The organism is Burkholderia alba (assembly GCF_034721475.1).
Taxonomy (GTDB): domain Bacteria; phylum Pseudomonadota; class Gammaproteobacteria; order Burkholderiales; family Burkholderiaceae; genus Burkholderia; species Burkholderia alba.
On record NZ_JAWJWL010000006.1, the window covers coordinates 1 to 57106 of the forward strand.

Annotated in this window: 52 protein-coding genes and 1 pseudogene (1 of these 53 cut by a window edge); 21 read left to right on the forward strand and 32 right to left on the reverse strand. The window is 66.1% G+C overall.

The genetic code is table 11. The features are described from left to right. Positions 1-174 (reverse strand): annotated as a pseudogene (locus tag RZR99_RS07970) (transposase); the annotation flags it as partial. 752 nt (positions 175-926) lie between these two features. Between RZR99_RS07970 and RZR99_RS07975 the strand changes: the two are divergent. Next, on the forward strand, positions 927-1340 hold the full coding sequence (locus RZR99_RS07975; RefSeq protein ID WP_323119211.1) for a hypothetical protein: 414 nt from the start codon (positions 927-929) through the stop codon (positions 1338-1340). 54 nt (positions 1341-1394) lie between these two features. Here RZR99_RS07975 and gshA read toward each other — a convergent pair whose 3' ends face one another. The 3 genes from gshA to ada form a co-directional block, all read right to left on the reverse strand. Then, positions 1395-3008, reverse strand: coding sequence for a glutamate--cysteine ligase (gene gshA, locus RZR99_RS07980; protein ID WP_323119212.1), 1614 nt, complete (start codon positions 3006-3008; stop codon positions 1395-1397). A 142-nt stretch (positions 3009-3150) separates the two neighbouring features. After that, the gene (locus tag RZR99_RS07985; protein WP_323119213.1) at positions 3151-4101 is read right to left on the reverse strand and encodes a DNA-3-methyladenine glycosylase family protein; all 951 of its coding nucleotides are present in this window, start codon (positions 4099-4101) and stop codon (positions 3151-3153) included. Next, entirely contained in the window at positions 4098-5189 is a 1092-nt protein-coding gene (gene ada / locus RZR99_RS07990; protein ID WP_323119214.1) for a bifunctional DNA-binding transcriptional regulator/O6-methylguanine-DNA methyltransferase Ada, read from the reverse strand. Before ada ends, RZR99_RS07985 begins: the two co-directional genes overlap by 4 nt. Before the next feature lie 415 nt (positions 5190-5604). Between ada and RZR99_RS07995 the strand changes: the two genes are divergently transcribed. Continuing rightward, positions 5605-6018 carry a VOC family protein gene (locus tag RZR99_RS07995; protein ID WP_323119215.1) on the forward strand — a complete coding sequence of 138 codons (414 nt, stop codon included), beginning with the start codon at positions 5605-5607 and terminating at the stop codon, positions 6016-6018. 30 nt (positions 6019-6048) lie between these two features. On the opposite strand, the gene RZR99_RS08000 is transcribed toward RZR99_RS07995, so the two are convergent. The 3 genes from RZR99_RS08000 to speG all read right to left on the reverse strand — a co-directional run bounded on the left by RZR99_RS08000 (position 6049) and on the right by speG (position 8118). Then, positions 6049-6603 carry a YaeQ family protein gene (locus RZR99_RS08000; protein WP_323119216.1) on the reverse strand — a complete coding sequence of 185 codons (555 nt, stop codon included), beginning with the start codon at positions 6601-6603 and terminating at the stop codon, positions 6049-6051. Between the two features lie 168 nt (positions 6604-6771). Next, a complete protein-coding gene (sap1, locus tag RZR99_RS08005; RefSeq protein ID WP_323119217.1) occupies positions 6772-7119 on the reverse strand; it encodes a surface attachment protein Sap1 in 348 nt (115 codons plus the stop codon). A gap of 456 nt (positions 7120-7575) precedes the next feature. After that, the gene (gene speG, locus RZR99_RS08010; protein WP_323119218.1) at positions 7576-8118 is read right to left on the reverse strand and encodes a spermidine N1-acetyltransferase; all 543 of its coding nucleotides are present in this window, start codon (positions 8116-8118) and stop codon (positions 7576-7578) included. A 164-nt stretch (positions 8119-8282) separates the two neighbouring features. On the opposite strand from speG, the gene RZR99_RS08015 reads away from it, so the two are divergent. Both RZR99_RS08015 and RZR99_RS08020 read left to right on the forward strand, forming a co-directional pair. Beyond that, on the forward strand, positions 8283-8453 hold the full coding sequence (locus tag RZR99_RS08015) for a hypothetical protein (RefSeq protein WP_323119219.1): 171 nt from the start codon (positions 8283-8285) through the stop codon (positions 8451-8453). A 436-nt stretch (positions 8454-8889) separates the two neighbouring features. Beyond that, positions 8890-9528 carry a VC0807 family protein gene (locus tag RZR99_RS08020; protein WP_323119220.1) on the forward strand — a complete coding sequence of 213 codons (639 nt, stop codon included), beginning with the start codon at positions 8890-8892 and terminating at the stop codon, positions 9526-9528. A gap of 20 nt (positions 9529-9548) precedes the next feature. Here the strand turns inward: RZR99_RS08020 and RZR99_RS08025 are convergent, their stop codons facing one another. Both RZR99_RS08025 and RZR99_RS08030 read right to left on the reverse strand, forming a co-directional pair. Next, positions 9549-9800: an energy transducer TonB family protein gene (locus RZR99_RS08025; protein ID WP_323119221.1), complete on the reverse strand. Its 252-nt coding sequence runs from the start codon at positions 9798-9800 to the stop codon at positions 9549-9551. 256 nt (positions 9801-10056) lie between these two features. Continuing rightward, the gene (locus RZR99_RS08030; protein WP_323119471.1) at positions 10057-11415 is read right to left on the reverse strand and encodes a discoidin domain-containing protein; all 1359 of its coding nucleotides are present in this window, start codon (positions 11413-11415) and stop codon (positions 10057-10059) included. 492 nt (positions 11416-11907) lie between these two features. Here RZR99_RS08030 and RZR99_RS08035 point away from each other — a divergent pair, with 492 nt between their 5' ends. The 3 genes from RZR99_RS08035 to RZR99_RS08045 all read left to right on the forward strand — a co-directional run bounded on the left by RZR99_RS08035 (position 11908) and on the right by RZR99_RS08045 (position 13989). Next, entirely contained in the window at positions 11908-12345 is a 438-nt protein-coding gene (locus RZR99_RS08035; RefSeq protein WP_323119222.1) for an Hsp20/alpha crystallin family protein, read from the forward strand. Positions 12346-12361: 16 nt separating this feature from the next. Beyond that, complete coding sequence (locus RZR99_RS08040) at positions 12362-12778, forward strand: Hsp20/alpha crystallin family protein (RefSeq protein WP_323119223.1); 417 nt, start codon at positions 12362-12364, stop codon at positions 12776-12778. 377 nt (positions 12779-13155) lie between these two features. Beyond that, the gene (locus tag RZR99_RS08045; protein WP_323119224.1) at positions 13156-13989 is read left to right on the forward strand and encodes a class I SAM-dependent methyltransferase; all 834 of its coding nucleotides are present in this window, start codon (positions 13156-13158) and stop codon (positions 13987-13989) included. Positions 13990-14341: 352 nt separating this feature from the next. On the opposite strand, the gene RZR99_RS08050 is transcribed toward RZR99_RS08045, so the two are convergent. The 3 genes from RZR99_RS08050 to mnmE form a co-directional block, all read right to left on the reverse strand. Then, positions 14342-14656: a DUF4148 domain-containing protein gene (locus RZR99_RS08050; RefSeq protein ID WP_323119225.1), complete on the reverse strand. Its 315-nt coding sequence runs from the start codon at positions 14654-14656 to the stop codon at positions 14342-14344. Between the two features lie 327 nt (positions 14657-14983). Next, complete coding sequence (locus RZR99_RS08055) at positions 14984-15967, reverse strand: helix-turn-helix domain-containing protein (protein ID WP_323119226.1); 984 nt, start codon at positions 15965-15967, stop codon at positions 14984-14986. Positions 15968-16584: 617 nt separating this feature from the next. Continuing rightward, positions 16585-17976, reverse strand: a complete 1392-nt coding sequence (mnmE, locus tag RZR99_RS08060) for a tRNA uridine-5-carboxymethylaminomethyl(34) synthesis GTPase MnmE (RefSeq protein ID WP_323119227.1) — start codon at positions 17974-17976, stop codon at positions 16585-16587. Positions 17977-18305: 329 nt separating this feature from the next. Here mnmE and RZR99_RS08065 point away from each other — a divergent pair, with 329 nt between their 5' ends. Beyond that, entirely contained in the window at positions 18306-18728 is a 423-nt protein-coding gene (locus RZR99_RS08065; RefSeq protein ID WP_323119472.1) for a transcriptional regulator, read from the forward strand. Between the two features lie 118 nt (positions 18729-18846). Here RZR99_RS08065 and yidC read toward each other — a convergent pair whose 3' ends face one another. From yidC to rpmH, 4 genes are all read right to left on the reverse strand, one after another. Next, positions 18847-20508 carry a membrane protein insertase YidC gene (gene yidC, locus RZR99_RS08070; protein WP_323119228.1) on the reverse strand — a complete coding sequence of 554 codons (1662 nt, stop codon included), beginning with the start codon at positions 20506-20508 and terminating at the stop codon, positions 18847-18849. Between the two features lie 8 nt (positions 20509-20516). Continuing rightward, entirely contained in the window at positions 20517-20783 is a 267-nt protein-coding gene (gene yidD / locus RZR99_RS08075) for a membrane protein insertion efficiency factor YidD (protein WP_323119229.1), read from the reverse strand. Positions 20784-20857: 74 nt separating this feature from the next. Further along, positions 20858-21325 (reverse strand): ribonuclease P protein component, encoded by a 468-nt coding sequence (gene rnpA, locus RZR99_RS08080; protein WP_323119230.1) that lies wholly within the window; start codon positions 21323-21325, stop codon positions 20858-20860. 16 nt (positions 21326-21341) lie between these two features. Further along, positions 21342-21476 (reverse strand): 50S ribosomal protein L34, encoded by a 135-nt coding sequence (gene rpmH / locus RZR99_RS08085; protein ID WP_004198824.1) that lies wholly within the window; start codon positions 21474-21476, stop codon positions 21342-21344. A 421-nt stretch (positions 21477-21897) separates the two neighbouring features. On the opposite strand from rpmH, the gene dnaA reads away from it, so the two are divergent. The 3 genes from dnaA to gyrB all read left to right on the forward strand — a co-directional run bounded on the left by dnaA (position 21898) and on the right by gyrB (position 27383). Continuing rightward, entirely contained in the window at positions 21898-23448 is a 1551-nt protein-coding gene (gene dnaA / locus RZR99_RS08090) for a chromosomal replication initiator protein DnaA (protein WP_323119231.1), read from the forward strand. 164 nt (positions 23449-23612) lie between these two features. After that, a complete protein-coding gene (gene dnaN, locus RZR99_RS08095; protein ID WP_323119232.1) occupies positions 23613-24716 on the forward strand; it encodes a DNA polymerase III subunit beta in 1104 nt (367 codons plus the stop codon). Between the two features lie 192 nt (positions 24717-24908). Then, complete coding sequence (gyrB, locus tag RZR99_RS08100; protein WP_323119233.1) at positions 24909-27383, forward strand: DNA topoisomerase (ATP-hydrolyzing) subunit B; 2475 nt, start codon at positions 24909-24911, stop codon at positions 27381-27383. Between the two features lie 212 nt (positions 27384-27595). On the opposite strand, the gene RZR99_RS08105 is transcribed toward gyrB, so the two are convergent. From RZR99_RS08105 to RZR99_RS08160, 12 genes are all read right to left on the reverse strand, one after another. Then, a complete protein-coding gene (locus RZR99_RS08105) occupies positions 27596-27850 on the reverse strand; it encodes a hypothetical protein (RefSeq protein WP_323119234.1) in 255 nt (84 codons plus the stop codon). A gap of 98 nt (positions 27851-27948) precedes the next feature. Next, on the reverse strand, positions 27949-29790 hold the full coding sequence (locus tag RZR99_RS08110; RefSeq protein ID WP_323119235.1) for a hypothetical protein: 1842 nt from the start codon (positions 29788-29790) through the stop codon (positions 27949-27951). 15 nt (positions 29791-29805) lie between these two features. Beyond that, positions 29806-30207 (reverse strand): GtrA family protein, encoded by a 402-nt coding sequence (locus tag RZR99_RS08115; RefSeq protein ID WP_323119236.1) that lies wholly within the window; start codon positions 30205-30207, stop codon positions 29806-29808. A gap of 1 nt (position 30208) precedes the next feature. Beyond that, entirely contained in the window at positions 30209-31159 is a 951-nt protein-coding gene (locus RZR99_RS08120; protein ID WP_407655423.1) for a glycosyltransferase, read from the reverse strand. Positions 31160-32033: 874 nt separating this feature from the next. Further along, positions 32034-33215, reverse strand: coding sequence for an MFS transporter (locus RZR99_RS08125; RefSeq protein WP_323119238.1), 1182 nt, complete (start codon positions 33213-33215; stop codon positions 32034-32036). Next, positions 33212-34186, reverse strand: a complete 975-nt coding sequence (locus RZR99_RS08130) for a nucleoside hydrolase (RefSeq protein ID WP_323119239.1) — start codon at positions 34184-34186, stop codon at positions 33212-33214. The genes RZR99_RS08125 and RZR99_RS08130 overlap by 4 nt, the downstream gene beginning before the upstream one ends. 120 nt (positions 34187-34306) lie before the next feature. Then, positions 34307-34828, reverse strand: a complete 522-nt coding sequence (locus RZR99_RS08135) for a VOC family protein (RefSeq protein WP_323119240.1) — start codon at positions 34826-34828, stop codon at positions 34307-34309. Further along, positions 34825-35823 (reverse strand): formylglycine-generating enzyme family protein, encoded by a 999-nt coding sequence (locus RZR99_RS08140; RefSeq protein ID WP_323119241.1) that lies wholly within the window; start codon positions 35821-35823, stop codon positions 34825-34827. Before RZR99_RS08140 ends, RZR99_RS08135 begins: the two co-directional genes overlap by 4 nt. An 81-nt stretch (positions 35824-35904) precedes the next feature. Beyond that, complete coding sequence (locus RZR99_RS08145; protein ID WP_323119242.1) at positions 35905-37341, reverse strand: HD domain-containing protein; 1437 nt, start codon at positions 37339-37341, stop codon at positions 35905-35907. 822 nt (positions 37342-38163) lie between these two features. After that, positions 38164-38952: a BPSS1780 family membrane protein gene (locus RZR99_RS08150; protein WP_323119243.1), complete on the reverse strand. Its 789-nt coding sequence runs from the start codon at positions 38950-38952 to the stop codon at positions 38164-38166. A gap of 84 nt (positions 38953-39036) precedes the next feature. After that, positions 39037-40170, reverse strand: a complete 1134-nt coding sequence (locus tag RZR99_RS08155; protein ID WP_323119244.1) for a DUF1700 domain-containing protein — start codon at positions 40168-40170, stop codon at positions 39037-39039. Beyond that, positions 40170-40508, reverse strand: coding sequence for a PadR family transcriptional regulator (locus RZR99_RS08160; RefSeq protein WP_323119245.1), 339 nt, complete (start codon positions 40506-40508; stop codon positions 40170-40172). The genes RZR99_RS08155 and RZR99_RS08160 overlap by 1 nt, the downstream gene beginning before the upstream one ends. Before the next feature lie 345 nt (positions 40509-40853). Between RZR99_RS08160 and RZR99_RS08165 the strand changes: the two genes are divergently transcribed. The 10 genes from RZR99_RS08165 (at position 40854) to RZR99_RS08210 (ending at position 50803) form a co-directional block, all read left to right on the forward strand. Continuing rightward, on the forward strand, positions 40854-42512 hold the full coding sequence (locus RZR99_RS08165) for a GMC family oxidoreductase (RefSeq protein WP_323119246.1): 1659 nt from the start codon (positions 40854-40856) through the stop codon (positions 42510-42512). Between the two features lie 19 nt (positions 42513-42531). Next, complete coding sequence (locus tag RZR99_RS08170) at positions 42532-43323, forward strand: SDR family NAD(P)-dependent oxidoreductase (RefSeq protein ID WP_323119247.1); 792 nt, start codon at positions 42532-42534, stop codon at positions 43321-43323. Positions 43324-43365: 42 nt separating this feature from the next. Next, positions 43366-44145: a MoaF C-terminal domain-containing protein gene (locus RZR99_RS08175; protein ID WP_323119248.1), complete on the forward strand. Its 780-nt coding sequence runs from the start codon at positions 43366-43368 to the stop codon at positions 44143-44145. Positions 44146-44155: 10 nt separating this feature from the next. After that, complete coding sequence (locus RZR99_RS08180; RefSeq protein WP_323119249.1) at positions 44156-44548, forward strand: nuclear transport factor 2 family protein; 393 nt, start codon at positions 44156-44158, stop codon at positions 44546-44548. A 50-nt stretch (positions 44549-44598) separates the two neighbouring features. Next, positions 44599-46104: an aldehyde dehydrogenase family protein gene (locus RZR99_RS08185; RefSeq protein ID WP_323119250.1), complete on the forward strand. Its 1506-nt coding sequence runs from the start codon at positions 44599-44601 to the stop codon at positions 46102-46104. A gap of 70 nt (positions 46105-46174) precedes the next feature. After that, positions 46175-47434 carry an ABC transporter substrate-binding protein gene (locus tag RZR99_RS08190; RefSeq protein WP_323119251.1) on the forward strand — a complete coding sequence of 420 codons (1260 nt, stop codon included), beginning with the start codon at positions 46175-46177 and terminating at the stop codon, positions 47432-47434. 4 nt (positions 47435-47438) lie between these two features. Then, positions 47439-48317 carry a branched-chain amino acid ABC transporter permease gene (locus tag RZR99_RS08195; RefSeq protein WP_323119252.1) on the forward strand — a complete coding sequence of 293 codons (879 nt, stop codon included), beginning with the start codon at positions 47439-47441 and terminating at the stop codon, positions 48315-48317. Continuing rightward, on the forward strand, positions 48314-49375 hold the full coding sequence (locus tag RZR99_RS08200; protein ID WP_323119253.1) for a branched-chain amino acid ABC transporter permease: 1062 nt from the start codon (positions 48314-48316) through the stop codon (positions 49373-49375). Before RZR99_RS08195 ends, RZR99_RS08200 begins: the two co-directional genes overlap by 4 nt. Beyond that, a complete protein-coding gene (locus tag RZR99_RS08205) occupies positions 49372-50094 on the forward strand; it encodes an ABC transporter ATP-binding protein (RefSeq protein ID WP_323119254.1) in 723 nt (240 codons plus the stop codon). The genes RZR99_RS08200 and RZR99_RS08205 overlap by 4 nt, the downstream gene beginning before the upstream one ends. Beyond that, positions 50084-50803: an ABC transporter ATP-binding protein gene (locus RZR99_RS08210; RefSeq protein WP_323119255.1), complete on the forward strand. Its 720-nt coding sequence runs from the start codon at positions 50084-50086 to the stop codon at positions 50801-50803. The genes RZR99_RS08205 and RZR99_RS08210 overlap by 11 nt, the downstream gene beginning before the upstream one ends. Positions 50804-50879: 76 nt before the next feature. On the opposite strand, the gene RZR99_RS08215 is transcribed toward RZR99_RS08210, so the two are convergent. From RZR99_RS08215 to RZR99_RS08230, 4 genes are all read right to left on the reverse strand, one after another. Further along, complete coding sequence (locus RZR99_RS08215; protein WP_323119256.1) at positions 50880-51839, reverse strand: AraC-like ligand-binding domain-containing protein; 960 nt, start codon at positions 51837-51839, stop codon at positions 50880-50882. A 283-nt stretch (positions 51840-52122) separates the two neighbouring features. Next, a complete protein-coding gene (locus tag RZR99_RS08220) occupies positions 52123-53220 on the reverse strand; it encodes a porin (RefSeq protein WP_323119257.1) in 1098 nt (365 codons plus the stop codon). Between the two features lie 296 nt (positions 53221-53516). After that, a complete protein-coding gene (locus RZR99_RS08225; protein ID WP_323119258.1) occupies positions 53517-56534 on the reverse strand; it encodes a type III restriction-modification system endonuclease in 3018 nt (1005 codons plus the stop codon). Between the two features lie 57 nt (positions 56535-56591). Beyond that, a protein-coding gene (locus RZR99_RS08230) for a site-specific DNA-methyltransferase (protein ID WP_323119259.1) crosses the window boundary here: on the reverse strand, positions 56592-57106 show its 3' end. Its footprint extends 1498 nt past the window's final position; only the last 515 of its 2013 coding nucleotides appear in the window; the start codon falls outside the window, past its right edge — the gene reads right to left on this strand; it ends in the stop codon at positions 56592-56594.

Sequence of the window (57106 nt, forward strand, 5' to 3'; positions counted from 1 at the left end):
GGGATGGCATCAACCCGTGTATGAAGCTGGGTGACATCGTGTCGGTTGGCGCCCGTCAGGATGACCGCGAGCGGGATACCCTGCGCTTCGGTGATGAGGTGGTGTTTGGAACCGGGTCGCGCGCGGTCAGTGGGATTGGGTCCCGTTTTGACCAACGCCTATCGCACGGATTGTCCAAGCATTCCCCCGATACCGGCATACCCACCTCATTCATTTTCAGAAAATTTTTCCTCACCAATCATTGGAGCTTACTGATTTCGGAAAAATCTACGGTCCAATAGTACGAATGAGAAGCCACGGAGAGCATTGTCGGAATCGGAAAATACCTGTCCCGGCCGATCAGATCTCGAATTCCCGCCACTACGCGCCGCTCGATTGCCAGCACGTGCGAGACGAAACAGATTCGTCCGATGCAGGAAACCCTGCTCAAGCGGATCTACCAACCAGCGATAATCACACGCATGCAAGAAACTATCTGCGATAGCAGCTCGGAAGCCCCAACGATCAATCGGGCAATGCCTATCCACGTCGCCACGAAGATAACAAAGTCATTTCAACCTTGATCACTCTTGACCACCGGAAACCCATCCCCTTTAAATCGTCATTGAAATTGACTACATTCATTTCATCGAAAATTAGCGGACTCATGCGCCCCCTCGCATTAACGAGGCGACACATTGCACAACTCGATCGCGTTAAATCTGGCAATCGCGGCAAAGTCCATCAGTTAAAGATCGTCAATTCACGAGAGAGTCCCACTCCGACGCGTTAATCTAATCGATAACAGAGCAGAACAAATCACTCGCCTCCCATGTCGACCAGCAAACGGAGTCATTGCCTGCCCGCACGCGCGCACGCCGCGCCGGCCGGCCTCCGCTCGCGTCCATGCCGGGCATGCCCTCACCACATTGCCTGTCCCGCGCGCCATGCGTAACCGGAAACCGCTCGGCAAATCGATGTTGCTGCCCGCGACGACCGCCTCCATCCGCGAGCGGATTCTGCGGAATCACCTCGCGCTGGCCGCGCTGCTCGCCGGGCAGGGCAACGGCCATCTGCTCGCGGCGCTGATCGAGACCGCCTATCTGACCTGGTACCTGCAGGAAGCGGGCTTCGGCTCCGCCGAACGCGCGCATTTCGAGGAAGTGGAGCACATGATCAACGCCGCCGCCGAGCGCGCGGAACACGGAGCCTGGTCGCTCACCGGCGACGATAGCCGGATCGCCGGCTGGCTCATCGAATATCACGAGCAGCAGTTGCTGCGCGCACCTGTGTTCGCGGTTCGGGACGCGCAGAAACGGCTCGCCCGCTTCGCGCAAAGCGGGCGAAGATCGCCGTGGTGAGAAAGGAAATGAGAGGCGGAAGAACGGTGCGCCATGCATGCGCGCGCGGAGCGCTCAGACGCTGAAACGGTTCAGCGTGTACGCCCGGTAGGCGGCAACGAACGCGTCGAACGATCCGGCCGTCTTGCTTTCCAGCTCGGCCTGCTCCGCCAGCGACTTCGCGGCCAATGCCTGCGCGTCGCGGGTAGCCGCTTCGTCGAGCGGCCGCGCACGGAAATACGCGGCGTGCGCTTCGCTTTGCGCGCGGGCGAAAGCAAGAAACGATTGCCCGTTGTCGCGCAAGGTCTTCAGCACCCGCGCCGACGGCGTCCGGTCCGGATCGGCAAGCTTGGCGCGCTGGGCGGCGATCGCGTCCGCATGCGCCGTGTCGCCCCGGATCTCGTCGAGCACGCGGCCGGCCGCGTCGATCTTCGTCAGAATCTCGTCGGCCCACTCCCGCATCGAAACAGGCGCGCCGTCGCGCACCAGTTCGAGCCCGGGCTTGCGCCCTTCGAGCGTCACCTGACCGAAATTCGCGTTCGATTCCTTGTACGTGGCGCAAGTCAGCGGCGCGCTGTCGTCGAGCGCGCAGACAAGCAGATAGGCATCCATGAAGCGCGCGGTATCGATCGCGATGCCGGTCGGCTCGAACGGATCGATGTCGAGGCAGCGCACTTCGATGTACTGCACGCCGCGCGACGCAAGCGCATGCAGCGGGCGTTCGCCGGAATACGTGACGCGCTTCGGCCGGATCGTCGAGTAGAACTCGTTCTCGATCTGCAGCACGTTCGTGTTGATCTGGATCCACTCGCCGTCGCGGTGCGTGCCGATCGCCTCGTAGGCGGGATACGGTTCGCTCACCGCCTTCGACAACGCGTCGAGATAACCGGGCAGCGTGTTGTAGTCGGCTTCGAGCGCGGCCTGCGCGGTGGTGTTCGAGTAGCCGAGATCGCTCATTCGCAGGCTGGTCGCATACGGACGGTAGAGCGTCTGCGCATCGAACGTGTCGAGCGTGTTCTCGCGGCCGCGCAGGAAGCGCGTATCCAGCACCGGCGACGCGCCGAACAAATACATCAGCAGCCAGCTGGTGCGGCGGAAGTTGCGGATCAGCGCGAGATAGCGCTCGGACTGGTAGTCGACCTGGCTCGCCGTCGAGCCTTCCTCCGCATGCAGACGCCGCCACACTTCTTCGTTCAGCGAATAGTTGTAGTGAATACCCGCGATGCATTGCATCGTGCGGCCATAGCGATACGCGAGTCCGCGCCGGTAAACCGTTTTCAGGCGGCCGATGTTCGACGTGCCGTAGTCGGCGAGCGGAATCTCGTCATCGGCAGGCAGCAGGCCCGGCATCGAATCGGTCCACAGCATCTCGTCGCCGAGCGACGCGTAGACCAGCCGGTGCAGTTCGTCGAGACGTTCGAGCGTGATTGCCGCATCGCTTTCCGCGGGCGTGATGAGTTCGATCAGGGCTTCCGAATAATCGGTCGTGAGCGACGGGTGCGTGAGCGCCGATCCCAGCGCGCGCGGATGCGGCGTGAACGCGATCATGCCGTCGCGCGTCACGCGCAGGCTTTCCTTTTCGATGCCGCGCAGGCCATCGGTCAGGTGCGCGCGCGTCGGGCTGGTGCTCAACACGTCGAGTCGGCGCTGCAACAGACCGCGCTGGCGGGAAGTCATGGTGTTCGACATTGAGGCGGAAGGGCGGGCTCGGCGGCACGCCGCTTGAGCGCGCGCCACCTGGCTGGATTGACGGTAGCGGGCACTTTAACATCTCGCCGGAAGGCTCGCTTGAGGTGGCCTCGGCCGTCCCAGGGTATCCCCGGAGCCCGTCTTATCCGCCCCGCGCGCCGCCCGCGCGGTCGGCAACCTCGTTCCACAGATGCATCGCCGCATACGCGCGCCACGGCCGCCACGCATCGGTCCGGGCACGCTGGCGCGGCGCGCGGTCGAGCGCCGGATCGCGTGCGGCAATCGACTGCATCAGCACGAGATCGGTCGCCGGCCAAGCGTCGGCATCGCGCCACGCCCGCATCGCAATATATTCGACCGTCCACGGGCCGATGCCCGGCAACGCGAGCAGCGCCGCGCGCAACGCGGCCGGCTCGGCCGTGCCCGATTCGAGCGGCACCTCGCCCGTCGCAACAGCCCGCGCGACACCCTGCAGCGCATCGACCCGCTTGCCCGGCATGCCGATCTTCGCCAGATCGCACGCCGCCAGCGCCGCCGGCTCGGGAAAGCGCCAGCCGATCGCATCGTCCGCGTGGCCGGCCACGCGCTCGCCCGCCCGCTCGACCAGCCGCCCGGAGATCGTGGTCGCCGCCTTCACGCTCACCTGCTGGCCGACGATCGCGCGGACCACCAGCTCGAAGCCCGACCACGCGCCCGGCACACGCAGTCCCGGCGCGGCACCGACGAGCGGCGCGAGCCACGGATCGCGCGCCAGGTGCGCGGCGATCGCTGCCGGATCGGTCTGCACGTCGAACATCACGCCGAGCCGCGCAGCCAGTTCGGCGTCCGCCGCCCGCGCCACGCCGCCGTCGAGCTGCGCGATCAGGCAGTGCTTGCGCGGATGCCGGCGCACGGTCAGGGTACCGGTGGCACCGCGGTAGTCGATCACGCGCCGGTACGCGCCGTCCTCGACCGCCTCGACGCCGGGAATCGCGCGGCCGGCCAGAAAGCGCAGCAGGCGCGCCCAATCGTAAGGTGCCCTGAACGGCAGTTCGAGCGCGACGCCGACGCGCGACGCAGCGACGGCGGTGACGCCGGAGGCGGCCGGGCTCAAGCGGCGTCGTCCATGTGCGCTGCCCGCTCGCCGGGCGCCTGCCGGGCTTCGGCGTCGAGCAGCGCGAGCTTGCGCGCCACGCCCCAGCGATAGCCGGCCGGAGCGCCGCCCTGCCGGACGACGCGGTGGCACGGAATCGCGAGGGCGACCGGATTCGACGCGCACGCACCCGCCACCGCCCGGACCGCGCGCGGCGCACCCAGCGCCGCGGCGATCTGCGTGTAGCTGCGGGTCTCGCCGTACGGGATGCGCCGCAGCGCGTCCCACACCCGAAGCCGGAACGCCGTCGCGCCGACATCGAGCGGCAGGTCGATCCGATGCTGCGCACCGCTCAGGTACGCCTCGATCTGTGCGACGAACGGCGCGATCCGGTCGGGCGACTCGACCCGCTCCGCATTCGCGAAGGTGGCCGTCAGTTCGTCGAGCAGCGCGGCGCGGGTATCGGCGAACGCGATGCTGCACACCCCGTTGCCGGTCGCGGCGACCAGCACCTGGCCGAGCGACGTCGATGCGATGGCATAGTCGATCCGCCACCCGGCGCCGTGACGGCGAAACGCGGACGGCAGCATGCCCAACTCGCGCGAAGCCGAAGCGTACAGCCGCGACGACGACCCGTAGCCCGCATCGACCGCCGCCCGGGTGACCGGCGCGCCGCCCCGCAGCGCATCGCGCAATGCCGCGCCGCGCCCGGCCGCCTGATATTGCCGCGGCGACACGCCCACCACCCGCTTGAACAAGCGCTGCAGGTGAAACGGGCTCAGGTGGACGGCATCGCTCAGTTGCGCCAGCGTCAGGCGGTCGTGCGGATGCGCGTCGAGCACCGCGCACGCCCGGATGACGATTTCCCGCTCGCGCGGCAGTCCCTCCGGCTGGCAGCGCTTGCACGGCCGAAAACCCGCGGCCCGCGCCCCCGCCGTATCGTCGAAGAAGGTGACATTCGCGCGCAACGGCAGCCGCGACGCGCACGACGGCCGGCAGAACACGCCGGTCGTTTTCACCGCGTAGAAGAATGTGCCGTCGGCTTCGGCGTCGCGCCCGACGAGCGCGTCCCAGCGGGTGTCGTCGGTCGGGTAGGCTGGTTTCATCATGATCTCGCCAGTGTGCAGGGGATGACCGCTACTCTAAGCGGCATCGCCTGGCGCCGCGCCCTGAATCTTGCGCTGTGATTCCGGCGCTGATCGGCGCAGTCCGTGCCGATAAAGGGGACGCACGCCAATAGCGCCACTCCGCCCCCCTTGCCGGGCGGGGCCGAGCGCCGTTTTGCTGCGCTGCGGGCGCGACAAAACCGCCGCCTGACGTTTTTTTACACAAAGAATATTGCGCCGCACCATCCGCGTGTGTATAGTTGGAACTGTCTCCTCCATGTCTCCTCCTGATATGGATTAAGCCCGTTCCACGTGAGCGGGCTTTTTTTCGTCCCTCGATTCCGCATCGCGCGATGCGCGCACGGCCGGACGCGCGGCTACACTCGTAGCCGATTCCCGATAGAGGAGACTGATCCCCATGAAACCGCATATCCGCGACATCGATCACGTGGTGCTGCGCGTCGCCGATCTGCCGGCGATGGTCCGCTTCTACTGCGACGCGCTCGGCTGCCACATCGAGAAGGAACAAAAGGAGCTGGGTCTCGTGCAGCTGCGCGCGGGGCGCTCGCTGATCGACCTGCTGGCGGTAGGCGCATCGCTCGACCGCCCTGACAGCGGCGTGCCCGGCACCGGCCGCAACATGGATCACCTGTGCCTGCGCGTCGAACCGTTCGACGCGGCCGCGCTGCATGCGCACCTCGCCGCCCACGGCGCGAAGCCGGGCAAGGAAGCCGAGCGCTACGGCGCGGACGGGTACGGGCAGTCGATCTACCTGTTCGACCCGGAAGGCAACATGGTCGAACTCAAGGGTCCGCCGGCCGCCGCGCATTGAGCCGCCCGGGCTTGCCCGAACAGCGCGCGCTCAGGCGCCGGCGCGCGCCTTCAGCACCGTCCACTCGATCGCGACCGGATCGTGCGTCGCGCTCGACAGCCACGCGGCGCCGTCCTGCACCGTGCATTGCAGGCGCATCGTGCGCTCGGCCATCCCGCCAAGCGCGGCCGCGACCTCCTCGGCGAGCGAGAGCACCTGTACATTCCGCAGACGCTCGACCTTGCTGCGCACGCCCTGCCACCAGATCTCCGACGTGCGGCCGCCGTAGGCGATCACGTTCACCTCGCCCGCGCGTCCGCTCGCCTTCGCGATGCGCCGCTCGTCCGGCTGCCCCACGTCGACCCAAGTCTCGATCGCGCCGGTCAGATCCTTTTGCCAGAGATCGGGCTCGTCGACATCGGAAAGCCCCTTGCAGAATTCGAGCCGCTCATGCGCGAACAGCGCAAACGCGGCGATGCGTACCATCATGCGATCGTCCGTTTCGGACGGATGACGCGCGACGGTAAGCGAATGATCGGCATAGTAGTGCCGGTCCATGTCGGCAATTTGCAGCTCTGCCTTGTAGATCGTCGATTTGATCGCCATGCGGGTCGTGGGCCCATGCGGGCCGTTCGTTCGGGTCGGGGCGTGATGATACCGAATGCACCGCGCATGCGCGCGTACCGGACCGTAAACGCGCGCGGCCCGGCATGCGCCGGGCCGCGTCCCTGCGTGGTGACGTCCGGACCTGCGCCCGAACGCAACCCGTGCAGGCTATTGCTTGATGAAGCGCGAATCCGTCCAGAGGCCTTGCTGGTCGCTGTTCTCGGCGCTCACGAACTGGATGTCGCCCTTCTCGACGCTGACGACACGGAAACGCTGGCCTTCCGGCACGGACAAGCAGCGGTAATCGTCGAAATACTGCTGCTTCGCCTGAGCCTGGCCGTCGCGCTCGTGGCTGAGCGCGGAATCCAGATTGTCTTTCGACAGGCAGCCCCATGCATTCTTGGTGAGCTGGATTTCCTGCTGCGGCTTGAGCGACGCATCGCCTCCCGCCTGAGCCACCGAAACTGCGGCAATCCCACTCAGCAACGCAAGCAAAACACCGGTTCGCTTCATCATGTCGTGTCTCCGTACAGGCTGGGTCCGAGGTCGGGTTAGCTATGTATTTAAAGGCAATCGCGGACCTGCGTTTTTCATCGTAGAAGAAGCACGGGGGATAGCAAGCATATTCATTGTGCGTCCGCAATAGTGGCGAATTGTCGCACCCGGTTCCATACGCTTTTCCGTGTCGCCAAGCGCCTGTTTTGTCAGGAGAAAGTTATTTTCTCAAACCTGCTTTCGCCTCTGAAAGCCTTATTCCAAAAGACTTTCAGGCAAATCGAGACGACGCAAATGAACGATTTGGATAATTCAATCTTTTCGACGGCCGATTTGATGCATTGCACCTAAAGTCATTGAAAAATTTCCGCGATGCCGCATGGAAATTTCATGTCGGCGGAATACAAGAAAAATGCCAGGTCGAATCGACCTGGCATTTTTTGGTCCGACGCCCGCGATACGGGCGAGCGGTTGCGATTATGCGACCGGCTGTTCCTTGAAATAATCCGCCTGGAACATGCACATCCGCAATGCATTGTGATACGCGCCGTTGCCGAAGAATTCCTCGATCAACTCGGCTTCGTGCCTGAATCCGCACTTCTCGTAAACGTGGATCGCCGCCGCGTTCGACTTGTCGACGATCAGATAGACCTTGCGCAGGTTCAGCACCTTGAACGCGTAGGCGATCGCCAGCCGCGTCGCGCGCGTCGCATAGCCGCGGCCCTGACGGTTCGGCGCGATGATGATCTGGAATTCTCCGCGCCGATGGATGTAGTCGAGTTCGATCAGTTCGACCAGTCCGGCGAGTTCGCCCTCGGCGTCGATCGCGACGAAACGGCGCTCGCGCTGATCGTGCACATGGCGGTCGTAAAGCTGCGACAGCTCGGAGAACGTTTCATAAGGTTCCTCGAACCAGTAACGCATGATTTTCGCGTCGTTGTTCAGTTCGTGGACGAAGCGCAAATCCTGCCGTTCCAGCGGACGAAGCGCGAGCGTGTGATTTTGATTTTGAAGTTGCATGATGCTGATGTCCTTGAGTCATTCGAGCGACTGCGTCGGGAATTGTATGGAGATCCCTCGACAACGCGATGCACCGGTGCGGCGCATCGACAGAAAATGACTGCGGGCTTTCATACAGAGCCTAAAATGGAACAAGGGTTCCCGCCACCCTGACGGAGGCTATCGTGATCGAGCAAGTGATACTGGGCGTTTTTCTGGTGCTGCCGCTTCTGATCGTCGCGGTATTGTTCTCGGACGAACTCTGGCAGGAGCACCGCCAGCAGCACCCGCGCGACGCGCACGCGCCGCACATCGACTGGCGCCATCCGTGGCGCAGCCTGCGCCGCCACCACTGAACGCCCCCGCCGGCATGCGCGCATCGGTCGCAGCGCCTCACGCATCCGGTTCGCGAATGATTCGCGTGCTTGTCACTTGCGCACGAGCATAAGACGCCCATCTCTCCCCTCATCCCGAACCCGGACATGCGCCGGGTTCGCCGTTTCGGCTATTCGCGTCCGTCGTGACGACAGCGTGCTTCGGCTACGTGCAAACACGGCACTGCCGAAGCACGCGGCCATGAGCGGCCGGCGCCGCCCCTCGGCGACGCACGTGCATCCCGCCGTCATATCGAGGACAATCGACGGACGACATCCGCGCGCCTTCCCCCGCCCGCTACCCGCCGGCTGACGAAAACGCGCCGTCGATGCGTGGAGCCCGAACCTGAAAAATACCGCGCGCCCGTCGCGGACAACACCACCACTCGCCGGCTGATCCGTCGGCCCCGAACCGCCCATGAAAATACGCGCTTCCTTCGTCGCGGAACTCGTCGTCAATTTCGCGCTGCCGTGGCTGGTCTACCGGATCGCACTGCCGTCGTGGGGCGAACTCGGCGCGCTCTACGCGTCGGCGGTGCTGCCGATCCTCTGGAGCCTGGTCGAACTCTTCCGGAATCGCCGCATCGATGCGCTCAGTGCGCTCGTCCTGCTCGGCATCGCGCTGTCGTGCGCCGCCGTCTCGTTCGGCGGCAGTCCGCGCCTGCTGCTGATGCGCGAGTCGCTGGTGTCGGGCTGCATCGGCGTCGCGTTCCTGATGTCGCTGCTGCTGGAGAAGCCGCTCACGTTCTACCTCGCGCGCGCTACCGTGGCACGGCAGCGCGACGACGGCGCCGCGCACATCGAGAACCTGTGGATCGAGCGGCCGGCATTCCGGCGCGCGATCCGGTTCATCACGCTCGTCTGGGGCGTCGGCCTCACCGGAGAAAACATCCTGCGCGCGTGGCTCGCATGGCACTGGCCGATCGAGCGCTACCTGATCGTCGCACCGCTGATCAGCTACGGCGTGTACGGGGGGTTGCTGTTCTGGACGTTCCGGTATCGGGCGCGGATGCGGGATCCCGGCACGGGACGCGGCGCGATGGCCGAAGGGAATTGAACCGGCAGCCGCTCGGAAGATCAATCGACGTCGTAGGACAAATCGTGCCAGCGCTGCGACGTGCCGGACGACCCCAATTGACCGCGCGGAAACTGCATGATCGCGATCGCGTCGAGCGCCTTCTCGTCGCGCGCCGCGTCGCCGCAGCTGCGGCGCACCTTCAGATCGCGCACCCGACCCTCGTCGTCGAGCCAGACGCGCACGATCACCTTGCGGCGCAGTTCGTCCGGGTCGCGTACCGCACGGGACAACAGCTTGTTCATCAGCGACATGGGTTCCCTCCAGGCGGTCGAGGTCGGCACGGGGAAAGGGATGCGCGTCGTGCCGGGCTTCGGCGATACCGGACACGCGCACGGCAGCCCCTAGCTTGCCGACGAAACCGCCGAAAGGCAATCGCGCTCGACACCGATTTGCGTGCGTCGCGCGTTACCCATCGCACCGCAATGCGGCCCCGGCCGCCGCGCCCCGCTTGCTGCATCGTCCGTAACGCAATCGACGGCAGGCCGCCACCGATTCCACCTCGCGCCCTCAGCGCCCCCAGACCTGCATCTCGTCGAGCGAATATCCCCACGACGTCGCGCGCCGGGTGCCGTACATCCGGACATACCGGCCGTTGCCGTTCAGGTTCGCGATCGCGACGTGACCGGAGGCCGCGCCGTCGGACGCGGCGTAAAGCGTCGTCCAGCTCGCGTTGTCGTTCGATACCTGGATCTCGTACACCTTCGCACCGGCATCCCAGTACAGGTCCACACCCGTGATGTTCTTCACCGCGCCCAGATCCACCGACAGCCACTGCGTGCCCGCCGCGCTGCCTTCAATCGAATCCCAGCGGGTGTTCAGGTTGCCGTCGAACGCGCGGTCGGGAGTCAAGCCCGCGCCATACGACGACGATGCGGCCGCCGGCTGCCCCTGCGACAGCAGCACGGGCTGCGCGCCGCTCAGTCCGCCGGTATAGCTCGCGCCGAGCTTCGCCTTCGTGTTGTCCGCGTTCACGCCGAACTGCGCGAGGCTCCAGCGCTGTCCCGTGTTCGCGTCGCCGACATAGAGCTGGTAGCTGCCCGCCGTCGTGGACGAGAAGAACACCAGGCTGGAACCGTCGACGGGCCACGGATCCGAGTTGTTGCTGTTGCAGTCGTTGAGCGGCAACTGGCTGGGCGTCGCGGCGGGGTCGGTCTTCGTGTAGATCTGGTCCGCCTGGCTCGCCGCGGTGCGCCAGCGCGCATAGAACACCGTGCCGTCCGCCCTGACGATCGGGTAATAGGCGGCAAGGCCCGCCGGCGTATCGAAGGCAACCTTGCCGCGCGTCGCGATGGTCTCCTTGTACAGCCCCATGTTCGCGCCCGTGCCGGTCGCGAAATACACCGCGCTGCCGTCCGGCGACGGAAACGGCATCGAGCTTTCGATCGCGGGCGCGGTGCCGGTGAGGTTCGTCACCGACGCGAAAGCGGGGATGCCGCTCGCATAGGACAGCGCCGCCTGCATCACGTCGCCGTTCTGTTTGAAGAACAGCGACTGTCCGTCGGCGCCGAACTTGGGATCTTCGTTGCGCGTCTGTCCGGTGCTGCGCGTCATGTTGACCGGCGGATTGCCCGAGCCGACCTGCCAGAAGAAGACGTTCCATGCATTGTCGGCCACTCCCATGAACGCGAGCCATCGTCCGTCGGGACTGAACACCGCATTCATCGGATCGGTGATCCCCCACGCGGGCTTCGACACCTGCGTCAGCGTGCGTGCGGCAAAGTCGTAGATGAAGATCTGGCTCGTGCCGTCGCCGTAACTGACGTAGCTGTGATACGCGAGCTTTCCGGTCAGGTTGACCGGAAACGATGCATCGGACTGGGTCGGCGGATTGGCGACGCAGGCGGCATGAGCCGGGCCGGCCGACATGACGAACAGCGTCGCGCCGGCGAGCGCGGCGGCAATGGTTTTCGTATTCAAGACACCCCTCTCTCTGCGGAGTATTGCGTGATGGTTTTCGGTGATGCAGCGCACCGCGATCGCGCGACGGCGACCGAAAACACGTGATGCATTGTCGTGCCGAATCGATGGCTGGATGTGTGATGCAGGCCACCGTCGCGCGACGACATTACCGGATCTCGCACTACGGCCGATCGACGCGATGTCCATCGCAGGGAGTCCGATCGATTATTCGATCCGGATGAGGTGCGCTTTCCGCTCGTGGGCAACACGGCCCCGCAACCGCGCCACGCCTTGCCAAAAAAAACACTCTTGAAATCCGTCCCGGCGCGCCTATGTTCTCGTTACACAGCGAGGGCGCATCGACGCGCCGCCCGCTCCGACTGACTTGCCGTCGCCTGACGGACGAGCCGCGCGCGTTCGCCGGTACCTCCTCGGGCCTCCTTTCTGGAAGATACGACCATGAGCGATCTTTACTTCGGTCCGCACCTCCTCGGTGAATTCGATCGTCTGCAGCGGCAGATGACGGGCCTGTTCGGCGGGTTCCCGTCGAGCATCCGGGCGAGCCGGCTCGGCGCCTTTCCGCAACTCAACATCGGTGCGACCGACGACGCCATCGAGATCGTCGCGTTTGCGCCCGGCATGCAGGCCGGAGATTTCGACGTCTCCATCGACAAAGGCCTGCTGACGATCAGCGGTGAACGCAAACCGGCGCAGGGTGCGGGCGGCGACGTGCGCGCCTATGCGCACGAACGCTTCAGCGGAACGTTTCGCCGCATCGTCGAATTGCCGCAGAACATCGATCCCGACAAGGTAAGCGCGCGTTATGAGAACGGCTGCCTGCTCGTCAGCGTGGGCAAGCGCGAAGCATCGAAACCGCGCGCCATCACCGTCCAATAAAACGAAGGAGCCGACCATGAACACCAGCAGCCAGATCGCCGAACGCCAGGCCGCCGCGATACCGCGCGGCGTCGCCCCCGATACGCGGCGTACCGTCACCGTCGTGCCGGCGGTGGATGTCTACGAGGACAAGCAGGGCATCACGCTATGGGCGGATCTGCCGGGCGTGTCGAAGGAACAGCTCGATATCAAGGTGCTCGACGGCAATCTGTCGATCGATGCGCGCGCGATCCTGCCGACGCCGGGTGGCTTGAGGCCGCAGCATGTCGAGGCGCGGGAGCCGCATTTCGCGCGCACTTTCGTACTCAGTCCTGATTTCGATACGTCGAGGATCGAAGCGAATCTGCAGGACGGCGTGTTGAAACTGACGATCCCGCGCCGCGACGAAGCGCGTCCGCGCAAGATCGAGGTCAGCCTGAGCCGTGTTGCCTGACAGCGCGTGACACGGGGGCGACGGCAGGTGCTTTGCCGTCGCCTTCGATGTGCGCGACGCGCGCCCGCCGCTCCGCTTTTCGTTGGTCTGCCGGTTTTTCGCGTGTACGGACCGGGCCCGCGTGTCCCGCACCATGATGCGCACCCACACTCCGATTGGCCGTTCTCCGGCGCAATCGCTTTTCCCTCGCGTTTTGTCTCCGCTTCGGCTGCTTGCCACCGCAAGGCTCCCGATACCCGAGCCCCTCGCTCGCCATACGCCTTATATGTAAGCCGCAGAACAGTGCATCGTCCGCACTCGTCACGATACTGAGCACTCCTGCTCTGCAGGTCAGCCTTCCGTCGCTCGTATCGAGGGCACGTTCAAGGGAGTCGCGGATGAAGCACGATCTCGTCCAGGACAGCATCAACCGCGCGGCATGGCGCAGCCGCAGCGCGCGCAACGGATACGGCAAGGCCGCCGGATGGACCGACCCGGGCGAGGCCGCGGCGTTCGCGTGGATCGCCGAGCAGGCGCGCGGCCAGCCGATTCTCGACGTCGGCGTCGGCGGCGGCCGCACCGTCTCGCTGCTGACGACCCTCAGCGGCGATTACATCGCGATCGACTACACGCCCGAACTCGTCGAGATCTGCCGGCGCAATCATCCGGGCATCCGTGTGCAGCAGATGGATGCGCGCGATATGTCCGCGTTCGAAGACGGGCGTTTCTCGCTCGTCGTGTTCAGCTACAACGGCATCGACGCCGTGGACTACCCCGGGCGTCTCGCGATCCTGAAGGAATTTTCGCGGGTACTGAAGCCCGGCGGGCTGGCGCTCTTTTCCACGCACAACCTGCATGGGCCGAGTTATCGCAGGGATCCGCGCGGACTGCTGCGCTTGCCGAGGTGGTCGGCGAATCCGCTGACCGTCGGCGTCGACGTCCTGAGGATGCTCTACACGCTACCGGTCGGCACGTTCAACTATCTGCGCAATTCGCGTCACGACCGGATCCACGACGGTTATGCGGTGCGCGTGTGCGCCGCGCACAAGTTCGGCATCGTCATCGTCTATACCGACTTCGCCACCCAGCGGCGTCAGCTCGCCGACGCCGGGCTCGAGATGCAAGTCGCCTTCGGCAGTTCGACGGGCGCATCGGTGCGCGAGGGCGCCGATGTGAGCCGCGATGAGTGGTTTCATTTCATCGCGAGCAAGACCGTCGACCCGGTGCGTTGAGAGTCGGACGCGTGTTGCGCGACCTTGCGCTCCTCGAACGGATTGCCGTGTACCGGCTTCGGCGCATGCTGCCCCGCGTGGCTCTCCGCCGCGCACATTCGGAAACCGTGCAGCGATAGCGCAACAGGAAAGCGCCCGGATCGCGAGACCCGAGCCGGATCGCCGCGCGGGCGTCGACGGCCGTCATGGCGCTTCCTGCAATGCATCGCGCTGACCGGCGGGCCGAAACGCCGTTCTGTCTGCGCGGGCGACCACACGCGGAGCTGCCGCGTGGAAAGCTCGCGGGTTCGCTTTACTCAGCGGCGGGCGACCCGATGCGGCAGATCATCGGATCGCGAGCAGCGCCACCCCATCACGGATGGTTGTACATCGCGTTCCAGTCGGCCTTCGACACGGCCGCTGCCGGACGCCCCGCGCCGGACGAGCCGTCCGCGACGCCGCCGTAGCCGCTTTGCGCATTCATCGCGCTCACGCGGGCCTGCGCGGCCTGGATGTCTTCCGGATAGTGCGGATCGGAACCGGCCGCCGGATGCCAGCCGGCCTTTTCGAGCTGGACGAGTTCGGCGCGAACCTGCGCGCGGGTCAGCGGCGCGTTCGACTGCGCGAACGACGCGACAGGGATGGCAAAAGCAGCGGCAACGGCAACAGCTTGAATCAGGGATTTCATCACGACCTCCTTGGACTTTGCGAGCGGTGCGACAACGTGTCTGCAACCGGTGGCTGAAGTCTAGGAGGATCACCCTCAAGGGTTAACCCCTATTCGACCAAGACAATGTTCCTGTGGATCGAAGAATGGTCGGGCGGCAGCGGGGGCAGATCGCTCCGCACACGGGAATTCATGCCTGCGGGGTTCGCCTCGCGAGTCGCCGTTCGCGAACCGTCCCCATCTTGCTTGCGGCTTGTCCTCTTGAGATCGGGATGTTCCGGTGGGACGTGAGTCCGGCGCAAGCGTGAGGATTCGGCGACAGCACCGGTCACCTCGCCGCGGTACGGCTCAACGCGTCTCCTGGTGCAGCGCCCGTATCCGGTCCAGAGTGTCACGAGGCGCGTAGCCGAATTCCGCCTTGAACACGCGACTGAAGTGTTTTTCGTCGCTGAATCCGTGGCGCCATGCAAGCTCCGCTATTCGTGCTCTCGGGAGGCTCGGGTCGGCAAGTATCCGATGGATCAGGTTGAGGCGCTTGCGCCGTATCTCTCGCATCACCCCGCCGACAGGCTCGAACAGCTGATAGAGCTTCGAGCGCGACAGGCCGACGTCCTTGCTGATCTGGTGAGGATTGAGCCCGGGATGCAGCAGATGCGCATCGATGTAGCGTTGTACGCGCTGCATCAGCAGTCCGCGGATTTCCGCATCGGCCTGCAGCAAGGCGTCGGCACTCGGCAGCACGCTGGCCGTCAGCAGTTGGGTTGTCGCATGCACGACGGACGGAAGCTCGTCGGCCGCGATCCGGGACAGATTGCCCGCGAGCGAACGGAGATAATCGCCGAGCAGATAAGCGATGCCGCCCCTCAGCGCCCGTCCATGCAGTCTTTCGGTGCCGGGCGGAAGCGCATCTCGCGGCGCGATCAGCGAGACGGCCGAGCCGGTCGTGAGCCGGACATCGGAAGGGCTGGCCATGTCGATCATGTACAGCTCGCCCGGCGGCATCACGCAGCTGTGCGATTCGGATCGCCACGCTATGCCGCTGTCGATGCGCAAGACGAACTGATAGAAATCGGCGCCATCCGTTCGGACATGCGACGCCGTGCGTTTCGCGTCGTAGACCGCCCGCCGATTCGGATTGAGCCAGGTGGGACCGCCGACGGTGAAGGGGCCCAACTGCGCACTGTCGTATCGCGAATCGAACGCGCCGCCGGCGTCATCCAGCAACCGGAAGTCGCATAAACGGCTGAGCGAGATCCAGGCGTCGAATTGCTCCTTGGCGGGGACATCGACGGTGGTCAGCCGATGAAAAGCCGGATAGGACGGTCCACTCATTGACTACGCTCCCGGCGGCGGGGTCGAGGGCCGCCGCGCTCGTCTCTTCAGCACATCCGCGCCCGATCGCGGGTGATCGTAGCGAGAGGGCCAAATGACGGCCCATTCAAACCCGATCCGGCATCCGTATCATGCCGACATCGACATACTGCACCGAATCCTGTTGCCGAGACCGCTCTGTTTCTCGCGGAGATCCGCAACGCGGGGGGCCGATTTTTCCCTCTGGCGCGCCGGCCCCCGGTTAGCCGGGGGCTCGCCTCGGCTCCGAACAATACGCTGCCGATGAGCGGCGCCATCGGCTCGTGTCGCTTTAACACCAGATTTTTGTCTGCGTTGCCTTGTTCCGACAGCAGAGAACTAAAAAGAAGCCGGAGATTTCACCTAAGCCTTCCCGCCATCATTGACGCTCCTACGGCTGAAAAAATCACCGCTGGCGATCTGTGTACCTGCCGGATCAATGCAGCGATTCGGACGGTTTTGCCGAACTTCAAAAGATCTCGCTCATTAGCGGCCTGATCTCGGCGGTTCCAGGTCATGCGTCGCCGATCGATGCTTCGATTTTTAGAATACCGCGTGCCGTTCGCCAGCGTCCCCGTATTGCCCTCGGCGGCCGCCCGCTACTTCCCGATACAAAACCGGCTGAAAATCACCCCCAGCAAATCATCCGAAGTGAATTCCCCGGTAATCGAATTCAGCTGCTCCTGCGCCAGTCGCAATTCCTCCGCGAAGAGATCCAGCGCCTGCGCATTCCGGTCCGCGTGATCGGCGGCCTGCGCCAGATGGTTCTGCGCCGCGCGCAGCGCGATCAGATGCCGCTCGCGCGCCAGATAGACACTCTCCGCGCCCGCCTGCCACCCCGCGATCCTCAGCAGCTCGCCGCGCAACAGATCGATCCCGTCGCCGTGTTTGGCCGACAGCCGCACTTCGCACAGATCCGCACCGGCCACGCGCTCGACCACCGCCGGCGCGCCCATCAAATCCGTCTTGTTCAGCACCCGCACCACCGGCACCCCGGCCGGAAAACGCGCGGCGATCGCTTCATCGTCGGCGCCCAGCCCGCTGCGCGCATCGAGCAGATGCAGCACCACGTCCGCTCGCTCGATCTCGTTCCAGGTGCGCGCAATGCCGATCTTCTCCACTTCGTCCTCGGTATCGCGCAACCCGGCCGTATCGATGATGTGCAGCGGAATCCCCTCGACCTGGATGGTCTGCGCGACCTTGTCGCGCGTCGTCCCGGCGATCGGCGTGACGATCGCCAGTTCGGCACCCGCCAGCGCGTTCAGCAGCGACGACTTCCCGACATTCGGCTGCCCAGCCAGCACCACCGACAGCCCTTCCCGCAGCAGCGCCCCCTGCCGCGCGTCGCCCAGCACATGCGTCAGTTGCTCGCGGATGCGCGCGAGCTTGCCGCGCGCATCCGCGGCCTCCAGGAAATCGATCTCCTCTTCGGGAAAGTCGAGCGTCGCCTCGACCAGCATCCGCAGCGTGATCACGTCATCGACGAGCGCATGGATGTCGCGCGAAAACGCACCGTCGAGCGACCGGCCGGCCGAGCGCGCGGCCGCCTCGGTGCTGGCTTCGATCAGGTCGGCGACGGCCTCGGCCTGCGCGAGATCGAGCTTGTCGTTGAGAAATGCCCGGCGCGTGAATTCCCCCGGTTCGGCCAGCCGCAGTCCGCAGGCCGCGCCCGCGTCGAGGCAGCGCTGCAGCACCAGCTGCAGCACGATCGGCCCGCCATGCCCCTGCAGTTCGAGCACATGCTCGCCGGTGTACGAATGCGGCGCGGGGAAATACAACGCGATGCCGCGGTCGAGCGGCCGGCCCTCGCCGTCGAGGAACGGCACATAACTCGCATGACGCGGCGCCAGCGGCAGTCCGCACAGCGCCTCCATCAGCAGGCGCGCGGCCGCCTCGCCCGCGCGCCCGAACGAAACCCGCACGACGCCGATACCGCCCCGTCCGGAAGCGGTGGCGATGGCGACAATCGGATCGGAATCGGTGGCAAGCATGGCAGCAGATCGGGGCAGGAGAGAACGAAAAGGGGCGGTCATCGGCGCCGCCCCCAGGATGTCCGCATTGTAGAACGGATCGCGCACCGGATTTTTCAAACAGCCGTTTTGACCGATTTGAGCTTTATCCTGTCCGCGATAAGACAAGTCCTATAATCCTGGTCGTACTTTAAGCGTCAGGAGGCGGCAACCTGCCGGTGGCCAAGCCCAAGCACGGCAATCGTTTGCGTACCTGCTCCATTTCTTTCCAGTTAAACCACCGCTTATTTGAGATAAATGTCACCCGGGTGGTTGTCTACGTTGCATCGGTCGAACCGCACAATCTGGCCATGCCGACACTCGAAGAAAAAGCGGCGTTCACCGAACGTCTGAAATTCGCCTTGTTGCGCAGCCCAGAGAAAGTCACCGGCGCGACGGAACTCGCTTTGCATTTCAATTTGCGACATCACGGCGAGCATCCCGTTTCTCCGCAAACCGCGCACAAATGGCTGACCGGCCGCACCATTCCGACTCCGGACAAGCTGCGCACGCTGGCCGACTGGCTGCGTGTCGATCTGCACTGGCTCCACTACGGCCCGCCGCCCAGCGCGACCGCCCGCGCCACCCCGCAACCGCTGCCGCGCGACGAGAAGTATCCGCCGACGCCGGAAACGATCGAACTCGCGTCGAAGATCGAGGCGCTGTCGCCGCATCACCGCTATCTGGTGCAAGAGTTGATCGAGCAGTTCTACGGCGATCCGACCCGGCGCTGAACGCGCGCCGCGCCCCCGCACTCACCATGAAAAAAAGCCGCCCGGTATCAACCGGGCGGCTTTTTTCACATCGGGGGACCGGAGCGAAGCACGCTTCGCCCGGCCCGCTCGACCTGCGTCAGGCGGCTTTCTTCTTCGCGCCGATCGTCCGCGTGATGTAGTACTGCTGCGCGATCGACAGCACGTTGTTCACGACGTAGTACAGCACGAGGCCCGCCGGGAAGAAGAAGAACATGACCGAGAACGCGATCGGCATGAACATCATCATCTTGGCCTGGACCGGGTCCGGCGGCGTCGGGTTCAGGCGGGTCTGCACGAACATCGACACGGCCATCAGCACCGGCAGGATGAAGTACGGATCGCGCTGCGACAGATCGTGAATCCACAGAATCCACGGCGCACCGCGCATCTCGACCGACGCGAGCAGCACCCAGTACAGCGAGATGAATACCGGAATCTGGATCACGACCGGCAGGCAGCCGCCGAACGGATTCACCTTCTCCGTCTTGTACAGCTCCATCAGCGCCGAATTCATCTTCTGCGGATCGCCCTTGAAGCGTTCGCGCAGCGCCTGCATCCGCGGCGTGATTTCCTTCATGCGCGCCATCGACTTGTAGCTCGCCGCCGACAGCGGGAAGAACACGGCCTTGATCAGCAGCGTCAGCAGGACGATCGCCCAGCCCCAGTTGCCGACATAGCCGTGGATCTTCTCGAGCAGCCAGAACAGCGGCTTCGCGATGATCGTCACCCAGCCGTAATCCTTCACCAGTTCGAGGCCCGGCGCGATGCCTTCGAGCATCCGCTCTTCTTCCGGACCGGCGAACAGGCGCGCCGACACGTCGGCCGACTGGCCCGGCGCGATCGGCTTGACCGTCTGCTGAACACCGACGCGGAACAGCGTCGGGCTGATCTGCTCGGCGTAGTTCTTGCGCGCGGCGCCTTGCTGCGGAATCCAGGCGGAAGCGAAGTAATGCTGGACCATCGCGACCCAGCCGTTGTCGGCCGATTCGACGAACTCGGCCTTCTTCTTCTCGAGATCGCTGAAATTGATCTTCTGGAAATGCTTCTGGTCGGAGTACACCGCCGGCCCGAGGAAGGTATGCGAGAAGAGCGGCGTTTCCACCGGCGTGTTGTCGCGCACCAGTTCCATGTAGGCGGTCGGCGTGACGGGCGCCGTGCCGACGTTGTCGATCCGGGTGTCGACGCCGATCACGTAGCTGCCGCGCGTGAACGTATACGTCTTCACGACCTTCACGCCCCCCTTCACCGGCGATTCGAACGACAGCTTCAGCGTGTTCTGATCGGCCGACAGCGACGTCGGACCCGACATCTGCGTGAAGACGTCGTTGTGATTCGGGAAATCGCCGCCGTACAGGCCCGTGCGAGCGAGGTACGTGTGGGTCGGCGTGTGGTCGAACAGCGTCACGAACAGGTCGGGCTGCTTGCCGTCGCCGGCCTTCTTCAGCGTGAGCTTCGCGAGCGTGCCGCCGCGCGTGTCGATCTCGCCGTCGTAGACGTCGGTCGAGAAGCGCACGATCTGCGCCTGTTGCGCGGCCGGGGCGGTGGCGTCGGGCGCCGTGCCGGCCGCGGCGGCCGGCAGGTCGTTCGCCGGCGTGCCGCCCGCGCCCGAAGCGCCGTTAGCCGCGTTGGCCGCGGAATTCGTCTGCGTGACGTTCGGGAAGAACATCGACGGGCGTCCATGCGAGCGTTGCCAGTTGTCGAACAACATGACCGCTGACATGAAGAAGATCACCCATAGGACGGTGCGTTTGATATCCATGCGTTGTCTCAGAGTCGATGGGACCGTGCTTCAGTGTCGGTTGAAGCGCGTGTGTCGGATTTGGGCGGCGGGACGAGATCGATGCCGCCCGCGGAAAACGGATGGCATCGGCACAAACGCCTGGCGGCGAGGTAAGTGCCGCGCGCGGCGCCATGATACTGGATTGCGTCGCGTGCGTAATCCGAACAGGAAGGATAAAAACGGCAGCGGCTGCCGAGCAGCGGGCTCACGGCAACCTTGTAGAAGCGCAGCAAGGCGATCAATACCGTTTGCATAACAATAGCGGCGTGGGGTGCGCCGCGTCAGGGCCAATCGGGCAGGCGGCAGCCTGCGACGGGCGTCGAGCGCGTCATGGTGACGCGGGCTTCGCCCCGTTGCGCCGGACGATCTCCCGAGCGGCCTTGTCGAGCAGCTCGCGGATCTCACCCGCGCAAAGCGCCGCGAGCGGCGCGGATGCCGCGCTCGGCATCGCCTTCGCATCGAAGCGCGTATGCAGACGCAGCAGCAGATCCCAGCCGGCGAACTCGGCGCGCCGCGTGCGAAACGCGTCGCGGGCGAGCCGCTTGACCAGGTTGCGCGTCACCGCGCGCGGCGCGTACTTCTTCCCGATGACCAGCCCGAGCCGCGCATCGCCGCCCGTCGGCTTGCCATAGATGACGAAGTGCGCGGAGCGCCGCCAGGGGCGCAAACGAAAAACGGATGAAAATTCATCCGTTTTCAGAAGTCGCGCAGCTTTGGGGAAGGCGGCGGGCGCTTGCAACGGAGTCGAACCCGGGACAGCGGCTGCCTTGCCCGCATCGCTGCGGACGGCGGACACGGCGCGCGGCCCGTCCTTAGATGGCGAGGCGCTTGCGGCCCTTCGCACGGCGAGCGTTGATGACCTTGCGGCCACCCGCCGTCTTCATGCGGACGCGGAAGCCATGGGTGCGCTTGCGGCGCGTCACGGAAGGTTGGTAGGTACGTTTCATGTTGCTCTCACTTGTTCGAGAATGTCGGGAATCAGGGACCGCGCGCCCTCTCTTCAAGGCAACCGGGCGAACGCAATCGCCGAAAAATACAGGATTGGTCTTCGCGGAACCCGCTATTTAAACCGTTTTTCTCTTGACGGTCAATACTTTAGAGCCACCGATCCGAAGGTGGCCGACCCCGCCCGAGCCACCTCGCCCCGGCGCGCACCCCTGTGGATAACTCCCGCTCGGCGTCCGTTTGGCGGTAGAATCTCGCCTTATCTCCGAGAATCCCGCACGCCGCTTCGGCCCGCGCCTGTGCTCAGACCCTTGTCGCACAAGCGTCCGAAGCACGCTCGCACGGCCACACCGGGCCTTGTTGCAGATCCGCGACAAGGGCGGCCACGAGCCGCTGTGCAACCGAAAAAACGACAGCACTTCGATGAACGATTTCTGGCAACACTGTTCCGCATTGCTGGAGCGTGAGTTAACGCCCCAGCAGTACGTGACGTGGATTAAACCTTTGGCCCCGGTCGCCTTCGATGCCGCTGCACACACGCTGTCCATCGCCGCTCCGAACCGTTTCAAGCTCGATTGGGTCAAGAGCCAGTTTTCCGGCCGGATTTCCGATCTGGCCCGTGATTTCTGGAACGCGCCGATCGACGTTCAATTCGTCCTCGATCCGAAAGCCGGTGCCCGCAGCGCGCCGCCCGTACCGGCACCCGCGCCGGCCCTGACGCCGCGCGCACCGACGCCGGCAAGCCCGGCGGCACCCTCCGCCGGCGCGCCCGGGCCGGGCACCGCACTGTCGCCGGCCGCCGCCCAGGCGAATGCCGCCGCGCTGAACGCCGACGAAGCGGCCGACCTCGATCTGCCGAGCCTCACCGCTCACGAAGCCGCCGCCGGCCGCCGCACCTGGCGGCCGGGCTCCGGCCCCGGCGCGTCGGGCGGCGAAGCCGATTCGATGTACGAGCGCTCGAAGCTCAACCCGGTGCTCACGTTCGACAACTTCGTGACCGGCAAGGCGAACCAGCTCGCCCGCGCCGCCGCGATCCAGGTGGCCGACAACCCGGGCATCTCGTACAACCCGCTGTTTCTGTACGGCGGCGTCGGCCTCGGCAAGACCCACCTGATCCACGCGATCGGCAATCAGCTGCTGCTCGACAAGGCCGGCGCGCGCATTCGCTACATCCACGCGGAACAGTACGTGTCCGACGTCGTGAAAGCGTACCAGCGCAAGGCGTTCGACGACTTCAAGCGCTATTACCACTCGCTCGACCTGCTGCTGATCGACGACATCCAGTTCTTCTCCGGCAAATCCCGCACGCAGGAAGAATTCTTCTACGCGTTCGAGGCACTGGTCGCGAACAAGGCGCAGGTGATCATTACCAGCGACACCTATCCGAAGGAAATCTCCGGCATCGACGACCGCCTGATCTCGCGCTTCGACTCCGGCCTGACCGTCGCGATCGAGCCGCCCGAGCTGGAGATGCGCGTCGCGATTCTGATGCGCAAGGCGCAGTCGGAGGGCGTGAGCCTGTCGGAGGACGTCGCGTTCTTCGTCGCGAAGCACCTGCGCTCGAACGTGCGCGAGCTGGAAGGCGCGCTGCGCAAGATCCTCGCGTATTCGAAGTTCCACGGCCGCGAGATCACGATCGAGCTGACCAAGGAAGCGTTGAAGGATCTGCTGACCGTGCAGAACCGGCAGATCTCGGTGGAAAACATCCAGAAGACGGTCGCCGACTTCTACAACATCAAGGTCGCCGACATGTATTCGAAGAAGCGTCCGGCGAATATCGCGCGGCCGCGGCAGATCGCGATGTACCTTGCGAAGGAGCTGACGCAGAAGAGCTTGCCCGAGATCGGCGAGCTGTTCGGCGGGCGCGATCATACGACCGTGCTGCACGCGGTGCGCAAGATCGCCGACGAGCGCAGCAAGGACGCGCAGCTCAATCACGAGCTGCACGTGCTCGAGCAGACGCTGAAGGGCTGAGCGTGCGCGCCGCCCTTGAGAAACGCCTGACCGCCCCAATTTAAAAGGGGCGGTTCGGTTTTGAGGCACAATATAGGTTTGACCGCCCCGGCGGCGGTGGGTACATGTCCCGCCCGGCGGGGCGTTGCGAGGCTTGCAGGCCGTTATTTCAACGAAGGAACTCTATGCAACTGGTCAAGACCGAACGAGACACCCTCCTCAGGCCGCTGCAAACCGTAAGCGGTATCGTCGAACGCCGCCATACGTTGCCGATCCTCGCGAATCTGTTGATCACCAAGAACGGCCCGGACGTGTCGTTCCTGTCGACCGACCTGGAGCTCCAGATCACGACGCGCGCCGATTTCGGCGTGGGCGGCGACCAGATCGCCACCACCGTGGCGGCCCGCAAGCTGCTCGACATCCTGCGCGCGATGCCTGACGGCCAGGTCACGCTGACGCTCGCGGACAAGCGCCTGACCGTGCAATCCGGGAAGAGCCGCTTCGCGCTGCAGACGCTGGCCGCGGACGAGTTCCCGACCGTCGCGCAGGCGAAGGACTTCGGCGCGAGCCTGTCGGTGCCGCAGAAGGCGTTCCGCCAGCTGCTCGGCATGGTGCACTTCGCGATGGCGCAGCAGGACATCCGCTACTACCTGAACGGCATGCTGCTGGTCGTCGACGGCGACCAGCTGATGGCCGTGGCCACCGACGGCCACCGCCTGGCGTTCTCGTCGATGAAGATCGAGGGCGCGTTCCCGCGCCAGGAAGTCATCGTGCCGCGCAAGACGATCCTCGAACTGCAGCGCCTGCTCGAGGACATCGACGACACGGTGAAGATCGACATCGCGCAGACCCAGGCGAAATTCACGTTCGGCCAGGTCGAACTGGTGTCGAAGCTGGTCGAGGGCAAGTTCCCCGACTTCCAGCGCGTGATCCCGAAGGCGCACAAGAACAGCTTCACGATCGGCCGCGAGGAATTGCAGCGGTCGCTGCAGCGCGCGGCGATTCTCACGTCCGACAAATTCAAGGGCGTGCGCTGCATCATCGCGCCGGGTCAATTGAAGATCATGTCGACCAACGCCGATCAGGAAGAGGCGCAGGAAGAATTGGAAATCGCCTATCAGGGCGACACGATCGACATCGGGTTCAACGTCACGTATCTGCTCGACGTGCTCGCGAACCTGAAGGTCGACAACGTGAATGTGAGCCTCGGCGATGCAAGCTCGAGCGCCCTCATTACCGTGCCCGAGAACGATGAATTCAAGTATGTCGTGATGCCGATGCGCATCTGACGCGCAGCGACTCCACCGACACACCAAGGGGCGACATGCCCCTTTGGCGTTTTTATGGAAATCAGGGCCCCCGATCGCGTGTTCCCCGGCCACCCCGCAAGGGGAGCCGAAACACCCCGGACGGCCCGGCGTTTTTCTTGAGAGAAGCACCGCGCCGCCGCTCGTGCGGCCCCGCAGAACCGGAAGAAACCCATGACTGAACAGCACAATCAACAGCCCGATACCAGCAGCTACGGCGCGTCGTCGATCCAGATCCTCGAGGGTCTGGAAGCGGTGCGCAAGCGCCCCGGGATGTATATCGGCGATACGTCGGACGGCACCGGTCTGCACCACCTCGTGTTCGAAGTGCTCGACAACTCGATCGACGAAGCGCTGGCCGGCCATTGCAACGACATCCACGTGACGATCCACGCGGACAATTCCATCTCCGTGACCGACAACGGCCGCGGCATTCCGACCGACGTGAAGCTCGACGACAAGCACGAACCGAAGCGCAGCGCCGCCGAGATCGTGATGACCGAGCTGCACGCGGGCGGCAAGTTCGACCAGAACAGCTACAAGGTGTCGGGCGGCCTGCACGGCGTGGGCGTGTCGTGCGTGAACGCGCTGTCGAGCTGGCTGCGCCTCGTCGTGCGCCGCGACGGCAAGAAGCACTTCATGGAATTCCATCGCGGCGTCGCGCAGAACCGGGCGATCGAGAAGGTCAACGGCGTCGACGTCTCGCCGATGCAGCTGATGGGCGATACCGAGAACCGCGGCACCGAAGTGCATTTCATGGCCGACGACACCATCTTCGGCAACGTCGAATACCACTACGACATCCTCGCCAAGCGGATCCGCGAACTGTCGTTCCTGAATAACGGCGTGCGCATCCGCCTGACCGATCAGCGTTCGGGCAAGGAAGACGATTTCGCGTTCGTCGGCGGGGTGAAGGGTTTCGTCGAGTACATCAACAAGACGAAGACCGTGCTGCACCCGACCATCTTTCATGTGAACGGCGAGAAGGACGGCGTCGGCGTCGAAGTCGCGATGCAGTGGAACGACAGCTACAACGAAAACGTGCTGTGCTTCACGAACAACATCCCGCAGCGCGACGGCGGCTCGCACCTGACCGGTTTGCGCGCGGCGATGACGCGGGTCATCAACAAGTACATCACCGACAACGAAGTCGCGAAGAAAGCGAAGGTGGAAACCTCCGGCGACGACATGCGCGAAGGCTTGTCGTGCGTGCTGTCGGTGAAGGTGCCGGAGCCGAAGTTCAGTTCGCAGACGAAGGACAAGCTGGTGTCGTCGGAAGTGCGCGCGCCGGTGGAAGAAGTGGTGGCGAAGGCGCTCGAGGAATTCCTGCTGGAAACGCCGAACGACGCGAAGATCATCTGCGGGAAGATCGTCGAAGCGGCGCGGGCGCGCGATGCGGCGCGCAAGGCGCGCGAGATGACGCGGCGCAAGGGCGTGCTCGACGGCGTCGGCCTGCCGGGCAAGCTCGCGGACTGCCAGGAGAAGGATCCGGCGAAGTCGGAGATCTACATCGTCGAGGGCGACTCGGCGGGCGGCTCGGCGAAGCAGGGCCGCGACCGCAAGTTCCAGGCGATCCTGCCGCTGCGCGGCAAGGTGCTGAACGTCGAGAAGGCGCGCTACGACAAGCTGCTGTCGTCGGAGCAGATCGTCACGCTCGTGACGGCGCTCGGCTGCGGGATCGGCAAGGACGATTACAACCTCGAGAAGCTGCGTTATCACCGCATCATCATCATGACCGACGCGGACGTCGACGGTGCGCACATCCGCACGCTGCTGCTCACGTTCTTCTATCGGCAGATGCCGGACATGATCGAGCGCGGCTATGTGTATATCGCGCAGCCGCCGCTCTACAAGGTGAAGGCGGGCAAGGACGAGCGCTATCTGAAGGACGAAAGCGAACTCAACGCGCATGTGCTGCGGCTGGCGCTGCAGGGCTCGGAGCTGGTGTCGAGCGAGAACGCGGCGCCGATTTCCGGCGACGCGCTGGGCGAGCTGGCCCGCTCGTATCTGCTGTCGCGCGCGGTGATCGACCGGCTGAGCCGCCTGTACGATCCGAATGCGCTCGAGGCGATCATGGACGGCGTGGCGATCGATCTGTCGAACGAGGCGTCGACCGAGGTATCGGCGAAGGCGCTGTTCGCGGCACTGGAAGACGAAGCGCTGAAGACGGAAGTACGGGTGGTACCGGCTTACGACGCGGTGCGCGAGCAGCGCTCGCTGCACGTCGAGCGGACCCATCACGGGAACGTGCGCGTATCGGTGATCGATGAGGAATTCCAGCACACGGCCGATTATCAGCAGCTCGTGAATACGGCCAATACGTTCAAGGGCTTGATCGGCGCAGGTGCGACGATCAAGCGCGGCGAGCGCAGCACGCCGGTGACCGACTTCAAGAGCGCGATGAAGTGGCTGCTGGCGGACGCCGAGCGGAATCTGTCGAAGCAGCGGTACAAGGGGCTGGGCGAGATGAACCCCGAGCAGCTGTGGGAAACCACGATGGATCCGGCGGTGCGGCGTTTGCTGCGCGTGCAGATCGAAGATGCGATCGCGGCGGATGGGATCTTTACCACGCTGATGGGGGATGAGGTCGAGCCGCGTCGCGCGTTTATCGAGAGTAATGCGTTGAGGGCGGGGAATATTGATGTTTGAGGGAGGCGGGGGTTTTGCGGTATCGGGCGGTCAGCGCGATTGCGATTGACCTTTACCGCCGAACAACCCGCCTCATCGTCGTGAGTAGCGAACGCTCGATCCCCGAGCCGGATATTCGAGCCCCTCGCCCCCCACCAAAGCGCCCCCCGAAATGCCCGGTTCTCCGGGCATTTCGCTTTTACCCAGCAAGCATCGCTCGACGCTCCGCCCCCTCAAAGCTTCCCATCCACCAAGATCCGCGGCGCATTCCACCCGCCCTGGAAAAAGTACTGCCATTTGCTGAAATTGCGCGTCTTGCCCATGTCGGGTTCGAAGCTCACTCCGGTCGCTTTTTTCATGTCGATGGAAGACGGATAGGGCTTGCCGTCGTAGTCGAGATAGGGTTGCGGGCCGTCGATATCGTTCAGCGTGCCGTGGCCGACGCTGTCTTTGCCGGAACTGAAGGTGACCGTGATTTTGCCGTGCATGGGGCGCGCTCCATTGGTAGCGACACGAGCGTGTCGATAGCTCTAGGAACGTCTTCGCGGGGCCGGCGTGAACATGCGCGGAGGGTGAAAAATCCCCCTCACCGCCGCGCCACCCCGCAAAACTGATAAGGCTCCTTCCCCGTCCCCACCCCCGCCGCATACACCGCACAGCTTTTCACATCGATCGACAACCCCCGATCCTGCAACTGCCGATCCGCCTGCGCAACGATTTCGCGATTCTCGGCCGCGATATCCCGGACATCGTCGGCGCGCAACCCGATCGCACATCGCGCGCCGCCATCCCCCGGCGCAACCGCCTCAACCGCCGCATGCAATCGAAGCCGCACGGTCACCGACTTCAACAACGCGCACCCCCGCTCGCTATGCGTCAACCCGACCGACCCGGCCGCCGCGTCCATCCTCGCGACCTGATCGGCACGCCAGTTGTACGCGCTGCCGAGCAACGCATACACCGGCCCGTTCCGCGTTTCGACCATCTCATGGATCCGCGACATATAGGCCGGCCCTTGAGGAAACCCGACGTCGATCCCCGCGAACGCGACCTCCACCGGAAAGAGCGTCGCCAGCCACGCGCGCGGCTGCTCGGCATTCACGAGCAGCACCGTCGTGCGCGACGGCTGCTCGAGCGCCGGCAGCTCGGCGTGATACAGCGGGTCGGCCCACCCGTCATGGCCCCAGGTAGACGCTCCGCCCGTCACCACGACCGCCGTCGCGATGCCGAGCAGCCACCCCGCCCAGCGCTTCGCGCGACGATACGGCATCAGCCGCGTCAGCAGGATGAACACGGCAAGCGGCGTCAACACCTCGACCGGCACGACATACCGATAGATGCTGAACAGCTTCATCCACACGACATAGCCGAGCGCGATATACGCGATCAGGAACACGGCGCGCGGATCCATCCGCTCCACGGCGCGCGCGGCAAACTTCATCCATACCGCACGCGCCGCCCAGATCAATCCAAGCGTATAGACGATCGGCCAGATCACCTGCCGGATCGCGACCTCACCGACCCGGTGCGAATCGATCGAGAAAATGAACGGCCACAGCGCGGTTTCAACCCCGCTTCGCGGCAGCCACCGGGTATCGCCGATCGAGATGGAGCGAACCAGCGGATTCGGAAAGAACGCGCTGAACTGAGGGAACAGCGGATTGCCGAACGTCTGCCACATCTGCAGCATCCAGTAGCCGCCCGTTACGGCAAAGCCGGCGAGCACGCCGACGCCGAACACGAAGCCCACCCGCAAACGCGTGACCAGTCCGCCCGGGACCGCCAGCACGAGCGCGCCGCAGCCCGCCACAGCAAACACCGCATTGGTGAGCTTGAACCCCGCCGCGAGGCCGATCAACATCCCGCCGCCCAGCAGCACCAGGATCCCCTTCGCCGTCACCCGCTCGAAGGCGTCCCAATGCGCGATCAGCAGGGAGACACCGGCGACGCACAGCACCGCCGTGGTGTCGTCGCCCATGCCGCTGCCGAGCCCGGACAGAAAATTGGCGGTCAGGCAACCGCCCAGCGCCAGCAGCAGCGGCACCCGTCGGCCATCCTCGCCGGGCAAGCCGGACAGCAAGCGCCGCGCGATGCCCAGCAACAGGACGAAGACCAGCCCGTGAAACGCGCCGAGCATGAATCCGACGACCCGGGAAGGCGCATGCGCATTCAGCCAATACACGATCGCGTCGAGCAGCGGATTGAAGTAGCCCTGAAAACTCGCGGCGGCGAAGTCGGTCGACAACTTCCCGTTGAGAAACGCGAATGCCGCGTACAGGTGATAGTTGTGGAGATCCCAGTTCGAATCGGCGCCGAGCCACAGCGAGTAGTACCCGAACAGCAGCGGCACGACGACCACCGCGAGCCGCGATACAAAAGGGGAAGTCAGGGAAAAGCCGCGCGGGCTGATTTCTCGAGAAACGGACATGCGGACTTCCTTGTATTACGAACGCGCGGGACGCTTGAACACCCACCACTTGGCGCTGACGAAATTCACCGCCATGCCGGCGATCGACCCGAGCGCCACCCCTTCGAAGGGCAGCCAGCGCGATGCGGGAAAACTCACGACGACGAGGCTGTACACGGCGTAGTTCACCGCGCCGCCAAGCGACATCGCCAGCAGGTACTGCCACCACTCCCGCCAGACCGACCCTTGCCGCGCGCCGTCCGCCTGGAAGGTGTAGCGCCGATTGATCCGCCAGGTCGTCCAGACGGCCGCGAAGAACGACAGTCCGCGGCCGACAAAGTACCCCTGGCCGGCGGCGAGACTCAGCCACAAGACCCCGGCATCGACGGCGAAACCTATCGCGCCCGCGATCAGAAAACGAAACAGCTGACGTGGCATCTCAGGGGTTCAGCTGCGCATGCAACGGCCCCGGCTCGGCCAGATAGGCGAACCGCTTCGCCTCCGACCGGCCGCGCGTGACCGTGTCGAGCACGATGCCGCAGGTGAGGAAGATCGCACCGGCCAGCATGATCGACGCCGACAGCAGCGCGGTCGGGAATCTGGGCACGAGCCCGGTCGTCATGTACGTCTCGACGACGGGCGCCGCCAGCAGGAGGGAAACGATCACGCACAGCGCCGCACCGGCGGAAAAGAACGGGAGCGGCTTCTCGGCCTTGAGCAGGCGCAGGATCGTCAGCAGGATGCGGAATCCGTCACGGTAGGTATTCAGCTTGCTCTCGGAGCCCTCCGGCCGCGATCGGTACGCGGTATCGATTTCCGCCACCGGCATGCGCAATTCGAGCGTATGCACGGTCAGCTCGGTTTCGATTTCGAAACCGCTGGCGTGAGCGGGAAACGACTTGACGAAGCGGCGCGAGAACGCCCGGTAGCCCGACAGCATGTCCGTGAAGGTCCGTCCGAACAGCCAGGCGGCGCACGACGTCAGCATCCAGTTCCCGAACCGGTGGCCGAGCCGGTAAGCCGCCTGCTCGTCGGTCCGGCGCGTCGCGACCACCATGTCCAGCCCTCTCGCGACGATCCCGTCGACGAGGGCGCCCGCGGCCGACGCATCGTAGGTATCATCGCCGTCGACCAGCAGATACACATCCGCCTCGACGTCCGCGAACATGCGCCGGATGACGTTGCCCTTGCCCTGGTCGCGTACGCCGCAGACGATCGCACCGGCCTTCCGCGCGATCTCCGTGGTGCCGTCCGACGAATTGTTGTCGAACACATAGATGGCCGCGGCGGGCAGCGCACGTTTGAAATCGGCGATCACCGTGCCGATCGTCAATGCTTCGTTGTAGCAAGGAACCAGAACCGCGATCCGCAGCCCGGAAAAATCCGGCACGCCGCCAACCTGCAGCGCGCCGCGATCCGCATCAAGCACAGGCCGATCAGTGATCTCCCGCCCCGTTGTGTCGATTTTATTCATCATTCTTCATTGATTGGCATCATGCCGATTCGATACTGCCCAACTCGATGGCGAACCCCGTCGTCCGGATTCGAACATTCCGGAACCGCGCGGCTTTCGTGTCTCGCCACTCGGAATTCCCTTTCTCGACATGGACAAAAGCACTCATGCTGCGACTCGCTCTTTCAACGCGCCATCCATCCGACCCAGCAGGACTTTCACATCGAACGCCATGCACAAGCACGGGCGGCATTCGCACGAACCTGACCGCAGGCCACGCCTGCCTTGAGCAAGGATTTGCTCCGAATGATGGTGATGCCGTCAAAAGCCGCTGGTGGGCTTGAAGCGATTGATCCGCCGGGCTTGTCGCCTGTGGAAGCCATTTGTTTTGGCCCGAAATTTTACCGGAAACCGACTCGGGATCGCTCCTTCCGCCCGGTTTGCCGCGGCCGATCATACACGCTCCGGACAACATATCCCGGAGCGCGCGGCTCAAATGTAGAAATATGTGAATAAATGGAGAAGCGCGAGAAATGGCGTTCCGGCGACACGATCTGAAGCCGAAAACGCCGCAGCGCTCAAAGATACGCATCCCGCACTCGCCGACGATACCGTCAGCGAACCGGAGATGTCGCTCGAATCGGCCCGCGTCGCCCGTCAGGCCTCCGCGCGACGCCCGTCAAAACCGCGAAGGCACACGGCTCGGCAAGCACGCCCAAGCCGGATCACGCGCGCAGCCGTCCTCCGCTCCAATCGCGCCGCACTGCCCAATACCCGAGCGCGCGCCGGACGGCCCGCCGCGCGACGCCCGTCACCGCGCGCCCCGTCCCGCCAGCGCCACCCCCACCGCCGCGAGCGCGACAACCGGCGTCAGCAGGCCGAGCGCCCCATATGCCGCATACCCCGCCGCGATCACCGGCGGCCCGAGCGTCGCGCCCAGATTGCCGAGCTGCGCGATCGCCCCATGCGAATAGGCCTGATCACGCGGATCGTGCGCAAGATACGGGACCATCGTAAACACCGCCCCCTGCACCAGCCCCGACATGCACAGCAGGCCGAGCGCGGCCGCCCGCTCGCCCGAACTGCCCGCCACCCAGTACGCGCCGCCCGCCGCCGCCGCGACGCTGGCGAAACACAACGCGGTCAGGCGCACCGGCCGGATCGCATACTGGGCGAGCACGCCCGCCGCGAGCGTCCCGATCACGCCGAACAGCGGCATCACGAACGACAGCGGGTCGTGCGCGCCGCCCGTCATCCTCGGCACGAACGTCAGCAGCGCGATGAACATGCACGTGTGAAAGAAGAACAGGATCCCGGGCAACGCGGTCGCCCGGCGCGCATACATATCCACATGCTGCGCGGCGAACCCCCTGAGCGAGAACCGCTCCGGATGCGCGACGGCCTCCCCGCGCGCCGTATCGGGGGGGATCATCAGCAACACGGCCGCCGCGAAAACCAGCAGCAACGCGCCATGCGCGGCCAGCACGCCCTGCACGCCGTCACGCGCCATGATCGGCGCGGCGAGACACTCGGCGAGCGCATACGCGACCCCGAAGAACGTTCCCCACAGCCCCATCGCGATCGCCCGATGCCTCGGCGCACTGAACACATGCATCAGGATCGGCGCGACGATGACGATGATCAGCTGCGACACGCCCTCGAGCAGCCGGCTCAGAAAAAACACCGGCAGCGGCGGCAACTCCGCCTGCACCAGCGAAATCACGCCGCCCATCGTCAGCGCGACCTGTAAGCTCCGCCGATAATCCCAGCGCCTGACCAGCACCCCCGCCGTCGCGCCGAGCGCCGCGCCCACCGTCCCGATGATCGACAGCAGCAGGCTCGTCGCCGCCAGCGAAATCCCGTAATGCGCGCCGAGCGGATCCAGGCTGACCGAGATCTTCGCGAACTGCATCGCGGCGCCGATCCCGCATCCCCACAACAGCAGCACGACGGGCCAGTCGGTCGCGGCACGCGCGTCGCCGTGCTGCGTCATCGCTGCGAGGCCCGATTCGCGGTCAGCGCCAGCGTGTCGAGCATGAGCTGCACGAAGCGCGCCCGATCCGCATGCAGCGCAACCTTGCAGTTGGCGCGCCGATCGCCGCGCCGATGCAGATCGATCACGCTGCGCCCGACCGTCAGCGGCCCCGCCGTCTCGACATCGACATGGGCGCTCACGCAATCGATCAACGAATCGTCGATCAGCGCCCCGACGCACAGCGCGTCGTGCACCGGCGCGGACCCGGCCACCGGCATCTTCTCGGTTTCCTCGTGCACGTCGATGCGCTGGCGGATGAAGCGCTCGGCCGCGAGCGCCGCAGGCGTGCCCGACGCGCGCAGCCGCTCGCAGTCCTCATAGGTGACGAGCGCTTCGTGCGTCGCATCGAGCGTCACCAGCACGATCTCGCGGAAGCCCGCGCCCAGCACCGTGGCCGCGGCTTCCGGATCCGCCCAGAAATTGAATTCGGCGGACGGCGTGGTGTTCGCGACCGCATGCCCGCCGCCCATCACGATCAGGCGCCGCACCCGGGTGGGAAACGCGGGATCGCGGCTCACCGCGAGCGCGAGGTTGGTCAGCGGCCCCACCGCGACGAGCGTGGTGTCGTCGCCGCGCGAAGCAAAGTAATCGACCAGGAACTCCGCCGCCGGCGTGCTGACCACCCCGCGCTTGGACGGCGGCAGCGGCAGCGTCAAGCCGTGCAGCGCCTTCGGCTTCGACGGATCGCGCGGCTTCGGAAAATCCGGCCGCGCAAGCGGCTTGTGCGCGCCGCGGTACACCGGCACGTCGGTCCGGCCGATGTTGTCGAGCACGCGCAGCGTATTGTCCGTGCAGCACTCCACCGGCGCATTGCCGTTCACCACCGTGCAGGCCACCAGTTCGAGATCCGGATGCAGTGCCGCCAGCATGATGGCGACGGCGTCGTCCGTGCCGGTGTCGACGTCGAGGACGAGTTTGGAGCGGGTCATCAGAGGTTCCTTGTTGCGGATTCGCTCGATGCGAAGCCGATTGAAAAACAGGCGATCCGGCCGCCCGCGCCGCGTCGCGCGGCCGGATCGCGGCGGCGGCATCGCGCTGCGCGCCGCCGTTCAATGCTCGCCCAGCGGATCGCCGTAGAGCTTCGAGTAATCGTAGGTATCGTCGCGATGAAAGCGCGCGTCGTAGCAGACCAGCTCGACGGTATTGCCTTCCGGGTCGTGCAGGAAAATCGAGCGCCAGCCGATCCACGTGTGCACGGCGAGGTTGTGCGCAATCCCGTTCTGCTCGACGAACACGCGCATCGCTTCGTAGTCGTCGACCGTGACCGTCAGCGCGACGTGATGCAGCGTCGAGCTTCCCGGCGCCCAGCCCGCCCACGGACGCTCGTCGAAATTCGAGTGCTTGCGGCGATTGAACAGCGTCAGCGTCTGCACCTGGCCGGCGACGCCCTGCGCCACCTTCATGAACGCGACCTCGTCCTCGAAGCGCCGCAGCAGCGGCAAGCCCAGCACGCCGGTATAGAACGCGAGCATCGCCGCCATGTCGTCGACGCGCAGCACGATCTCCCCGATCCCGAGCACCTTGAACGGCCGATTCGCGTCCGTGCGCCCATCCCACTCGCCGCGGCTCATGCGAGGCTCTCCGCTAGCCGGAACCCGATCGCGTAGAGACTGCTCGGATAGGCGCCGTGCCGCCGCTGGCAGCGCGCCAGATCCGCGAAGCGATTGAACGCGCCGCCGCGTGCGACCCGGTATTCGCCGAGCTTCCTGTAGAGATCGTCCGCGATCAGCTCGCCGCCCGGATAGGGGTGATAGACATCGCTCACGTACTCCTCGACGTTGCCCGCGAGATCCGCCACGCCTTCCGGCGTGTTGCCCGCCGGAAACGCGCCTACCGGCGACACGCCCAGCAGGCCCGCCTCCATCGTGTTCGCGCAACCGGCGGAAAACTCGTCGCCCCACGGAAACGCACGGCCCGCCGCGCCGGCCGCCGCGTGCTCCCATTCGTATTCGGTCGGCAGCCGGAAACGCCGTCCGGTCCTGTCGCCAAGCCACGCGGCATACGCTTGAGCGGCGTCGGCGGAGACCGTGTAGACCGGCGCATTGAGCGCGAACGCCGACGGCTTGCCGTACGCCCAGCTGCTCGGCAGCGCCGGATATTCGGTGTCTTCGAGAAACACGGCGAATTCGCCGTTGGTCACCGGGTATTTGCCCAGCGCGAAATCCTCGATCTCCGTCGAGAAGCGCGGCGACTCCTTCTCGATCCATGAGCGCTTCACGCCGAACCGCGCATAGCGCTCGACCACCTGGTCGATCCGCGCGCGCTCGGTGCCGATCCGCGCCTGACCACCCGCGATCGCGATCATCTCGGGACGCAGCGGATCGAGCCGCGGATCGCCGATCGCGCTCAACATCCATCCCGCGGCGATCCGTCGCGCCGCGCCGACGTCGCGGTCCTCGACGAGCGCAACCAGCGTCGCCGCGTCCAGCGACCGCACGTGCTCCAGCACGTCCGCCTCGACCGCCAGCAACGGTGCGACGTAGTGATCCGGCAGGCCCATCGCCGCCCGGTCGGATATCTGGTTGATCTCGCCGATCACACGGTCCGGCCAGTTCGATGCCTTCATCTGAAGTTGCCCTCCTCGGTTCGGGATACATCTCGAAAACCCGCCGTGCCCTCCGTCGACGCCCGGAAGCCGCGGCGTCGCTCAGGCAAGCTCGACCTTCCCCGCGATCATGTCGCCGAGATCGCCGACGATCACCGCGGAAGCCGGACCGCCCGGCTGCACCGCATAGAACAGGTCGTTCAGTTCGCCGCTGACGTCGCCGGCGTGGATCGTCACGCGGCGCTTCAGGGTCGCGGCCGTCCGCCGGATGGCGTTGATCGATGCGCCGGTCGCATGCACCGCGAGCACCACGAACTCGTCGACCTTCGGCGCCAGCTCGACCATCATCGCCATCAGCGACACGCCGCTCGCGAGCGCGCCGTCGACCAGCACGCCGATGCGATACCGGCTCGGCGGCGCCGTGAGATCGTGGCCGACCGCCAGCCCGCCCTCGTGCTTGACGCGCTTCACGTGCGGCGCGACATGCCGGCCGGCCGGCAGCCAGCCGAGGCTGTCCGCGAGCAGATAGCCTTCGCGGCGCGGCGCGACGACGAACACGTCGTCGCTCGCAAGCAGACGCTCGACGTCGATGGGCAGCGCGCGATACACGTCGAGCAGCACCGCCTTGTATGCTTCGCGCGTCTGTGCCGTCTGCTCGGGCACGCGTGAAAGATCGCCGAGGCGCCGGATCTCCGTCGCGATGCGCCGATCGCCGAACGACGCGACCTCCACGCGGCTCTCGTCGTGGGTCGGATGGAAAGGCCGGTTGTGCAGCGCATCCAGTTGCGCGCCCGAGAAGGTGACGAGCGTCGGCAGCACGATGCCGTAGCGCCTCTCCATGGTCTGCAGCGTCGCGCGCAGTCCGGGTTCGGCATCGTGCGCCGCCTGGCGCGCGAAGCTCGGCGATACCGCCGGACGCTCCCCGCCGCTGCCCGCGTCGGTACGCAGCAAACCGGTATCGACGGCCTGCCTCAGCAATCGCTTCCCGTGCGTCCAGAGCGACTCCGCGCCGTCGCCGATCACCGACTTCTTCGCCAGCACGCGTTCGTAGTTCACGCCCGGCTGCTTCCATGTCCCGCCGCCGCTGTAGAAATTGATCAGCAGCGGCTGGAACCGGTCGAGCGCGCGGGCAAAGCGCGCCTCCGCGCTGTCGCCGTCCTCGAATTCGAGCCACCCCGCCTTCAGCTGGTCGCCCAGCGGCGCCGGCAGCAGACCGAACAGGCGGTCCGCCGCGCGCTGCTCGTTGGCCGCCTTGTGCTCCGCGCCCTGGTCGTCATAGAGAAACACGTCGCCCGCATCGATCTCGACGAGATCGTGCAGCAACAGCAGTTCCACCACCCTGGCCACATTCACCGGGCGGTTCGCGTGTTTCGACAGCACCAGCGCCATCAGCGCCATGTGCCACGAATGTTCGGCGGAATTCTCGCGGCGGCTGCCGTCGAGCAGCGGCGACTGTCGATAGACGGACTTGAGCCGGTCCACCTCGAGAATGAAATCGATCGTCTTCGCAAGATCCTGATCAGCTGTCGGCTGGGTCATCGCGGCGCTCCGGGTGAGACGAGTAAATCCCGCGCATCGTCCGGCAACGAAAATCTCGCGAGCGGCGAAGCGCATGCCGCGGCGACGCAAGGCCATCGCGCGGAGGGGACGGTTGTTCTGATTCGCATTCCTGATTGGCCAATGCCGGATCGACGCCGATCGGATCAACAATGAAATGCACCGGACAAGAAATTTATCTATCGAGATCGTCCGGGGACGCGGGATGAAAATCTCAAGTCCACGCCATCCTACTGAAAATTCCACAACCCGGAGATTCGTTCTGCGCATCGCGCATATTCCCGACCTGAATACGCGCGATGCACAGCCGGCGGGCCCGCGGCGGCGTTGCGCCATCGGCATTTGCGCCACCGCGAATACCGGCTACGACGAAGTTATCCACATCGCCCTCTGGATAACCCCTGAATAACTCGTCTGACTCTCTGTGCGACAAATGGGGATAAACCGCGACGCACAGTGAAACGGCGAAAAGTTGTTCTGTGTTGCCCGACACAGCGCACGTTGAGTCCGCAGGGTTACGAATTCTCCACAGCGTTGACGCGCCAATGTATTTCCGACTTATCCACAGATCGATGCCTGTGTTGTTAACTATTACCTATGTATACATATACAAATATAAGAAACCTGAAAGACGACGCGCTCCGCGCCCGACCCCACTCGCTTCGGCGCGGCTTTTCGATCGACCGATCCGGTACGCCGCACAGTAAAACAGCCCGATCGACGCTAGCCGATCGGGCTGTTTCGTTCCCGCTTCCTCTCTCATCCCGCCAGAGTCTGCCGCCCCCTTGCGGGATGCGGCACCTTTCACCGTCCGCCGAAGATGTCCCGGTATGCGCCGTACATCGACAGCAGCGGCACGGCGATCAGCAGCGGCGTCAGCATCAGCGCCTTCGCGGGCAGTTCGGCCAGCGACACCAGATAGGCGCCGCCCGTCATCGCCAGCAGATAGATCGCGGTCACTCGCCAGTTGCGCAGCACGGCCTTGATGCTCGCCACCATCGCGGCGACCGGCGACACGTCGTGCAGCATCACCAGCGCCGGTGCGAACCAGGCCGCGGCAATCGCTACCGCGAACACCGGCATCTCGAGCACCGGATCCAATCCGCCCTGCGCGGCGAAGCCGCTGCCGCTCATCCCGACGATGCCCCGCGCGATCTCCGGCGCCATCTGCAGGACGTCGCGCAGCCCGAAAGTGAATACGTAGCCCACCAACACCATCGCCGCGCCATACAGTCCGATCGCGATCAACGCATTCCGGCGCGCGTTCACCGCTTCGATCACCTCGCGCAATCCCGCCGGTTTGCCGTTGCGGGCGCGCTCCATGACGAACATCAGCGCGGCCGCGAGGCCCGGCGCGAAAAACATCGCCAACGGCCGCAGCACCGGCGCCAATTCCAGCAGCGTCGCGAAATCCGCGCACGCGAGGATCGCGCCGAGCCACAGCAGCGGCCGCTCCCGCGCGGCATCCCAGCCGCTCGCCAGCCACTGCGCACAGCGTGCCGCCCCGACCTCGCGGCCTTCGGGAAGCGACGGGCTCGACTTCCGGTTGCGACGGGCTGCTTCCTGGGTACCGCTCAGATAATCGATGTTCATGACCATTTCCTTTCTCGTAGCGAAAAGAGGACGTACTTGAAATGAGGTTCCGGTAACAACGGGTTCAAAACGAATTCACATGCGTCATGCGGACGGCTCGCGATCGAGGCTCGCCGAGACGGCGTCGATCTGCCGCTTCACGTAGCGCGCCAGCGCCCGCCAGGTGACGCGGGTCAGCCACACGCACAGCAGCAGGCCGAGCAGCCCGGCGGGCAGCATGGCGAGGCTGTAGGACGGCGCCATGCTGATCAGCTTCAGCCCCATCGGCGCCATCACCTGCACATGCTGGCTGCCGCTGTCGACGGAGAGCTGGTTGTTGTGGATCGAGACGGAACTGTCGCCGCTCTTCACGGACATGTGGTTGTTGCCCTGGGGGTCGCCGGCCAGTTCCACGCGGTCGCCGTCTTCGTCCTTGATGTCCCATACCACCGACGTCGCGCCCTTGCCGGTACGGGCGAACGACACGCTTGCGCCATCCTCGGTCTTGAGGTCGAGCGCGATCACGTCGTCGCGAGGAATGCTGTACGTGTTGTCCTTGGCGGTCGCCAGCATCTGGTCCGCACCCGCACCCAGCGCATCGACGGAAACCTTGCCGTCCCGGTTGTGCATGTCGATTGCGCCGTTGCGCAGCACGATCGATGCCTTGCTGCCGCGCTTCAACGCCAGCACGAAGCGATCGCCGTCGATCCGCAGATCGCCGATGTCCTTCAGCGCATTGGTGACCGTCTGGCTGTCGCCCTTGGTATCGACCACGTCGGTACTGGAGCCGTGGCTGTCGATGTCCACGATGAGCGGCAGCGATTTGAGCGACGGCGTGCCGAACAGCTGGTGGCCGCCGAACACGACCAGCGCGACGAGTCCCGCCACGGTCAGCGCGACGGACACCACGTAGCCGAGCGTGAGCACCAGCAGGTACAGCATGAACGGCACGAGCAGCAGCATGTGCAGCAACCCGAGCCCGGCGATCGACGCGACTACCCGCATCAGGTTCGCGAACGAACGGCGGTTCTGCCACTGCCGGTAGTTCGCCTGCGCCTTCAGCTCGCGAGCCAGCTTCAGCGGATCGCCGAGCGCGGCGACCACGTCCTCCTCGTTGCGGCCGGCGGCCAATGCATCGCTGATGTACTCGTGGTAGTCGGCGACGATCTCGTCGACCGCCTGCTTCGGCATGCTGCCGAGTTCGTACCGCAACTTCTGGATGAATTCTTCCTGCTTCATTATTGTTCCCCTCTGTCCGCTGGCAGGCTGGGCAGCCCCAGCACGCCGTTGACTTCATCGACGAAACTTCGCCATTCGCCTTCCATCTCCTGCAGGCTGCGCCGGCCTGCGGCGGTGATCGAGTAGTACTTGCGCGGCGGCCCCGAGCTCGATTCGACCAGGTAGGTCGACACCCATGCTTCGGCCTGCAGACGCCGCATCAGCGGGTAGATCGTGCCTTCGCTGATTTCCATCGTCTCGGAAAGTGTCGATACGAGTTCGTAGGCATAGCTGTCCCCACGCGCCAGTACCGCCAGCACGCACATATCGAGCGTTCCCTTCTTCAACTGAGTTTTCATGCCATTCCACTGCCATAGTGTGTGTTGCAAGGTACCGTGCTATGCACTGCCGCTGGTTGCATGATGGGCGCCTTGAGACATGGACGGAATATAGCAGCCGGTATTATTTTATGCAAGGTACTGTTTTATGCACGGCAATCGCGGGCCGATCCGGCCGAGCGAAGCGTTGTTCGTCTGGTTTTTGAAAGAAAAGGATGGTGCCGGGCACGGCTGCCCGCGGTCCGTCCTGCCTCGCTCCCGCGCGTCCGCCCAGAACGCAGTTTGAATTGATCCAGAGTGCACACCCCTGCACCCTCCGGCCAAAGCGCCGCATAGTGGCAACCAGTCCATTCAGCGAGATCCGGCATGTCAGTGCAAAAAGGCGGCGGCCAGACATTCGATTACATCGTGATCGGCGGCGGCTCGGCCGGCTGCGTCGTGACGCACAGGCTCGTCGCGGCGGGCCACCGCGTGCTGCTGCTCGAGGCCGGCCCGCCCGACAACTCGATCTTCGTCCATACGCCCGCGACCTTCGTGCGGGTGATCGGCACCGAGCGCACCTGGATCTACGAGACCGAACCGCAGGCGCACGCCGCGGGCCGCCGCATGTCCGTGCCGCAGGGCCGCACGCTCGGCGGCGGCAGTTCGGTCAATGCGATGGTCTACATCCGCGGCACCCCCGCCGACTACGATGCCTGGCGCGACGACGCCGGCTGCCACGGCTGGGGCTGGCACGACGTCCTGCCGTTCTTCCGGCGCGCCGAGCGCAACCAGCGCCTTGCCGGGCCGCTGCACGGCGTCGACGGGCCGCTCGCGGTCAGCGACACGCCGTATCGCCACCCGCTCAGCCAGGCGTTCGTGCGCGGCGCGCAGGAGCTCGGCTTCGCGTACAACGACGATTTCAACGGCGCCTCGCAAGCCGGCGTCGGCTTCTACCAGACCACCACCTTCGACGGCCGGCGCGGCAGCACCGCCGCCACCTACCTGGCCGCCGTCAGGCGCGATCCGCTGCTCACGGTCGAGACCGGCGCGTTCGTCACGCGGATCGTGTTCGAGCACGGCGCGGCGGTCGGCGTCCGCTACCGCGCGCACGGCGGCGACGAGCGTACCGCCCGCGCGCAGCGCGAAATCGTGCTGTCCGCCGGCGCGCTCGCCAGCCCGAAGCTGCTGATGCTGTCGGGCATCGGCCCCGCCGCCGAGCTGCTGCAGCACGGCATCCCGGTCGTGCACGACGCGCCCGACGTGGGCGAGAACTTCCAGGACCATCTCGAGGTGTCGCTGTACGGCCGCGCGCGCAAACCCATCAGCCTGCTGGGCCAGGATCGCGGCCTCAACGCGCTGCGCCACGGCCTCCAGTACGGTCTGTTCCACACCGGGTTGCTGACGTCGAACGTCGTCGAAAGCGGCGGCTTCTTCGACACGGCGGGCAGCGGCCGTCCCGATGTGCAATTCCACGTGCTGCCCGTGCTGGTCGGCGATGTCGGGCGCGATCCGCTCGCCGGGCACGGCATGTCGCTGAATCCGTGTTTCCTGCGGCCGAAGTCGCGCGGCACGGTGCGGCTGCGCAACGCCGACCCGCAAGCCCCGATCCATTTCGACGGCAATTTCCTGAGCCACCCGGACGATCTCGCCACCCTGCTGCGCGGCCTCGATCTCGCGCGCTCGATCCTGCGCACGCCATCGATGGCGAAGCAGATTTCGGGCGAGCTGCTGCCGCAGCCGCCAACGGGAGCTAGCCGACCCGATCTCGAAGCCTACGTGCGGACGCACGCGAAAACGGTCTATCACCCGGCCGGCACCTGCCGGATGGGCGGCGATCCGCAATCGGTCGTCGATCCGCAACTGCGCGTGCGCGGCGTGAACGGCTTGCGGATCTGCGACGCATCGGTGATGCCGTCGCTGATCTCGGGCAACACCAATGCGCCGACGATCATGATCGCCGAGCGCTGCGCCGATTTCCTGCTCGCACGCGACGGCGAGCCCGCCGCGCCCATCCGATACGAAGAAACCGACCCTTCCCGCTGAACGCCAAGGAGACCTGACGATGCAAATCTTCCAAGACAAAGTTGCGCTGATCACCGGCGGCGGCACCGGCATCGGCGCGGCCGTCGCCCGCAAATTCACCGAGGCGGGCGGCAAGGTCGTGCTGCTCGGCCGCCGCCGCGAGCCGCTCGAAGCGGTCGCGCAGCCGCTCGGCGGCATCGCCGTGGCGGGCGACGCCGCCGACCAGGACGACGTGCGCCGCGCGCTCGCCGACGCGCTCGACGCGTTCGGCCGGGTCGACGTGCTGATCGCGAATGCGGGCGGCCACGGCGTCGGCAGCGCGCTCGACACCGACGACGCGTCGTGGGCGCTCTCGACCCGGCTCAATCTCGACACCGCGTTCGTCTGTGCGCGCGAGCTGCTGCCGGAGCTGATCGAGCGGCGCGGCAACATCGTGATCCTGTCGTCGCTCGCCGGACACTTCGCCGGGCCGGACGTGGTCGGCTACGTGACGATGAAGCACGCGCTGCTCGGCCTCACGCGCTCGCTCGCGCGCGACTACGGGCGACGCGGCGTGCGCGTCAACGCGGTGTGTCCCGGCTGGGTCCGCACCGCGATGGCCGACGAGCAGATGGACGCGCTGCGCGCGAGCCGCAAACTCGCGACGCTCGACGACGCATACCGGCTCGTGACCCGCGACGTCCCGCTCGGCCGTCCCGCCGAACCCGACGAAGTGGCCGACGCAACGCTGTTCCTCGCGTCCGCGCAGGCGTCGATGATCACCGGCACGTCGCTGATGGTCGACGGCGGCGCTTCCGCCGTCGATCTGCCGACCGTCGAATTCGCCCGCTGAGCGCCGCGCGCGATCGCCCCTATTTCTCCGAGGATCGATTTCATGGACAACACACCGCAGGACTGGAAGAACTACGAGGATTTCGCCGCAGGCATCGACACGAACCGGCTGCCCGCGACCCAGGCGCTGGCGGGCCGGACGCTCGTGTTCGAGTTGCCCGACGGCGCGCTGCACGCCACCTTCGACGACGGCCATACGCTGACCTGGCGCCGGGGCGACGCGGGCGACGCCGACTGGTACGAGGCGATCGAAGTGGCCGAGTCGACCTATTTCGTCGACGTCACGTTCCGCAGCCGTCCGCTCGAAGCGCTGACGCTCGTGTTCAACCTCGCGACGCGACGCGTGCTCGGCATCCTGTCGCGCATCCGCAGCCGCGAGGAAGCGGGCGCCGCGCCGCGCGTCGCGCAGGATTTCCTGGTCGGCACGCTGGCGGGCGGCGCCGCATCGGGCTTCGTCCCGGCCGAAACGCGCGACCTGATCGGCGTACGCACGCTCAACGTCTACAGCCCGAACCATACCTACGAACACACGTATCTGAGCAGCACACGCTACTGCTGGCAATGCCTGGTCGGCGAGCAGCGCGGCCACGGCGACGTCGATCTCGCGACCACCTACCGGTTCGCCGACGATCTGTATCTGTTCACGTTCCGGGAGTTCCTGATCCCGGTCGCGTCGGTGTTCCTCTTCAACTTCAATGCCGGCCGCTCGACGGGCAAGTTCCTCGGCGAAACGGGCGCGGGCGCGATCGCCAACAACCCGGCCGGCTCGTTCATCCACAAACTGTCGCACACCGTGTATCCGCACGATGCGCAACCCGTCTGAGAACCACGACATGCGTACTCCTTATCAGATCGTCGCCGACCACTACGCGGCGTCCGACCGCCGCGACCCCGCCGCGATGATGGCCGATATCGCCCCCACGATCGAATGGACCGAGATGGCCGGCTTCCCGTGCGCGGGCACCTACCGCAGCGCGGACGAGGTCGTCCGGAACGTGTTCGTGCGTCTCGGTACGGAATGGGACGGCTATACGTTCACCCTCGAAGCGCTGCACGACGCGGGCGACACGGTGCTCGGCACCGGCTGGTACGCCGGCACCCACAAGCTCACCGGCAAATCGTTCCGCTGCCGCGTCGCGCATGTGTGGCGGGTCGAGGCCGGGCGCATCGTGCGTTTCGAGCAGTTCACCGACACGCTGCTGGTCGCGCGGGCCATGCAGCCGTAAGCACGGCGCCCCCGTCCGTCTTCCTTTCACCCGCACGCAAGAGACTCTTCATGCAACTGGCCGAACTCTCGACACAGCATCAGCGCCAATCCGGCTTCCTCGCGCGACGCACCTTCGGCAACTGGATCGACGGGCGCGAATCCGAACCGCATTCGGGCCGCCATCTGCCGGTCGTCGATCCCGCCACCGAAATGACGATCGCCGATGTGGCGGACAGCGACGCGCACGACGTCGACGCGGCGGTGGCCGCCGCGCGGCGCGCGTTCGAGGCCGACAGCTGGGCGAAGCTGCGCCCGGCCGACCGCGAACGGATGCTGCACGCGCTCGCCGAACAGATCGAACGCCACGCGGACGAGCTGGCCGCGCTCGAAACGCTCGAAACCGGCAAGCTGCTCGGCGTCGCGCGCGCGGTCGACGTGCTGGGCGGTGCCGAATACGTGCGCTACATGGCGGGCTGGGCCACCAAGATCGAGGGCGCGACGCTCGACACGTCGATCGCGGTGCCGCCCGGCACCGAGTATTTCGCGTACACGAAACGCGAGGCGGCCGGCGTGGTCGGCGCGATCGTGCCGTGGAATTTTCCGCTGGCGATCGCGCTGTGGAAGATTGCGTCCGCGCTCGCGTGCGGCTGCACCGTGGTGCTCAAGCCGTCGGAGGAAACGCCGCTGACCGCGCTGCGGCTCGGCCAGCTCGCGCAGCAAGCCGGGCTGCCGCCCGGGGTGCTCAACATCGTCACCGGCACCGGCGCGCAGGCGGGCGCGGCACTCGTCGCGCATCCCGGCGTCGACAAGATCACCTTCACGGGTTCGGTCGAGGTCGGCAAGCGCATCGGTCATGTCGCCGTCGACCGCATGGCGCGCTTCACGCTCGAACTCGGCGGCAAGTCGCCGCTCATCATCTTCGACGACGCCGATCCCGATCTGGCCGCGCAAGGCGCGGCGCAAGGCATCTTCTTCAACCAGGGGCAGGTCTGCACGGCGGGCTCGCGCGTATACGTGCAGAAGCGCAGCTTCGAGCGGGTCGTCGCGGGCATCGCCGCGGCCGCCGAACAGCTCCGGATCGGCTCGGGCTTCGATCCGCTCACGCAACTCGGTCCGCTCGTGTCGAAGCGCCATTTCGAGCGCGTGCTCGGACACATCGGCACGGCAAGGGAGGAGGGCGCGACGCTCGTCACGGGCGGCGAACGCGCGCTGGCGGGCGGCTATTTCGTGAAGCCGACGGTGTTCGTCGACACCGACGCATCGATGCGGATCGTTCGCGAGGAAGTGTTCGGGCCGGTCGTCACCGTGATGCCGTTCGACGACGCGGACGATGCGGTGCGGCTCGCGAACGGCTCGGATTTCGGGCTTGCCGCGAGCGTCTGGTCGCAGAGCCTGTCGCGCGTGCACCGGATCGTGCCGCGCCTGAAGGCGGGCATCGTCTGGGTCAACACCCACAACATGCTCGACAACAATCTGCCGTTCGGCGGCTACAAGCAATCCGGCTACGGCCGCGAGCTGGGCCGCGCGGCACTCGACCAATTCACCGAACTCAAGTCGGTCTGTATCGCGCATTGACGCGCCGGGCGGGACGGCATTCCGCCCGGCGACCAGGCAGCACCATAAGACAGCCATCCCAGGAGACACCATGAAGCCGCTTTCCCCCGTCACGAAGCGTGCGCTCGCGTTCGCGTTCGCGGGCCTCGCCGGCCTGTTCGCGCACTCCGCCGCGTTCGCGCAAAGCTGCGGCCTGTCGAACGGCAAGCCCGCCACCGGCGCGCCGATCCCGATCGGCGCCATCGTCGGCAAGACCGGTCCGGACGATTTCAGCTCGTCCGCGCAGGCCGCCGCCGCCTACTTCAAATGCGTGAACGCGAACGGCGGGATCAACGGCCGGCCGGTCCAGTATCTGGTCGAGGACGATCAGTGGAACCCCGAAACCGCGTCGCAAGTGGCGTCGAAGCTGGTGCGCGACCGCAAGGTGCTGGCGCTCGCGGGCAACGCGAGCTTCGTCGAGTGCGGCGCGAACGCGAAGTTCTACGAACAGGAAAACGTGATCGCGATCGCGGGCGTCGGCGTGCCGCGCGAATGCTATTTCGCGCGCAACTACGCGCCGCTCAACATGGGGCCGCGGCTGTCGATGACGCAAGCCGCGCTGTACGCGAAGCAGCAGTACCACGCGACGCGGATGGTGTGCATCGCGCCGAACATCCCGAGCCTCGGGCGCTGGTCGTGCGAGGGCCCGGCGCTGTGGGGCAAGCAGAACGGCGTGACGGTCGACACGATCGTGATGGATCCGGACTCCGCCGATCCGACCTCGGTCGTGCTGCAGGCCGCGTCGAAGAATCCGCAGGCGATCCTGCTCGGTCTGCCGAAGGGGCTGATGGTGCCCATCCTGTCCGCCGCCGAGCAGCAGAACCTCGGCAAGCGGATTCATTTCGTGTCCGCCGCGTCGGGCTACGACCTGGGCGTACCGAAGGCGATCGGGCCTTACTGGAAAGGCAATTTCGACGTGAACCTCGAATTCCAGCCGCTCGACGCGTCGACGCCGGACAACCAGAACTGGCTCGCGGTGATGAACAAGTACGGCGAGCCGAAGAACCCGCGCGACACGTTTTCGCAGGCGGGCTATCTCGCCGCGCGGCTCGTCACCGACACGCTGCTGAAACTGCCGGCCGGCCAGCTCGACCGCGCGCACGTGAGCACCGCGCTGCGCGACGTGAAGAACTTCCGCAGCGACATCCTGTGCGGACCGTTCTACGTCGGCCCGGGCGACCGCCATAACGCGAACAACGCCGGGCGGATGGCGCAATCGACCGGCGCGGGCTGGAAAACCGTGTCCGCCTGCCAGGCGGTCGACGATCCGCAGCTCGCCGACATCCGCGCAACCGAACAGAAGATGCACTGATCCGATGAGCGCCCTCGACTTCGTTCCCTATCTGATCTCCGGGCTCGGCGTCGGCGCGGTCTACGCGCTGTCGGGCGTCGGCCTCGTCGTGCTGTACCGCGCGTCCGGCGTGCTGAACTTCGCGTTCGGCGCGATGGGCGCGACGGGCGCCTACGTCGCGGCCGCCTGCCTCGATGCCGGCTATCCGCAGATGCTGGCGTGGAGCGCGGCGATCGCCGCCGCGACGGCGACGTCGCTCGTCTACGGTCTCGCGATCGCGCCGCGCCTCGCCGCGCGCGACCGCGTGGTGCGCAGCGTCGCGACGCTCGGCTTCGCGCTGGTCCTGCTCGGCTTCTGCGAGTGGTACTGGGGCGACACGCCGCGCCGCCTGGTGCTGCCGACCGATGCCGAGGCGCTCGATTTCGGCGACGTGCGCTTCACCTACACGCGGATCGTCGGCCTCGCGCTCGCGTTCGCGATGATGGCCGCGATCGGCGTGCTGCTCGCCCGCACGCGGCTCGGACTGCAGATGCGCGCGCTGTCCAACAACCGGCACCTGAGCGGGTTGCTCGGCATCCGCGTGCTGCGCGTCGACGTCGCCGCCTGGGTGATCTCCGGCGTGTTCGCCGGCATCACCGGTCTGCTGCTCGCGAACCTGGTGCGGCTGCAGGCCGCCGTGCTGACGTTTCTCGTGATCCCGGCGTTCGCGGCGGCCATCGTCGGCCGGCTGTCGTCGCTGCCCGCGACGGTCGCGGCCGGCATCGCGATCGGGCTCGCCGAGGCGCTGGCGATCACCGTGCCGGGCTTCGCCGAGTATCGCAGCGCGACGCCGTTCCTGATCGCGCTCGTCGCGATGCTGTTCATCGGCTCCACTTCCAGCGGCCATGCCGCGAACGAATCATGAAAACCTCCACCGCCGTCATCGACGGCTCCGGCGGCACGGCCCAAGCGCCGCGCGCGGCAGGCGGGCGGCGCCCGCTCGTCGCGATGCTCGTCGTGCTCGCCGCGATCGCGCTCGTCGTGCCCGCCGTCGCCGACGCCTACTGGATCAAGACCCTCACGTCCGCCCTCACCGTCAGCATCGCGGCGGCCGGTGTCGCGATGCTGTACCGGCAGCTGGGCCTCGTCTGCCTGTCGCAATACGCACTGCTCGGCGTCGGCGGCTGGGTCGCGCTGCGCCTCACGCACCTCGGCGTGCCGTTCGAGCTGTGCGTGCTCGCGGGCGCGGCCGGCGGCAGCGTGATCGGCATGATCGCCGGGCTGCCCGCGCTGCGCCTGCGCGGCCTCTATCTCGCGCTCGTCACGTTGATGATGGCGGGCGGGTTCCAGGTCGTGGTCAGCGCGATCGGGTTTCCGGACGGCGGCGACGGCTTCACCGGCCATCTCGCGTTCGGCGCGCGCCAGATGATGGCGCGCCCGCTGCTCGGCCAGAGCGACAGCGCGTATTTCCGCTACGTCGCCGTCTGGGCCGCGCTCGCGTTCGTGCTGCTCGAACTGCACCGCCGCTCGAAGGCCGGCCGCTCGTGGGCGCTGATCCGGCGCGGCGAGACGACCGCGCTCGCGGCCGGCGTCAACATCGTGCTCTACCAGACCTGGGCGTTCGGCCTCGCGGGCCTGCTCGCGGGCCTCTCGGGCGGCTTGCTCGCGGGCACCGTCGGCCAGCTCGACGGCCGCGCGTTCGCGGCGTCCGAATCGGTGCTGCTGTTCGCGCTGTCGGTCGTCGGCGGGGTCTATCACTGGTTCGGCGCGCTGATCTGCGGGCTGCTGCTGCGCGCGGTGCCGTCGCTGCTGACCGACTTCGGCGTCAACGGCTATCTCGCGACCATCTTCTTCGGCGCGGCGCTGCTGCATGCGCTGATGACCGCGCCCGCCGGCATCGCCGGCCAGCTCGCGGGGGGCGCGGCGCGCGTGGGACGCCTGATCGGCCGGATCGCCGGCCGCGATCGCGGAGGCGCGCGATGATCGAGATCTCGAACCTGACCGTCCAGTTCGGCGGCACCCGCGTGCTCGACGGACTCGACGCGACCCTCGCCGCGCCCGTCTGCGGGCTGATCGGCCCGAACGGCGCGGGCAAGACCACCTTGCTCAACGTGTTGAGCGGGTTCCTGCGGCCGCGTGCCGGCCGCGTCGCGCTCGACGGCCGCGCGATCCTCGATCTGTCGGTCACGCAGCGGGTGCGCGCAGGCCTGCGCCGCACGTTCCAGACCGAGCAGATCGTCGAGGATCTCAGCGTCTACGACAACGTGCTCGCGCTCGCCGAACACGTGATGCCGCCCGCGGCCGCCCGTGACGACACCGCGCACGCGCTTGCCCAGGTCGGTCTCGCCGACATCGCGGCGCTGCCGGGCGCGGCGCTCAACCTGTATCAGCGCCGGATGCTGGAGCTGGGCAAGGCGCTCGTCGGCTCGCCGCGTCTGCTGCTGCTCGACGAGCCCGGTGCCGGCCTGAACGAAACGGAAGCGGGCCGCCTGCGCGACGTCGTGCTGGCGATCCCGGCGCGCACCGGCGCGCAGGTGCTGCTGATCGACCACGACGTCGACCTGATCGCGGCGACGTGCACGGAAACGCTGGTGCTGGATTTCGGCAAGCGGCTCGCGCTCGGTCCGACCCGCGCGGTTCTCGACGATCCGCTGGTGCGGAGCGCCTACCTCGGCAAGGAGCTGGACGAACATGCAGCTTGAAGTGAAAGACCTGGTCGTGCATCGCGCGAACAAGCCCGTGCTGCACGGCGTATCGGTGCGGGTCGCGCCGGGCCGCGTGACCGCGCTGGTCGGCGCGAACGGCGCCGGCAAATCGACGCTCGTGATGAGCATCGCCGGCGCGCTGCCGGTCACCTCGGGCGCGGTACTGCTCGACGGTGCGCCGCTCGGCGCGCGGCGGCCCGAGGAAGTGCGCCGACGCGGCATCGCGGTGGTGCCGGAAGGACATCGGGTGCTCGGCGATCTGTCCGTGCTCGACAATCTGCGGGCGGCGGGCGCGTTCCTGCCGGTGCGAAGGCTGAACGACGGGATCGAGCGCGTGCTCGCGATCTTTCCGGAACTGAAGGCGAAGCTCGCCGCGCGCAGCAACGACCTGTCGGGCGGACAAAAGCAGATGGTATGCGTGTCGCAGGCGCTGCTCGGCGAGCCGCATACGCTGCTGATCGACGAACTGTCGCTCGGGCTCGCGCCGGCCGTGACCAAGCGTCTCGCGCAGACCGTCGCGGGCATCGCGGAGGAGGGTGTCGCGATCCTGCTGATCGAGCAGTTCACGACGATCGCGCTGGCGCTCGCCACCGACGCCTACGTGCTCGAGCGCGGTCGCATCGCCTTCGCGGGCGCCGCGCGCACGCTGCGCGAACAGCCGGAGATCCTGCACGGGAGTTATCTGGCGTCGAAAGCCGCCGGCTGAACGGCCGCCGCTCGCGGCCCGAACGGCGCGAGCGGCCCGAACGAAAGACGGAGTAGACCGATACGCGACGGTGCCGTTACGACGCCGTCCGCTGCCGTATGAATTCGCGCGGCGTCATGCCGTAGCGCGACTTGAAGCTCCGGCAGAAATGCGCGCTGCTGCTGAACCCCCAGCTGAACGCGATCTCCGAAATGGCGGGCTTCGCGGCGCGCGCGCTGTCGAGCGCTTCCTTGCAGCGTTCGAGCCGGCTCAGCCAGATATAGCGGTCGATCGTCACGCCTTCGTCCTCGAAGATCCGGTGCAGGTAGCGCTTCGAACAGCGCAGCTCCTTCGCGATCTGGTCGAGCGACAGGTCGGCGTCGGCCAGATGGCCCTGGATGTATTGCTTCACGCGCACGCGCAGCACGGCGGGCAGCGTGACGTGGGTACCCTGTGCGTCCTTCTGAGCAGTCAGCGTCGACACGATCAACCCCAGGATGGTCTCGGAGAGAGCGCTGCCCGTCGTGCCCGGCAGCGACGGCAATTGCTCGGACAGCGAGACCAGGAACGACGACAGCAGCGAGAACAGGCCCTTCAGCTCGAACTCGCGCGCTTCCGACGTATGCAGGTCCGGCACCGAGAAGCCGCCGAGCTGCCGGCGCGGAATCTGGATCGCGAGCTGCTGGACCTGCGACAGGTTCGAGATGCTGTACGGCACTTTCGGGTCGTAGAGGCTCCAGTCGCCCGCATGCAACCGGAACACCTTGCCGCGCTGCTCGATTTCGCTGATGCCGCTCAACTGCAGGATCAGCTTGAAATAGTCGGAGCCGTGATCGTGCAGGGCCGCGAGCGGGCGGACGATCTGGTGCGCGGGCGCCGAGATCGTGAACACGCGCATCGGGCCGATTTCGTACTGGCCGAGCTGGGCATCGAACGTGTCGATGTCGTCGCAGCGCGCATCGAGCCCGCCGAAGTATTGCGTGACGACACGGCTCCACGCGCGGCCGCGGGAGGCGGGCGATTCGCCCGCTGTCGTAAAGAATCTGCCATTCACCATGCGCTCCTTGCGAGAACCCCGTGTGGCCGAACCAAAGCGGAAGCATCCGGGATTGCGCCGGATATAGTTAGCATATTAAATATTTCGCGCCGGGGAAATCCGGTTTACTCCCGAACGGGTTCGGCAGCCGATCTGGAACCGTTTGCACGCCTTGCGGACGCCGACCGGCGGAATCCGTCGGGCCGGGATCGCGGTCGTCAGAATCCCGAAGTATTGCCGAAATGCATGCCGCCCGGCCGCGCATCGCTGCGCGGCCGGGCGGTCGTCCGTCGTCGCTGCCGTGCTAGAAGCGCGTCAGCATGCCGATCCGCGCGAGGAATTGCGAATTGCCGCTCGACTGCGCATCCGGCCCCGTCACGCCGTTGATCCATGCTTGCGCGCCCTGGCTGCCGCCCGCGCGCTGGTACACCGCCTCGACATAAGCCGAGGTGCGCTTCGACAGCGCGTACTGCACCGCCGCGGTGACCTGGTGCGCGTAGTTGTCGTCGAGCTGCGCGTTGCCCTTCATGTACTGATAGTTCGCGCCGATCGTCCACGGAGCGTTCACATAGCGCCCGCCCACCTGGACCACGTTGATGCCCGCGCCCGTCAGCGTGTTTCTCGTATTGGTGTAGAGCAGGTTCAAATCGACCAGCGTGAGCGAATAGCGCGCGCCGAGCCCCCAGTTGCGGATGCCGTCGTGCCCGTTGTTCATCTGCGGATACTTCACTTCGACATAGGCGGCGCCCAGCCCGAAGCTGCCGCCTTCGTACTTCGCGCCGAAGCTGATCGTGCTGTTCGCGGAGAGCCCGCCCGCCTGGTTGCTGAACCCGTACAGCGCGCCGAACACCACGCCGCCCAGGTTCGCGCTCGTGTACTTGACGGAATTCGGCACGCGCGCGGAGCCCGCCATCCGGTCGAAGTCGAACGATCCGGTCGGATTATTCGGAATCCCGAGTTTCGTGAACGGGCCTTGCCGGAAGTTGTACAGGCCGCCGTACTGGAACGATCCGTCGAACGAGCCGAAGGTCAGCGAGTCCGTCATGAAATCGTATTGCTGGCCGAACGTGACGCCGCCGAGCCGATCGTTCGACAGGCCCACCATTGCCGTGCGCGAGAACATCGAACCGGCGCTCGGCAGCGCGGCGCCCGTGCCGACCGCGTACTGCGAGGTCAGTTCGAACACGGCCTTGCTGCCGCCGCCGAGATCTTCCGCGCCCTTGAGGCCCCACAGGTTCGGCACCGCGATGCCGTCGTCGAAGTACAGGTTGTGCTTGCCGCCTTCGTTGCTGACATACGAAATGCCCGCGTCGATCAGGCCGAACAGGGTCACGCTGCCGTCGGACGCGTGCGCGCCCGCGGCGATGGCCAGACCGGCCGCCGCCACTGCCAACTTCTTCATTTTCGTCTCCGTCCGTGATTTTGTTTTGTGGTCCTGCTTTTTGTCGTTTTCGATCTCCGGGACGGAGTGTGGAACACGAGACGGCGTGGATCTTCACCGACGACGCACAAAGACTATCCCGACGACGCACAGCGAACTGGCAGCGGCCGGGCATGCGCCGGCGCGGGATGCGCAGAGAAATGGGGAGGGGGGAGGAGGGAGAAGCGGATTGCGCGCGCATGCCGCCGGCGCGCAGCGCGCGGGTGCGGCCATACGGAAAGCGCGCGCCGGACGCCGCCGGCGCGCGCGGTCGATCGTCAGCCGGCCGTCAGCGACGCGGCGATCAGGTCGTCGACCGTGCGGGCGCGCACATACCGCGCAGGCCGGTCGCGGCCCGCGATCGCGCGGAAGTGCGCGTCGCCGCACTGGATCTTGCGCTGCTCCTTGCCGCGCAGATCGTCGTCGGCCAGGCTGCTCTTGGTTTCGACGACGAAGTACAGCTGCGGCGCGCCGTCGTGCTCGATCAGCACCGCCCAGTCGGGGTTGTAGCTGCCGAGCGGCGTCGGGATCTTGAACCAGCCGGGCAGCTTCGCGTACAGCCGCACCGCATCGTTGTGCTCCAGCGCCTCGGCGAATGCGAGTTCGACGTTCGAGTCGCAGACGACATCCTCGTAGATCGACTTGCGCGCATCGCGCCGCAGGTTCTTCAGATAGCCGGTGAGTTTTTCCTCGCCGAACAGCGACAGCGCGTACACGTGCCGATCGCCGAGCACCTTGTACTCGATGCCGTCGACGAGCGCCTGGCGCTTGCAGCGGTTCAGCGTATCGGCGACGAGCGCGATGAACTGCTGCGGGTTGCGCTGGAACGCATCGAGCCGCCCGCTTTCGATCAGGATCGTCGCGAGCGTGCGGCGCGTCAGCTGGGTGCGGTCCTGCAGATCGGTCAGCAGATCCGGCAGCGCGATCTCGCCCTCGTCGATCACGACCGTGCCGGCGCCCGCCGTCTCGGTCGCCTCGACGCCGGCCTTGCCGATCGAGATGTCGGCCTTGCGCCATTGCAGCCGCGCGCGCGCGATGTCAGGCGCATCCTTCAGCGCCGCGACGCAGTCGCGAATCAGCTGCGCGTTGTCGAACTGCACGCGGTAGGTCGTGCGGTACTTGATCCGGTCCCACAGCGCCTTGAACGCGTCGCCGAGATAGACGGCCTTGCCGTCGGCATCGCGGCGCAGCGCGATCTGGCGGCGGTCGTCGGCATTGCGTACTTCGAGCCGGCCGGACAGCTTGCGCAGCACGTCGACGATCTGGCTGCGCTGCGCGTCGAATTCGGGCGGCAGCGCGAGCGTGCCGCTCTTCAGCGCGAACTTCAGCGCATCCTGTATCTTGCCGTGCGCGTCGATGTAGCCGTGCGCCTTCAGGTGCGCCCACAGCGCATTCGACGCGTCGACGCCCAGCAGCGTCGGCTCGCCGTCGGCCGACCACGCGGTGAGCGCCGCGAAATGATGCGCCTCGACCACGCCGAAGCGGATGCCGGTATCGGCCTCGATTTCCTTCTGCAGGTTGTCGGCGAACTGTTCGTAGCTTTCGGTGGCGATCACCGTCAGCGTATTGACGTCGAAGCCGCGCACCCGCTCGCCGTGCTGGTTCACGCAAAGGCGCAGCCCGCGCCCGATGGTCTGGCGGCGTTCGCGCTCGGTCTGGATGTCGCGCAGCGTGCAGATCTGGAACACGTTCGGATTGTCCCAGCCTTCCTTCAGCGCCGAGTGCGAGAAGATGAACTTGAGCGGCGTGTCGAACGACAGCAGCCGTTCCTTTTCCTTCATGATCAGGTTGTACGCGCGCTCGGCATTCTCGCGGTTGCCCGCGCTGCTTTCGCTGGTGTCGGTCCAGCCGCCCTTGCGGTCGATCGAGAAGTAGCCGTTGTGCGCGTCCTGCGCCGCGCGGTCCAGATCGACGCCGTCGAACAGCGCGCGATACGCGGGCAGCTTCGCGGCCCGGCAGTACTCCTCCTCGAAGATCCGCGCATAGTCGCCCTTCACCGGCTTGCCGAGCGCATCGTAGCGGCGGTACTTGTCGACCGTGTCGACGAAGAACAGCGACAGGACCTTCACGCCGAGCGGCTGCAGCCGCTGCGCCTTGTCGAGGTGCTCGCGGATCGTGCGGCGGATCATCTCGCGCTGGATCGCGAGGGCATCGACGTCGGCATGCGCGTCGCCGATCGACAGGAAGGTCTCGCCGCCCGGATAGCGCAGCTCGACGAACTCCGCGCCCTTTGCGGCGTGAATCTCGCCGATCCGGAAATCGGCGTACACCGCGCGCTTCGCGATCCGCTCCAGGTCGTCGCCGTCCGACACCGTCACGTCGTGCCGCAGCACGCCGCCGGGCGTCGCGACATCGAGCTCGATGCGCGCCGAGATCGTGCCGCGCCGGTTCGCGACCGACAGCAGCCGCACGAACGGCTTGTTGTGCGCATCCTCGACGGTCGCCGACGCGACCTCGATCTGCTTGACGAGCCTGCGCTCGTACGCGTCGACCGCGTCGAGCCGGTACACCATGTGGTACTTGTCCGCGTGGGTCGCCGAATACCGCAGCGTGCACAGCGGATGCATCGCCTCGAGCGCTTCCTTGCCGCGGCCGTCGAGGCCGCCGTCGACGCTTTGCGGCTCGTCGACGATCACGATCGGACGCGTCGCGCGGATCAGGTCGATCGGCTTCTCGCCGCCCGTCTTCTCGCTGTCCTTGTAGAGATTGTTGACGTCCTTCTTGTTGATCGCCGAGACCGTCACCACCATGATCTGGATGATCGAACTGGCCGCGAAGTTGCGCACCTCGCCGAGCTTCGCGGAGTCGTACAGGAAGTAGTCGAACGGCACGCCCGCGTAGAGGGCGCGGAAATGGCGCTCGGTGATGTCGAGCGTCTTGTAGACGCCTTCCTTGATGGCCACCGACGGCACGACGATCACGAATTTCGTGAAGCCGTAGCGCCGGTTCAGTTCGAAGATGCTGCGCAGGTAGACGTAGGTCTTGCCGGTGCCCGTCTCCATCTCGACGGTGAAGTCGCCGGACGTCAGCGCGCCCGACGGCGGCAGGCCGCCGTGCAGCTGCACGCGCGCGAGATTCGCGGCGAGCGCCGCGTCGTCGAGGGTCAGCCGGTTGCCGACGCCGAGGTCCGACGCGGCCATGCCGAGCGCCATCTGGCGGCTCGCGGTGCTGCGCCGCGCGCGGTCCGCCGTGACGCTGAACTCCGCGCGGCACGCTTCCTGGCCGCGAAACAGCGCGCAGACGGCCTCGATCGCTTCGAGCTGGTAGTCGAGATCCGGTTCGAAATGCAGTTGCATGTCAGCACGCTCCGGCGGGACGGGCGCCGCATCCGGCGCAATGGTCGGGACGGCGCATCAAAGGCTCCGGATCTGCTTGATGCCGTGCTGTTCGAGCAGCGCGGACAGGTTGACCTTCGCGACGTCGTCGACGAAGCCGTTGTCGCGGAACACGCAGGTGACGTCCTGCACGGCCGCCTGCCGCGCGTCGAGCAGCGCGACGATGCCCTCCGCGAGCGCATCGGTGTCGCGCCGCTCGATGCGCGGGTCGAAGCACGCGACGAGCGCGCCGCCGACCACGTAGACCGCCTTGCCGGCCACCGTGACCGCGTCGATCGGCGCGCACAGGTCGAGGCCGCGCTTGATCATCAGCTCGTACAGCAGATCGTAGTCGTTGCGGTCTGCCTTGATGTGCTCGACCGACGCGAGCAGCGATTGCTGCAGGTCGCCGCCGCGCGGATCCCACTCGACGACGTTGGTCGAATCGAGCTTGAACACCCGGAAACCGAGATCGGCGCCATGGCCGGCGTGTTCGGCGTCGATCTTGCGCGCCGCGCGCCGCAGGCGTTCCTTGGTGATCTCCGCGATGTTGA

Bases quoted from the DNA above. Each gene is read 5' to 3' on its own strand.
- RZR99_RS07975 (WP_323119211.1), top strand. From the start codon at position 927: ATGCGTAACCGGAAACCGCTCGGCAAATCGATGTTGCTGCCCGCGACG.
- gshA (WP_323119212.1), bottom strand. From the start codon at position 3,008: ATGTCGAACACCATGACTTCCCGCCAGCGCGGTCTGTTGCAGCGCCGA.
- ada (WP_323119214.1), bottom strand. From the start codon at position 5,189: ATGATGAAACCAGCCTACCCGACCGACGACACCCGCTGGGACGCGCTC.
- RZR99_RS07995 (WP_323119215.1), top strand. From the start codon at position 5,605: ATGAAACCGCATATCCGCGACATCGATCACGTGGTGCTGCGCGTCGCC.
- RZR99_RS08000 (WP_323119216.1), bottom strand. From the start codon at position 6,603: ATGGCGATCAAATCGACGATCTACAAGGCAGAGCTGCAAATTGCCGAC.
- sap1 (WP_323119217.1), bottom strand. From the start codon at position 7,119: ATGATGAAGCGAACCGGTGTTTTGCTTGCGTTGCTGAGTGGGATTGCC.
- speG (WP_323119218.1), bottom strand. From the start codon at position 8,118: ATGCAACTTCAAAATCAAAATCACACGCTCGCGCTTCGTCCGCTGGAA.
- RZR99_RS08020 (WP_323119220.1), top strand. From the start codon at position 8,890: ATGAAAATACGCGCTTCCTTCGTCGCGGAACTCGTCGTCAATTTCGCG.
- RZR99_RS08025 (WP_323119221.1), bottom strand. From the start codon at position 9,800: ATGTCGCTGATGAACAAGCTGTTGTCCCGTGCGGTACGCGACCCGGAC.
- RZR99_RS08030 (WP_323119471.1), bottom strand. From the start codon at position 11,415: ATGTCGGCCGGCCCGGCTCATGCCGCCTGCGTCGCCAATCCGCCGACC.
- RZR99_RS08035 (WP_323119222.1), top strand. From the start codon at position 11,908: ATGAGCGATCTTTACTTCGGTCCGCACCTCCTCGGTGAATTCGATCGT.
- RZR99_RS08040 (WP_323119223.1), top strand. From the start codon at position 12,362: ATGAACACCAGCAGCCAGATCGCCGAACGCCAGGCCGCCGCGATACCG.
- RZR99_RS08045 (WP_323119224.1), top strand. From the start codon at position 13,156: ATGAAGCACGATCTCGTCCAGGACAGCATCAACCGCGCGGCATGGCGC.
- RZR99_RS08050 (WP_323119225.1), bottom strand. From the start codon at position 14,656: ATGAAATCCCTGATTCAAGCTGTTGCCGTTGCCGCTGCTTTTGCCATC.
- RZR99_RS08055 (WP_323119226.1), bottom strand. From the start codon at position 15,967: ATGAGTGGACCGTCCTATCCGGCTTTTCATCGGCTGACCACCGTCGAT.
- mnmE (WP_323119227.1), bottom strand. From the start codon at position 17,976: ATGCTTGCCACCGATTCCGATCCGATTGTCGCCATCGCCACCGCTTCC.
- RZR99_RS08065 (WP_323119472.1), top strand. From the start codon at position 18,306: ATGCCGACACTCGAAGAAAAAGCGGCGTTCACCGAACGTCTGAAATTC.
- yidC (WP_323119228.1), bottom strand. From the start codon at position 20,508: ATGGATATCAAACGCACCGTCCTATGGGTGATCTTCTTCATGTCAGCG.
- yidD (WP_323119229.1), bottom strand. From the start codon at position 20,783: ATGCAAACGGTATTGATCGCCTTGCTGCGCTTCTACAAGGTTGCCGTG.
- rpmH (WP_004198824.1), bottom strand. From the start codon at position 21,476: ATGAAACGTACCTACCAACCTTCCGTGACGCGCCGCAAGCGCACCCAT.
- dnaA (WP_323119231.1), top strand. From the start codon at position 21,898: ATGAACGATTTCTGGCAACACTGTTCCGCATTGCTGGAGCGTGAGTTA.
- dnaN (WP_323119232.1), top strand. From the start codon at position 23,613: ATGCAACTGGTCAAGACCGAACGAGACACCCTCCTCAGGCCGCTGCAA.
- gyrB (WP_323119233.1), top strand. From the start codon at position 24,909: ATGACTGAACAGCACAATCAACAGCCCGATACCAGCAGCTACGGCGCG.
- RZR99_RS08105 (WP_323119234.1), bottom strand. From the start codon at position 27,850: ATGCACGGCAAAATCACGGTCACCTTCAGTTCCGGCAAAGACAGCGTC.
- RZR99_RS08110 (WP_323119235.1), bottom strand. From the start codon at position 29,790: ATGTCCGTTTCTCGAGAAATCAGCCCGCGCGGCTTTTCCCTGACTTCC.
- RZR99_RS08115 (WP_323119236.1), bottom strand. From the start codon at position 30,207: ATGCCACGTCAGCTGTTTCGTTTTCTGATCGCGGGCGCGATAGGTTTC.
- RZR99_RS08125 (WP_323119238.1), bottom strand. From the start codon at position 33,215: ATGACGCAGCACGGCGACGCGCGTGCCGCGACCGACTGGCCCGTCGTG.
- RZR99_RS08130 (WP_323119239.1), bottom strand. From the start codon at position 34,186: ATGACCCGCTCCAAACTCGTCCTCGACGTCGACACCGGCACGGACGAC.
- RZR99_RS08135 (WP_323119240.1), bottom strand. From the start codon at position 34,828: ATGAGCCGCGGCGAGTGGGATGGGCGCACGGACGCGAATCGGCCGTTC.
- RZR99_RS08140 (WP_323119241.1), bottom strand. From the start codon at position 35,823: ATGAAGGCATCGAACTGGCCGGACCGTGTGATCGGCGAGATCAACCAG.
- RZR99_RS08145 (WP_323119242.1), bottom strand. From the start codon at position 37,341: ATGACCCAGCCGACAGCTGATCAGGATCTTGCGAAGACGATCGATTTC.
- RZR99_RS08150 (WP_323119243.1), bottom strand. From the start codon at position 38,952: ATGAACATCGATTATCTGAGCGGTACCCAGGAAGCAGCCCGTCGCAAC.
- RZR99_RS08155 (WP_323119244.1), bottom strand. From the start codon at position 40,170: ATGAAGCAGGAAGAATTCATCCAGAAGTTGCGGTACGAACTCGGCAGC.
- RZR99_RS08160 (WP_323119245.1), bottom strand. From the start codon at position 40,508: ATGAAAACTCAGTTGAAGAAGGGAACGCTCGATATGTGCGTGCTGGCG.
- RZR99_RS08165 (WP_323119246.1), top strand. From the start codon at position 40,854: ATGTCAGTGCAAAAAGGCGGCGGCCAGACATTCGATTACATCGTGATC.
- RZR99_RS08170 (WP_323119247.1), top strand. From the start codon at position 42,532: ATGCAAATCTTCCAAGACAAAGTTGCGCTGATCACCGGCGGCGGCACC.
- RZR99_RS08175 (WP_323119248.1), top strand. From the start codon at position 43,366: ATGGACAACACACCGCAGGACTGGAAGAACTACGAGGATTTCGCCGCA.
- RZR99_RS08180 (WP_323119249.1), top strand. From the start codon at position 44,156: ATGCGTACTCCTTATCAGATCGTCGCCGACCACTACGCGGCGTCCGAC.
- RZR99_RS08185 (WP_323119250.1), top strand. From the start codon at position 44,599: ATGCAACTGGCCGAACTCTCGACACAGCATCAGCGCCAATCCGGCTTC.
- RZR99_RS08190 (WP_323119251.1), top strand. From the start codon at position 46,175: ATGAAGCCGCTTTCCCCCGTCACGAAGCGTGCGCTCGCGTTCGCGTTC.
- RZR99_RS08195 (WP_323119252.1), top strand. From the start codon at position 47,439: ATGAGCGCCCTCGACTTCGTTCCCTATCTGATCTCCGGGCTCGGCGTC.
- RZR99_RS08200 (WP_323119253.1), top strand. From the start codon at position 48,314: ATGAAAACCTCCACCGCCGTCATCGACGGCTCCGGCGGCACGGCCCAA.
- RZR99_RS08205 (WP_323119254.1), top strand. From the start codon at position 49,372: ATGATCGAGATCTCGAACCTGACCGTCCAGTTCGGCGGCACCCGCGTG.
- RZR99_RS08210 (WP_323119255.1), top strand. From the start codon at position 50,084: ATGCAGCTTGAAGTGAAAGACCTGGTCGTGCATCGCGCGAACAAGCCC.
- RZR99_RS08215 (WP_323119256.1), bottom strand. From the start codon at position 51,839: ATGGTGAATGGCAGATTCTTTACGACAGCGGGCGAATCGCCCGCCTCC.
- RZR99_RS08220 (WP_323119257.1), bottom strand. From the start codon at position 53,220: ATGAAGAAGTTGGCAGTGGCGGCGGCCGGTCTGGCCATCGCCGCGGGC.
- RZR99_RS08225 (WP_323119258.1), bottom strand. From the start codon at position 56,534: ATGCAACTGCATTTCGAACCGGATCTCGACTACCAGCTCGAAGCGATC.